This window comes from Oscillatoria sp. HE19RPO, from assembly GCF_024220515.1.
GTDB lineage: Bacteria > Cyanobacteriota > Cyanobacteriia > Cyanobacteriales > Laspinemataceae > Laspinema.
This window is the reverse complement of sequence record NZ_JAMXOT010000141.1, coordinates 1-57,671: the sequence shown is the minus strand read 5'-3', so window position 1 is coordinate 57,671 and position 57,671 is coordinate 1. Positions and strand designations below refer to the sequence as shown.

The window sequence follows — 57,671 nt, the reverse complement described above, 5'->3', positions numbered from 1 at the left end:
AAAGTTAATTTTTTTTAGGTTTGAGTTGGTAAAGAGATGATCAATTCGGTTCCTTGTTCCATTATAGAGTTGACTTGGATAAAACCGCCATGTTTTTCTTCAATAATTTGACGGGCGATCGCCAATCCTAGACCCGTTCCTTTCCCCACTGCTTTGGTGGTGAACAAATGGTAAAAAATCTTGGCTTGAATCTCTGGGAGAATACCCGCGCCATTGTCAGCAATTCTAATCTCAACCCAGTTTTCAACTTTTTGAATCTGAATCGTAATCTGTTGCTTTTGCGCTGTTAGGGAACTCCAAAAAATAAAATACCCAAAAAACCCGCAGGCTTAAGCCTGGAGGCTCACAGGACAAAGCCCGCCTGCGCGGCGTCATACAGTTAGGTGCTTAACCATCGGGATTTGGAGGATTTATTTGTTGGAACACCCTTATTTCGGCAAAGGATGACTGTTTGACCCGATCATCAAACACATCGATCGCATTCGCCAGAATATTCATAAACACCTGATTCAGTTGACCCGGGAAACAATTAACAGGGTGGAGCCAATCATGTTCTATGTTGCCTGTACCTTCTCTTTTGATTTCTACCTTAGAGCCAGGTAATTTGCTCGTAAAGGTTGTTCTCTCAAGTAAGAGTTTATCAACGCGATTTTGTAGGAAATTAGAAATATATTTTTTTGGAGTTTCCATCAACACACTGTCGCCTACAATCTTTACATTGATGATTTTGCTTAGGGAACTCCAAAAAATAAAACTTCTAAAACGTTTGTAGTGACGGATCAACGGAGTAGCCCCTACACATACCTTCCTTTCACTTGAACGGTTGAATGATTTATATTTTGCAATCCCCTTACCCTTATAGGAGTTCGGTGGACTCACCCTGACCCCAAACCCCTCTCCCTTCTGGGGCACCGCCAACATCCAAGGGTTGAAAGCCATACCATACAGACATGACAAACCTGATATGAACACGATCATTTTTACGGATGTTATGAGAGCCACATTTAGGACAGACTGCTTTAGAGTCTTCAACGTCAATAAATTGTTGGCTTGGTTGAGAATTTATCGATAATAAATTGTTGGCTTGGTTGAGAATTTATCGATTTTTTCATGTCTTAATTCCTTCACAATTACCGACTTTAATTTAAGATAGCGATTCGGTGGATTCATACGGAATCCGGTTTTCAAAGGTCTATAGCAATCCTAAATGATTTGTCAAAAAGATAGCGAACAAGATGTGATGCCTACAGCACGTTTACGTGCTGACGCACAGGCTGTTGCGAGCGCGGTAAGCGAAGCTATGCCGAAGGCTTTACGCACTCCACAGGAATCAGATTTAGATCCATGACACAACTGATTTAGGACTACTATAGCGGTTCGGTGGATTCATACGGAATCCGGTTTTCAACGGTCCATAAAAACCCCCAGCCTCAAGGGTTCAAGCTACCAGAACTCAGCCTCTTGAGGCCCACTCAAGAGAACATCGACTTTTAACAACCTGATTTGGGATCACCCTCTTTGATCAAATCCGGTTGAAAGCCTGAATCCCTGGTTGTCTGAAAGGACGCAAAATCGTTAATTTGCCCTAAATGACGATCGTGAGTCCACCGAAGCGCTCTATCTAAATTAAGAACCAGAAAATTGTAACACTCTTGGAGTGCGTAAGCAAGTATGTTTAGCTTGACCGAACTCGGTACAAAAAGGAAGCGCCAGGGATCTGTGGCTCAGTTTGTGCAGAGTAGACTCACATTTTGCTCGCTCTGGAGTCCCCAATTGGAATGGCGAGTTGATCCATTATCCCTTGCTCTACTCAGGATCGGGCGGCAGATCCCCCGATCCTGGACCCTGAGCGGAAAAAATAACGACTGGATCAGTCGCTAATCGGTTGAGTGAGATAAAAATGTTTCGATCGCCCAGTAAACAGAAGCGGATCACAGTGGCGATCGCGCTTTCAAAGAACAGGGGAGGACTCAGGGAGATTCGGCTGAAAATCGCCTACGCACTCACTTTGAGCCATCCGCGACGGACAGCATAAAACAACCGATGGACCAGCAAAGCATCCTCCCGACTCAGAGCGTTATTCAGTAACGCAATCTGAAGGCGATGCTGTTCGATCGCGGTCAGTTTCCCGGAAAACCAGGCTTGCGCGAAAAGGTCAGTGAGGTTATCTTCCAGATTCAAAGTAGGTGCTGGCATAAGTTCGGATTCAACTCTACTGCGCTTCTAGTTTGCAGCACCGGGTCACTTTGAGCGGTGATTTGAGTATTACTCACCCCTTGGATTTATCACCCGTCGTTGTGATTCAAATCGCAGCACATTGCGATCGCCTGTAGTTAACGCCATCGGGTTAGAACCGAGCCTACTCCCGGTCCTAACCCTCTGACCCTCTCCCTCTAACCCTCTGACCCTTGCTCACTCCGGCAGCATTTCCAAACAGAGTTGGCGGAAATGATCCCCGCGTTGCTCAAAGTTTTGATATTGATCGAAACTGGCACAAGCCGGAGACAGGAGGACCACCTGCGCCTCCAGTTCTTCCGCTAACTCAGCCCCCCGAATCACCGCCCGTTCCATACCATAGACGATTTCATAGCGCTCATTTCCTACTTGTTCTAAGCGTTTGGCAAAGGCATCGGCAGCATCGCCAATCAGCAGCACTTGTGCGACTTTCGCTTCAATGGTTTGCAACCACCCCGTATCATCCCCTTCTTTCGCTTCACCCCCGGCAATTAAAATCACCGGCGCACCAACGGAGGCTAATCCCACTTGTGCGGCATCGTAGTTGGTGGCTTTACTATCATTAATAAAGTCAATTCCATGCCAAGTGCGAATCCGTTCCAAACGGTGAGCCACCCCAGGGAAGTTGGCAACAGCATCGGCGATCGCCGCTTTATCAATTCCCGCCAATCGCGCCACACCCACCGCCATTAACAGATTCGTCAGATTATGTTCCCCGGGCATTTTCAAGGCATCAACCGGCAGGACTGCCTCGCCCATTGCCACCGCCCAACCGTCTTCAATATAAACGCCGTGAGCCGGATTTCCTAATAACTCGCTTTTGCCTTTGATGCTCGTCCAGCAGGCATTTGGCCAGCGATCGCTTAAACTTTTTCTGAGGTAAGGGTCATCTCCATTTAAGACTTTTTGCTGCGATCGCTCCAACAGAGACGCCTTAATATTAAAATAATTTTCTAACGTACCATGACGACTGAGGTGATCCGGCGTAAAGGTCGTCCAGACCCCGATTTGCGGTGCAACCGTTTCTGATGCCTCGATTTGATAGCTACTAATTTCCGCAATCACCCAATCGGGATACTCCGGGGTTGCCCGGTCCTCGCCAAACCCATTTAACGCCAACTCCGTCGCTGCATATCCGATATTCCCACAAGCCGGTGCATTCAACCCTGCCGCTTGAAAAATTGCCGCAATTAACGCCGTTGTCGTCGTTTTCCCATTGGTTCCCGTAATCCCCACCCAGGGACAAGCGTTGAGATTGCGCCAAGCTAATTCCATTTCCCCCAGGGTGGTAATTCCCATCTGCCGCGCCGTTACCAAGGCGGGAAGATCCCAGGGAACCCCCGGACTGACGACTACCCAATCCAAAGACTTCTGCGGTTCAAAGGACTGATTCAGGTGTACATCGATGCCATCAGCAGCCAACAGTTGTTGTTGTTGTCGCAAGGAGTCATTGTCTGAGCGATCGCTCAAGGTGACATCCCATCCTTGCTTTTTTAATAACCGCGCTGCAGCTACCCCTGAGCGTCCTAGTCCAATGATATGAGCCTTTGGCATACTTTTATGGATCGCATTTTTTCAAAGTCTAATTTTAATCTTACCGTTTGTTGCTCCCTCTAGTGGGGGTTTTCTCTGCAAAAAGCAATTGTTGGGTCTGCACCTGATGGTCCCCTCCCCTTGGCAAGGTCCGGGTTAGGGTGGGGTCTTCGTTCTGTGGCTGAAGCCACAGAACGAGCAATGGCTGGTGGGATTGACACTCTGCCCTCTAAAGAGAGGCAGATTCTTTAAGACTTGCTTAAAAGGGATAGTCAAGTATCCCCCTAGACGCTCAAAACAACTATCAAGAAGATGCTGCAATTGCGCTTACTTTCCAAATTGTTTTGCTTTTGGGTTCCATCACTAAGCCAGATAGGTACGCTCCTTGTCCTGCCGTTATTTGCTCGTCTAGTCGTTATGCCAATTGCATCCGGTTCTTCGTTGCGGGGATTTCTCCGTACTAGGACAATTCATCGCGTAGATGGTTATTCTTACTCACAATTTTATTTGAACACATTGACGGAGGCTAAAGCCGCCGAGTCGCTTGGGCGCCTCGCTCGCTCAGAGACGAGGCGTGACCTCACTCCCGCTACCCACTGGTGTCGGAGTGACGCTATAGCGCCTATTAACGAGGAAAGAGGTTGGACCCGTCTCCAGAAAGGCGCGGTAAGCAGAGCTATCCCGTAGGGAATCGCCTCATTATGAGTCCGTGACGTGGCGGAAGCCACGTCACGGAGACCCCACCCTAACCCTCCCCTTGCCAAGGGGAGGGGACCAGAAATAGAAGGGTCCTCAACTATTGGGGTTTGACAATGGGACCGAAATCTGCCAACACCCGGGCGTGATTTCGCAGTAAACCAATGGAGTTGAGGCGGTTGCGCCGGATTTCTGGGTCCGGATCCATCACCAGTACGCTGTCTTCCCCATCGAAAAACTGGCTGACGATTGGGGTAATTTCTGCTAAGGCATCCACCAACTGCTGATAGTTCCGCTGCGATCGCGCCGCTTGAGTCGTCGGCATTAACCGGATCAAAGCATCATAAAACCCTTGTTCCGAGGATTTTTGGAACAATTCCGGTTTGAGCACTTGAGTCGGATCTAAAACCGTTGTCTCCAAATCCCCCTGTTTCGCCAATCGTGCAGACCGATTCACGGTTTCATAAATGGTATCTAAGCTGCCATTATTGCGAATGGACTGGAGGAATAAAGCCCGATCGCGAACATCCAACACATCCTCTAAAGCGCGTTGGCTATATTCCGCGTCCTCTTCCCCCAAAACCGCATTCACCAAGTCATAATCAATCCCTCGTTCCTCTTGCAACAGGGTGCGAATGCGTTGTAAGAAAAACTCCTGTAACTGCGAGAGCAAGTCCGGGGAGGTTTTCGGATGGCTGGCAGTAAATTCAGCCGCAATCTTCCCAAGTAATTCCCCTAAGTTTAAGGGTAAATTCGCCGTCCAAGTTAAATTAATCACCGCATTGGCGGCCCGTCGCAGGGCAAAGGGGTCGGAGGAACCCGTGGGAATCATCCCCAAGCCAAAAATACTGACTAAGGTATCTAATTTGTCGGCTAATCCCACCACTTGACCCACGGGAGTTTCCGGTAATTTATCTCCGGCATTCCGGGGTAAATAATGTTCATAAATTGCCGTAGCGACAGCTTCCGATTCCCCACAGGCCCGGGCATATTTTTCGCCCATCACCCCTTGGAGTTCCGGGAATTCATAGACCATTTGGGTGACTAAATCGGCTTTGCAAAGTAAGGTCGCCCGGGCAATTTGCTCTTTTTGTTCGCCCTGAATTTGCAATTGTTCTGTAATCAAAGCAGCAACCTGACAGAGGCGATCGACCTTCTGGCGCATTGAGCCTAAATCTTCCTGGAAGGTGACTTCTTCTAATTTAGGCAAGTAGGCTTCTAGGGGTTTGGCCCGGTCGGTTTCATAGAAAAATTGACCATCGGCTAATCGGGCGCGAATCACCCGTTCGTTTCCGAGGGCAATGAGGTCAGATTTGGCCGGGTCACCGTTAGAAATAGTGATGAAATAGGGGAGAAGTTCGGGGGATTTGCCGGAGGTTTCGGCGGATTTTAAGACGGGGAAATACCGCTGATGGCTGACCATGACTGTGGTAATGACTTCGGCGGGTAAAATGAGGAAGTCTTCATCAAATTTACCTAAAACGGCGGTCGGCCATTCCACTAAGTTGGTGACTTCTTGGAGTAAATCCGGGGAAATATCGGCAGTTCCTCCGACTTTTGCTGCTGCGGCTTTTACTTGGTCTTGAATGATGGATTGACGGTGGTCCGGATCTACGGAAACAAAGGCATTTTCTAGGGATTGGATGTAATCGGAGGCGGTGGCAATTTTTACGGGTTGGGGGTGTAAGACGCGATGACCCGAGGAAATGCGATCGCTGGTGAGACTTTCGGACCCGTTGTCGAGTTGAATGGGTAAAATATCCGGGTCAAACAGGGCCACTAACCAGCGCAGGGGTCGAGAAAATCTCATTTCTCCATTCCCCCAGCGCATTAAGCGTTTGCCTTCGAGTTTGCTAATCCATTGCGGGACCAACTCCTGGAGAATGTCCGTGGTGAGACGTCCGGTGATGGTTTTCCGCAGGAAAACAAAATCCCCTTTCTCTGTGGGGCGAATTTCTAAGGCATCGAGTTCGACGCCTTGTTTTTTGGCAAATCCTTCTGCCGCTTTGGTGGGTTTGCCGTCTTTATAGGCAGCGGAGGCGGGAGGGCCTTTAATTTCTTCTTCGCGATCGCCTTGTTGAACCGGCAACCCTTCTATCACCACCGCTAACCGGCGAGGGGTGCCATATACATAAACTGCGTCATTTGTCAAGAAATGTTCAGCGAGGGAATCGGGAATGCGCGATCGCCACTGAGTAATTGCGCTATCGAGAAATCCTGCGGGTAATTCTTCTGTACCAACTTCTAATAGAAAGGTAGCCATATCGGATCGTACTCTAAAGGACTAGAGGTCACTTGTGCCTTCCCACTGAAGCCGACAAGCCACCCCATTTAACAACTCTTTCTAAGAATACGCCAAGAAAGCCCCGGGATTCTACCCACCCCGCCCAGGCTAGACCGGATCCACATAAAACTTGTTCTGGGTGAAACCGACGAAAAACCGGGGGTTTTTCTGACCCACTCCCGGGGTTGAAAATGTTATTGTAGAACAGATTGTCCCCAGTGTAGCGATTTTTGAACCCAAGAGTGATAAGTCAGCGAGTTTCAATAGGCAAACTTTTTTGACCCCAGTAATTAGCAGGGTTTTACTAGGAGCGAATCCGGTTAAATTAGTAAAAAATAAACGGTTTTATGACAGTTCATTTAAAAAATTTTGGACAAGTTAAAAACGCCCTGTTGGGAATCCGTCCTTACCTGCCGGTGGGGTTGACTTTACTGGTGGGTTTGTCACTTTCTGCGATCGCTGCTACGGGAGTTTATGAATGGGAACGAAGATCCGCACAGGACAACTTAGCGCGACGCCGGGAAAGCGTGACCCTCACCTTACAAAGCGATATCGATGAATATCTCCAAGTCACCCGATCGCTGGGTGCATTGTATGATATTTCCGGCCAAGTGACCGAGGAAAATTTTCAGCGGTTTTCCCAATCCTTTTTTGAGAATTACCCGGGAATTTTCGGGATGGCATGGCTAGAAAAAGTGCCGCAGTCACAACGCAGAGCTTTTGAGCAACGGATGCAAGCGCAAGGGAAGGAAAATTTCCAGATTCGCGATCGCGCCTCTGATAGCAACTTAATCCCCGCAGGCGATCGCCCAGAATATTTTCCCATTCTCTATGGACAACCCGCCAGTCGCTATAAAGGAGAGCTGTTGGGACTGGATCCCAGTTATGACCCCAGGGTGAGGGCGGCGATCAACCGGGGAAAAAACGAGGGCCAGATCTCGGTAACGGAACGATTTGTGTTAGCCGATGGCAAGACTTATGGGATGGCGATGTTTCGCCCGGTTTACCGAGGAGGCGAACGACCCCACGGAATCCGCGATCGCCGCAATAGGTTTATGGGAACGACTTACACCGTCTATAGTCTCTCCAATTTGTTGGAAAAGTCATTAGGGGGATTAACCCTCAATAACCTGGATTTTTACTTACTTGACCAGGCAGCGGCACCGGATAATCAAGTTTTAATCTTTTATGACTCTCAAACTCAACAATTTATTGCAGATACCCGTCTGCAACACCCTAAACCCCTCTCTCCAAAGTCTTTGTGCTACCAAAATCCCAGTCTCTGTACCCAGACCCTTCAGGTTGCCAATCGTCAATGGACCCTTGTCCTGCGTCCCACCTCAACCTTTCAAGGATTCATGGCGGACACCATTGCGACCCTGGCGATCGGCGTGCTCCTGACTGGAATTATCACCATTTATTTAGGATTATCCATCCGTCGGACCACGGATTTAGAAGCCGCGATGCAGCAGTTGCAAACGACCCAAGGTCAACTGATTCAAGCGGAAAAAATGTCTTCCATTGGTCAATTAGTAGCCGGGGTTGCTCATGAAATTAATAACCCGGTGAGCTTTATCTACGGTAATGTTAATCATGCGGATGAATATGTCAAAGACTTACTCTTTTTGCTCGCGCTTTATCAAGAACACTATCCCGAACCCGTGACAGAAATTCAAGAAGAAGCCGAAGCGATCGATGTAGATTTTCTGATAGAAGATTTACCTAAAACGATTAAATCCATGACCGTCGGGGCCGAACGGATTCAAAATATTGTCTTGAGTTTGCGAAATTTTTCCCGCACCGATGAAGCGGAAATCAAGGCAGTTGATATTCATCAAGGGCTGAATAGTACCTTGATGATTTTGCAACATCGACTCAAAGCCACCGCCGGACATCAGGCGATTCAAGTGGTCAAAAAATACGCAGAACTGCCTTTGTTAGAGTGTTATCCGGGGCAATTGAATCAGGTGTTTATGAATCTGTTGGCTAATGCCATTGATGCCTTAGAAGACACCCTGGCTCAACCCCCTTCAAAAGACTATATTCCCACCCTCACCCTCTGTACTGAAGTTCTCCAAAAAAGTCCAAAGGAAACCCCCATTGAGGGGGGGAAGGCAGTGAATCCCGAGTTCATTGTGATTTGGATTGAGGATAATGGAGCCGGGATTCCTCCAGACATTCTCCCCAATATTTTTAACCCATTTTTTACGACTAAACCCATTGGCAAAGGAACCGGATTAGGGCTTTCGATTAGTTACCAAATTATTGTGGAAAAACATTTAGGAAAGTTAAACTGTTTTTCCACTAGGGGAAAAGGCACAGAATTTCGGATTCAACTGCCGGTGAGTCACAAGGGGTAAAGTCACCCGCCGCTCAGAAATTTAGACTGTTTTAAGGATTAGGGATTGCGCGATCGCTCTAACAGTCGTTCAGCATTGATCGCCCGTTCCGTATTTCCCTCCAACGTATAAAGGTCTCGGGCATATTCCAACACTCGTTGAGCTTCGGTGAAATTCCCCTGACGCAGAAACACTAACCCCGCCCCATAATAGGCATTGGCATAATTAGGATTCCCTTCCGCCGCCCGCCGAAATGAGTCTAAAGCGGCGTTCAAATCCCCTTGATTGTAAGCAATAAACCCCAGATGATAGTGAGCCGGAGCATGATTAGAAGTAATGCTGACTGCCCGGTTAAACGCTGATTTAGCCTCCTCCAGTTTCCCTTGTTCGAGATAAACCAGTCCGAGATGATAGGGGGGTTCTGGAGTCGTGGGACTATACTGCATCGCCTGCTGAAACGAAGCCGCAGCAGCATCCCATAACTGCTGTTGCTCCAGGACCAGACCCAGATTATAATGAGCTAATCCCATTTGGGGGTCCAAGGCGATCGCCCGTTGTAAATAATCCCGGGCGCGATCGAGATTATTCCCTTCAATCAGGGCCGCCCCCAAATTAGCAAAGGCCAGGGTAAAGTTGGGGTCCGCTTGAGTCGCTTGGTAGAACGAATCCGCCGCCCCTTGTAATTCTCCCGATTGCCGCAGCGCCAAGCCCAGATTATAATGAGCCACAGCTAGGGTTGGGTCCAGTTGAGCCGCTCGACGAAACGCGGCGATCGCCTCGGATACCTGACCCGCTTGAATCGAGCCTAGTCCCCGGTTGACCCAATCCAGGGCCGCTTGGGAAGTCCCCTGGGCGACAGCAGCGCCCATCCCTGGCACCCCCTCCCCCAGCATCCACAGCAACGGCATCATCCAAATCAAGAGCGTCACGCCCACGATTCGGGCCCTTATGTTCCGTTGTAATTGCATCGCCCCTCCTGGAAATGAGTCGAGGTGGTTTAATCTGGTTTTACCCTAAAATCCCTGCCTCTGACTAGAGTCTGCCAGAATTTTAGAGCCAACACTCACCCTCGACGATAATTTTCAAGGGATAACACTTCTTTAAAATTCAAACAAAAAGGATTAAGCTAAGAAAAACAAGTCCCTCAATCGGTAATTCTTGAGTCCAAAAATACGGTAATCTAAAAGACATCAAGACCCATACGAGAAGAACTGATGCCGATCGCCTTGTTTCCAATAGAGTCAGGATAAGGATTTTACTTTAAATAGGCTATCCCCTTGGCCCTCTTAAAATTTTTTTAACTTTACTAACTAACTCACGGGAGTGAATCATGACCGAAAAAGTTGTCTCCGACGTGCGAAACGTCGCGATTGTAGGCCCATATCTGAGTGGAAAAACCACCTTACTCGAAAGCCTGTTGTTTGTAACCGGCGCAATTAGTAGGAAAGGAAACGTCAAAGAAGGGACAACCGTTGGCGATAGTTCCGCAGAAGCCCGCGATCGCCAAATGAGTGTGGAGATATCCGCCGCCTCCACTGAATACCATGATGTCCGCTTCACCTTCGTAGACTGCCCTGGATCCATAGAATTTATCCAAGAAACCTACAACGCCCTCAAAGGCACCGGTGCCGCCGTCGTCGTCTGCGAACCCGAAGTCAGCCGGGTGCTCACCTTAGCCCCCTTATTTAAGTTCTTAGATGACTGGGAAATCCCCCATCTCGTCTTTGTCAACAAAATGGACCGCGCCAAAGATAGCTTTATGGACGTCCTCCACGCCCTCAAAGCCGTCTCCGCCCGACCCCTAGTCCCCCATCAATATCCCATTCTCAAAGGCTCCGACCCCGTGGGATTTATCGATCTGGTCACCGAACAAGCCTATCACTACCACGGTGGCAGCGAACCAGACCCCGTACCCATTCCCGAGGAACTCAAACAAGAAGAACATGAGGCTCGTCAGGAGATGTTAGAAGAGTTAGCTAACTTTGACGATCGCCTCCTCGAAGAACTCCTCGAAGAAATTGAACCCTCCCAAGATGAAATTGTCGCTGACCTCAAAATGGAATTAGGGGCCGATTTAATCGTCCCCGTCTTTATGGGAGTAGCGGATTCAGATTATGGCGTCAGACCCTTGCTCAATGCCCTGATTCGGGAAGCGCCGGAACCCAAAACCACCGCCGATCGCCGGGGAATCCCCCTGCATTCCGGTGAACCCTTAGCCCAAGTGATTAAAACTTACTACACCCCGCAAGGGGGCAAGATGTCCCTCGTGCGAGTGTGGAAAGGGGAAATCACCGATAACATGACCCTTAACGGCGTCCGGATTGGGGGAATGTATCGGATGAAGGGACAGCAAACTGAAACCATTCAGAAAGCGGTAGAGGGAGATATTGTCGCCTTGTCGCGCATGGAAGGGATTCAGACGGGAGATACCCTCACCACCGGGGAAGGCAAGCTCAAATCGGAATTACCTAAAGCGGAGCAACTGCCTCCGGTGTTTGCCCTGGCGATCGCCCCGGAACGGCGCAGCGACGAAGTGAAAATCAGCGCTGCCTTGACCAAACTCCTGGAAGAAGACCCCGCCCTCGCCTGGGAACAAAATCCCGATACCCACGAGATTATCCTCTGGGGTCAAGGTGAAATTCACATCAAAGTCACCTTGGATCGTCTGCGGCGCAAGTACAACCTGCCGATGGTTACCCAAGTCCCCCATGTGCCCTACAAGGAAACCATTCGCAAAGCCGCACCCCGGATTCATGGGCGCTACAAGCACCAAAGTGGGGGTCACGGCCAATTTGGCGATGTTTACCTGGAAATCAAACCCCTGCCTCGGGGGGAAGGGTATCACTTCAATGAGAAAATCGTCGGCGGCGTCGTTCCTAAACAGTATATTCCTGGGGTAGAAATGGGGGTGCGCGAGTACCTGAATCAGGGACCCTTGGGATTTCCTGTGGTGGATATTGCCGTCACCCTCACCGATGGGTCCTATCACTCCGTGGATAGTTCAGAACAGTCCTTTAAACAGGCGGCACGGTTGGCAATGCAAGAGGGGTTAGCCGAATGTGAGCCCACCTTGCTCGAACCGATCGCCTCGGTGGAGATTTGTGCACCGACGGACTTTACCTCGAATATGATGCAACTGATCAGCGGACGACGGGGCCAAATTTTAGGCTATGAACCCCTGGAAAACTGGAAATCATGGGATAAGGTTTTAGCCTATTTACCCCAAGCGGAAATGCAGGATTTGATTGTGGAGTTGCGATCGCTGACAATGGGAGTCGGGTTCTTCCGCTGGAAGTACGATCACCTCCAGGAAGTCCCAGACAAACTCACCAGTCGCCTCTTAGCTACCGCCACCGCTAATGGCAACGTCCATTCTAAATAATCTGTGAATTCCCAACCGGCAAAAGGTCCGAGTTTTTCCTCGGCCTTTTGCCGGTTTTTTGTGTCCCGGTTACTGCTACTCAGAACTCGCTACAGTTCTAGCTCCCTGGGACAAGCAACCGGGTTGGTTGCCAAAATCTCTGCTCGATCTGTAACAAATAGATTGCACCAAACCGGCGCTCTTCCCTTTACTGTACCGGTCCTCTAAAACTTGTCCCTCTGGGAATTGTGGCTTATTCTTATTCCTAAGCATTTATTCATAATCGCAACCCCCACTTCTTGATTGCGGGTTCAAAAACAGCAAATTTCCCTTATTGATTTTCCAAAGCTGTGATAAAATCAGAATTGAAGTCAAGACAGGAAATCTAGTTGTTTGTCTGGCGAGTCATCTTGTTCAAATTCTGGGAAAAATTCTACTAAAACTTTAAGGTTCAGACATTTTATAGCAGCTTTCTGGCAAATGTTGTCCCTAACAAGACGGCAATCCCCCTGTTGGAGGTAAAGGTCCGGGTTGGTTAGTGAATGGATGCGCCTCATTTCCATTAACATTGCTATTTTGTTTACTGAGAAAACAACGGATTAAGTTTTGAATTGACATCCACCCTTCTTTAGCAATAACAGGCGAGGAGTCCTCATGTTATTTAATTTAAAGTTAAAGGCTAGAATTTTATTAGGTTATTCCATCCCATTAATATTTTCCTTGACTTCCGCTGGATTAGTGTTTGTGATTAGCCAGCAAGTTCAGCAAGAAGTCAGCCAGTTAGAAGAGGGGGCGTCTCTAGTCCGGGAGTCAGACCGTCTGGCTTTAAGGTTAATGTCCATCCAACGCTCGGCAAGAGGCTATGTTATCGACCGGGAAGAATTTATTCCCGAGGCAATTGAGTCCGACCTCAAAAACCTAGAAAATTCTGTAGAATTTTTACAGAGTCATGTAGAAGATGCTAAACAAAAAGAAAAGTTAGAGCGAATTTTAGAACTGAGTCAAAGAACGATTGAATTTAATACAAATTTGCTTGATTTAGTCGAACAAAACCGAGTGCAAGACGCGGTGAAAGCGTATGTTTCCCCGGAACGAGAACAATTGAATCGGGAACTAGAAAGCCTACTGGCACAGTTCAATCAACGGGAAGACGATCTTCAGAACGAAAAAAGCGATCGCACCAATGACGCCCTCAACTTATTGAGTTTCTTGGTGTTATTGAGTACCGCCATCACGGCAGTCGTGGCTTGGGGATTAGGATGGGCGATCGCCAGCCGGATTACGGACACCCTCGGCGAAACCACCAACACCATCGCCTCCTCCTCCACAGAAATCGCTGCCATGACTGAACAACAAGAGCGCGTTGCCAACCAACAAGCCAGTGCAGTCCATGAAACTTGCACCACAATGGAACAACTGGGCCTCTCCTCTCAGGAGTCCTCCGAACGCGCCGAAGCCACCACCATTCAAGTCGAACAAATTGCCAATCAAATTTTGCATCTGAGTGAGCAAGTCAACCAAATCGACAAAATTGCTGGATTAGTCAGCGATATCGCCAATCAAACCAATATGTTAGCCCTGAATGCTGCGGTGGAAGCCGTCCGCGCCGGAGAGCAAGGCAAAGGTTTTGGCGTTGTCGCGTCAGAAATTCGGAAACTGGCCGATCGCAGCAAACAATCCGCCGAGAAAATTAGTGAATTAGTCAATGATATTGAACGGGCAACCAATTCAGCCGTGATGATCACCAAAGACGGAACTCGCAGCGTAGAAAGCGTGGTTTCTGCCGTCAATCACATCGCCGTCAACGCCCAACAAATTTCCTTGAGTGCCAAACAACAAGCCTTGGCGATTCAACAAACCCTGGATGCCATGAATAGTCTAACTCAAAGCGCCCAAGAAACCGCCAGCGGGATCGCCCAAACCAAAATTAGCATTCAACAACTCAATCACGTCGCCCTCAAGCTACAACGGGAAATTTAGGCGTGAGAATCCCTCAAAGAGCGGGCGCATCTTGCTCCCACTCCTGCATCCTACGGCCTTTCATGATTGAGATGCGCTATAGTCAGTCCGGTAGATATCTAAGTTAGGAACCCTACCCATTCTTGTCAAAACCCGGTTTTTGTGCATCAGTCCGGTTCAAAAGATAGCCTCAATACAGACAGGACTGACCCAGGAAGTCTATAGTGAGTAAGATGTAGGGGCTTTCTGCGGAGGAAAAGCCCCCAACTCTAGCGTGGATGCGTAAGTCCTAAGTTTAAGATAAGGTGCAAGCGGGAACAACAATATAACCAATGGGACAGTCAATCATCAGAATCGATTGATTCTGAGTTTACGCACCTCCCTTTAGGAAATCTCATCAAAATTGTTGAGGTAAGCCACTCAGGGCTGCACTAAACCCCGTTTAAATCGGTGGGTTGAGGTCAAATTTAAGGAGTCATCATCTGATTATGTTGGACAGCTTAAAACTGAGGGGAAGAATTCTCGCCTGCATTATTATCCCATTGTTGGTGTCCGGTGTCCTGGCTACCCTGATTGTTTCAAACGTTAGAAAAGTCGATCACCTCGACAAACAGATCGGGTTTTCCTCAGAAGTCATCGATCATTTGGCCGAAGCGACCCTGCAAGCGATTCGGATAGAACGGTCAACCCGAGGATATTTGGTGAATGGCAAGGATCGCCATCGTCAAGGATTTGAGACCGGGAGTGAGTCTTATAGTCGAGTGATGAACAGCTTAGAGCTAAAAATTGCTCAATTGGAAGACCCCATACAACGACAGCGGTTTGAGGAGTACAGTCAGTTGGGAATTCAACTGCGACAAGTTGCGCTGCAAACCCTTGAACTGGCACAATCGGGGCAGAGAGAAGAAGCTGTGGCCTTATTTTCCACGGATCAGAGTAGCAATATTGTCCGGGAGATTGAGTCGCTTTATCATGCGTTTGTTCAACAAGAACGGGAGACCTTAGAGGTTAGAAAAGTAGAAGCTCAGGAAGCGTTAACTTTGTCTCTGGCGATTGCGGGGTGGGGAAGTGCGATCGTGGGGTTGATGACGATCGCCATTGGTGCAAAACTAGCCTCTAGCATTCGCGATCGCATCGAACGTGCTATCCATGAAGTGGCGACTTCATCTACAGAATTTGCCGCCACCTTTGCTCATCAGGAAACGTCCACAAACGCTCAAGCCACCTCCGTCAACCAAACAACCACCTCAATGGAGGAGTTGAATGCATCCTCCAAAGCCACCGCTGAACAAGCTGAATCCGCTGCGGCTAACGCGATTCTGGTTTTAAACTTAGTGGATTCCTCCAACCATCATCAACTGCCGGTGCATCCGTCCTATCGTATGGGTCCCAGCTACTCCAGCATCCCATCGCGCGATCGCCAGATCGGACACCAAAATACCAGCTTAAAAGAAACCGTCCATCAGATTGCCAAGCGCATCGAACAACTCACCCAGCAACTGTCCCAAATTGATGAAATTGCCAGTAACGTGAGCAATATCGCCAATCAGACCAATATGTTAGCCCTGAATGCTTCCGTGGAAGCCGTTCGCGCCGGTGAAGCGGGGAAAGGATTTGGAGTCGTTGCCACAGAAATTCGCAAACTGGCCGACCATAGTGGCCGCTGTGCCGATCGCATTAATTCTCTGGTTAAAGAAATTCAATCGGCCACTTCCTTGACGGTTCAAGTCACAGAAGAAGGGACAAAAACCGTCGAAGTTGTGGTGGACGCAATTGATGAAATTGTTAACAATACCCAACAAATTTCATTAACCGCCCAACAGCAGGCGATCGCCATTCAGCAGGTTTTTGAAGCGATGAATGCTCTGAATAGAATTGCCTCAGAAACCGTTAACAGCATTTCCGAGGCCAAAGTTGGCACTGAAAAACTCAATCAAGCCGCCCTCGACCTCAAAGAAATGGTCTGAGCATTCTATTCTAGTTCTGGGGAATTCACCAACCCGGGCTGTTCTCTCCCCAGGAGATCTCAGACCCAATCGAGTTGTCTCAAGTCGGTTTTTCCGGGTAGCGAAGCGTAGGCAGGCTTTGTCTATATAGCCTCCGGGCTACAGCCTGCGGGTTTTTACAACTAGCCCTGTCAAGGTGTATTTGTAGGGGCGTATTGCATACGCCCTCTCATACCAAATCCGGTTCTGAAAGACCTATTTTACTCTTGAGCCTGCGTAGGCAGGCTTTGTCTGTGTAACCCCACCCTTGAGGGTGTGGGTTTTTATAGACCTTTAACAACCGAATGGAGTATCATGTATGCAATACGCCCCTACAAGAAACTCCGGATGCGGCGGGATTCCATTAACGGATCAAGAGGGCGTATGCAATACGCCCCTACAAGAAACCCGGATGAGGCAGGATTCCATTTACCACCTTGAGGGTGATCAGACCAAACCCCTACAAATGCACCTTGAGGGTGATCAGACCAAACCCCTACAAATGCACCTTGAGGGTGATCAGACCAAACCCCTACAAATGCACCTTGAGGGTTTGGAGACCAAACCCCTACAAATACACCTTGACAGGGCTCGTTTTTACAACCTATCACAACCGAATTCCGTATCAGGGGAACTCGTTAGGTCGGCATCTTCAATTCCCGCTGAATTATCCCCAATCCGGTTATCCAGGGGGAAATCAGGCATCCATCGGGGGTGCTGTCCCTTGCCTTTGTCCGCAAATTATGCGAAAATTGCCACAGGCCCAAATATCGCAGCCATTTCGATTAGGCCCAGAGGTAGAGACAGTCCCCGGACCCAGACTTGGGCCTGAAAAGGAGCCGAAAGATTGGGGAATTGGGCCCTACTCTCCCTAGATTCAGGGATAGAAAAATCCGATGAGTGGGGTTTGCGGTCTGAATCAGCGACTGTTCATCGAGAAACCTGTTCAGGAATCCAGCCGACGATCGCCTCGGGGTTTGGCTCCTGAGCGCCCCTCAATGGAGGTCTCTCCTCAAGCTGCGGTTAAGTTACCAGAAAATCAGGGTGAAAACAATCGGGTGAACGGCAAAGTTCACCCTCAGTTCAGGAAAAAACGGGGATGACATGAGTAACCAGATTACCGATTTCACCCTTCCAAAAGATTGACCTTGAAAAATTAGCCCAAACCGCAGATGAGCTTATGAAAATCCAAATCAATCTGGAGAGTTTTGGGCCTGGATTTAAAAACTTAAACCCGTCCAAAAGAGAGTCGATCACCTCCGGAAGCAGGCCCAGCAGAACCGGGGTAAATTTGAGTAAAAAAGGGGAATCTTCAAGGTAGGGGAAATTATCCCTATGGAAATCCCTAGATCTGACTTCGGAGGAACTAAAACCATGATGATCGACGATGAAGAACTGAGAATTACATTCAAAGTAGCCAGTGAAGAACACCTGCAAAAACTCAACGAAGGATTATTGCACCTAGAACAGCAGCCTGATGACTTGGGGAAACTTGAAGAATTGATGCGAGAAGCCCATAGTCTGAAAGGAGATGCGGGAATGTTGGGGGTGAAAGATATTGCCACCCTGGCACATCAGTGGGAACATCTGTTGGGAACGGTCAAGCGCAAAGAAAACCCCTTAACCCCAGAATTGTGCGATCGCCTTTATCATGGCTTAGATGCGATCTCCAAACTCGTTCAAGAATCCGTCACCGGGGAAGAAGCCGGAGTCAATACCTTTTACGTCCTCGCCTATTTGATGGGTGCAGCCTCCGACAGCAAGGAGAGCGAAACGACCAGCGCGCCACAACAACCCCAGGAAACCCAAAAGTCCCCACCCAGAGAAAAAATCCCCCCTCAACAGAGAGACCGTCCGCAAGAGATTTTAGACCCAGTAGAGGCGGTAACGGAGACAGCAGGGACAGAACCCGACGAGGAAGCCGAAGAACAGCGCGACCTAGACCCGGAAGAAGCCCCCGAGGAAGCCAGCCCGGAAATACTAGAGGTCATCTCCCCGGTAGAAGTCCCCAGCCGTTCCCCGGCCAAAGTCAGCGCCACAGTCAATGGACATAATTTGGCTCAAAAATCTCCGATTCCGGAGATTTCTAAACCCCTCGGCAGTAGCGCACCCCCTCCAGGAGGCGATCGGGGTCGAGATTCCAGCCCGGGTAAAACCCCAGTCCTACCCGTTGTCCCTGTCACCCCCACACCAACCGGCAGCAGCAACTACCGGATCGACACCATTCGAGTCGAAACCCGCAATCTGGACAGTCTGATGACCCAAACCGGGGAACTCACCGTCAGCAAAATCCGGATCGCACATCGCCTCTCAGAAGTCGAAGAAATTGTCACCCTCTGGGAAGAATGGAGTCGCGATAGCTTTGTCAATCGCTTTGCCCTAGAAGAAGTCATGCGGGGCAACCGCAATGGCTCCTTAGACCGCTTGCAAAGCTTTCATCATCGCACAGAAGACCGACTCGAACGCCTCGGCCAAATTGTCAACCGCCTCAGAAATTCAGTCTATGAAGATAACGCCCGCCTCGATACCATTGCCGATGAACTCGAAGAAGGCATCCGCACCTTGCGCCTGCTGCCCTTATCCACCATCTTTACCCTGTTTCCTCGGATGGTGCGAGATTTAGCCAAACAAGAAGGCAAGCAAGTGGAACTGCTGATTGAAGGGGGAGAGACCCGCGCCGATAAGCGGATCCTGGAAGAGATGAAAGACCCCTTGATGCATATCATCCGCAATGCGATCGACCACGGCATCGAAACTCCCGGCGATCGCCAACAAAAAGGCAAACCCCCCAAAGCCACCATTGTCCTCAAAGGCTACCAAACTGCCAACAACATCATCATCGAAATCCGCGATGATGGGCGTGGACTGGACCTGGAAAAAATTAAACAAACCGCCCTCAAACGGGGAATCTGCCGCGAAGAAGAACTCGCTACCATGACCCCCCACCAAATCCATAGCCTGATTTTCACCCCGGGATTCTCCACCCGGACCTTCGTCACCGAGGTGTCCGGGCGAGGGGTGGGACTGGATGTGGTTCGCACCAACGTCGAACGGCTCAAAGGCAGTATTCACATTGACTCGACCCCGGGAGTGGGTACCACCCTGCGCTTATCTTTGGGCACCACCCTCGCCACCGCTCATGTTCTCCTGGTTGAGGTAGAGGGGATTGCCTACGCCCTGCCGGTGGAGTTTGTGCAACTGGCTCGGTTGGTCCCGGAGAGCGATATTTTTGCCCTAGAAGGACGGGAAACGATGATTTTAGAGGGACAACCCGTTTCCGTGGTCAAACTCGCCGATTTGCTGGAATTGCCCCCGCGAGGCATTCTCAATTCTTCAAAAAGCATGAATACTTCGAGTTTGCCTTGCATTATTCTGCAAGTGGGGGAAGAACGCCTCGGACTTTTGGTGGATGCCTTGGTGGATGAGCAAGATGTGGTGCTCAAACCCCAAAGCAAACTGCTCAAACGGGTCCGGAATGTTGCGGGAGCCACGATTTTGGGCACTGGGGAAGTCTGTATGGTGTTAAACCCTCATGACTTGCTCAAGTCCGTGCGAAAGCCGGGAAAATCCATTGTTCCCTCAAAACCGCAGCCCGAGAGCGATCGCAAATTATTAGTCTTGCTCGTGGAAGACTCGATCGCCACGCGCACTCAAGAAAAACGCATTCTCGAAAATGCGGGATATGAGGTGGTTACTGCTGTGGATGGTGTTGATGGATACAATAAACTGAGAACTCGCGACTTTGATGCGGTGATCTCCGATGTCCAAATGCCTAATTTGGATGGTTTAGGGTTAGTCACCAAAATTCGTCAGCATAAGGAATATTCTGAATTGCCGATTATTCTGGTCACCTCCCTCGCCAGTGATGATGATAAACGCCGGGGTGCCGAAGCCGGGGCCAATTCCTACATTCCCAAAAGCAGTTTCAATCAACAGGTGTTATTAGAAACGCTCAAACGGCTGATTTAGACGCGCTATGGAGGGAGAAACATGTCCCAAACTGAACCCGGGTGAGGGGTTCGAGGGTAAGCAGCAGCCAGAGTAAAGTATGAACAAAAAGCCGATTCGAGTTTTGTTGGTGGAGGATTCTCCCGTGGCGTTGATGATTTTTAAGCGCCTGTTGGGATCAACTCCGGAGATTGAAATTGTGGGGACCGCCGGGACGGGAATTGAAGGGTTGGAGTTGATACCCAAGGTTCATCCCCATGTGATTTGTACTGACCTCCATATGCCCAAAATGGACGGGTTGGAGTTTACTAAAGAGGTGATGGCAAAGTTCCCTTGTCCCATTTTGGTGGTCAGTTCTTCGGTACAAGCGGAGGATACTCACACGGTATTTAATTTGCTCAAGGCAGGGGCGGTGGATGTGTTTCCCAAGCCGCGCCAGGGGGTGATGGGGAATTTTGAGGCGATTCGTCATGAGTTGATTTCTAAGATTAAGGTGTTATCTGGGGTGACGGTGTTTACGTTGCATCGCCGGGGTGCTATAAATCGGGAGACGCAGCGAGTTTCTCCTGGGGTTGTTCCTCCTAGAACTCCGGGAAAAGTCCTCATTCCAGAACAGAAGCGGGTTGAGCCGGTGATTCAAACGGTGAAAATTCCCTTGTCTCACACCCCGACTCCTCGTTATCCCTCTGCGCCTGTGAGTCCAGATGTGACAGGGACGGGTTCATTTCGGGGGGTGAAAATCGTGGCGATCGGGGCTTCGACGGGAGGACCCCAAGCGTTACATACGATTTTGTCTCAACTGCCTCCGAAGTTTCCGGTGCCGGTGATTTGTGTGCAACATATTAGTGAGGGATTTTTGAAGGGGTTGGTGGATTGGTTGGGTTCGGAATGTCACTTGCCGGTGAAAATTGCCCCAGCAGGAGAACGACCCGAACCGTCCATTATTTATTTTCCCCCGGAACAAAAGCATTTAGAGTTTGACAATCAAGGTCGGTTTTTGTATTCGAGTATGGAGCCGGTTTCGGGACATCGCCCTTCGGTGACGGTGACGTTTAATGCGGTGGCGAAGTTTTATCGCCGTGCAGCATTGGGTATTTTGCTGACGGGGATGGGTCGCGATGGGGCGGATGGGATGTTAGAACTCTTCAAGCAGGGGGGGATTACCATTGCCCAAAATGAGGCCAGTTCTGTGGTGTTTGGAATGCCCCGAGAGGCGATCGCCTTAAGTGCGGCGCAGTATATTCTCCCGATTACGGAGATTGCGCCGATGCTCCTTCATCGCCTAATGAGCAGTCGGCATTAGTCGTTCTCACTTAGTAGAAGGCGATCGGCAGCAATTGTAAGGTGATAGTGATTCCCCTCAAATTTAAGCTCACTTCCGGTCCCCTCCCCTTGGCAAGGGGAGGGTTAGGGTGGGGTCCCCCTGACGTTTTGCCACATCAGGAAGAATGAGTGGGTAGAGGGTCATAGTGACGAAAGCGATCGCCACCTCACGAAGAAAGAGGTTAAACCAGCCTTTATACAGGTGCTTAAGCCGGAAAAAATGCGGGAGGTGGCGGTAAGCGCAGCTATCCCGTAGGGAATCGCCCAAGAAGAACCCCACCCTAACCCTCCCCTTGCCAAGGGGAGGGGACCGGAGAATGACCAAGGACCAATGACCAACAACCAATGACCAATGACTAACACCCCCATCATCGCTGCTTCATCACCACCAAAGTAATATCATCAAACACCTTCTGTTCCCCAATAAACTCCCGCACATCCTGAATCACCAATTCCCGAATCGCCTCGGCAGACTCCTGCCAATACTGGGACACCACCGCACACAATCGGTCCATCCCATAGAACTCTCCCGCCATATTTTCCGCCTCCGGTATCCCATCGGTATAAAGCACCACCCCATCCCCAGGATTTAACTCCACTTCCGCCTGAGTAATAAAATCAGAAATATCCAACTCTAACCCCACGGGAAATCCTAAATCCACCGTATCCAGTCGCTCAATTTCTCCCGTTCCTCGGACTACCAAAACCTCCTCATGTTGTCCCGTAATCCGCAACACGCGATCGGCATAATCCAGTAACGCTAAAGTCAGATTCTTATCCGTCCGCATCCGCTGCACGTTATCATGAATCATCCGGTTGATGGTATTCAAAAACTTCACATAATCGGTTTCATCATTCACCAACAAGGTCCGGACTGCCGTTTGCACCATCACCATCACCATTCCTGCTTCTAATCCATGTCCCGTGACATCTCCAATCCCGATTTTGATATGTCCCTCATGGTTCAACACATCATAATAGTCTCCCCCAATTTCATCGGCGGGTTCCATAAATCCCGCGATTTCTAACCCAGGAATTGCCTGCAATTCTTCGGGGTTCGGCAGCATTTTCTGTTGCAGTTGACGGGTGACATCCAGTTCTGCACTCATCCGCAGGTTGTCGGATTTGAGCAGTTCATTCAGGGCGCTGATTTCTTCGTTGGCTGAGGCGAGTTGGGCGGTGCGTTCGATGACTTTATCTTCTAAAGTGCGATAGAGTTGGGCATTTTCTAGGGAAATTGCGGCTTGGGCGGAGATGACTTGTAACAGTTCGATGCGTTCTTTTGTAAATGCGCCAGTTGCTAAGTTATTTTCCAGGTAGATAATGCCGGTGAGTTGTCCTTGGTTGAGGATGGGCGCACATAAGACGGACTTGGGTTGATTCTGAACAATATAAGAATCGGTGGTAAAAGTGCCAGCATTCGCCGCATCATTTAAGATGACGCTGGAGTGAGTGCGGGCCACATAGTGAACGATCGCACTCGACAGTTCCAGACTCTCTTCGATTGGCACCGACTGCACAGCGATCGCCTCTGAACCATTGACAATTCCCGTAGCTTCAATCGATAATTTTCCGGCGATGGGCAAAATCAGAAACCCTTTTTGAGCACCGGCATTCTCAATCGTCAGCCGCATCAATTTATCCAGCAATTGATCTAAAACAATTTCGCTGGCAATGGCTTGGGAGGCTTTGACAACCGTTTGGATATCTAATCCTTTCCCATCACGACCCGTTGTCGTTATGGGTACGGTCCCAGTTTCTCCACTGCGCTGGGTGACTTTAACTAGAAGGTTGGGATAGGTTTCTGATAGGGATTTGAGTTTAGCTGTTGCTCCCCAGGTTGCATAACAAGCGTAGGCATTTTTAAGGTAAAACTGCCCAATTTCTTCTCGGTCTAGGGTCAGATAATATTCAGCCGCTCGTTCGTAGGCTAATCCTTCTTCATGAATAAACCCTTGTTTTCTGGCTCCTTGAATCGCTTTTTCGTACAGGGTTTGAGCTTCCAAATGGTTGCCAGAGATGCGCGCCAGTTCTGCTTCTACCAAATCGTATTTGTTTTGATAATTCTCCGGCGCATATTTCGCCCATTCTTTCATTAATTCCTGATTTGAACGGGCTTTGTTCAGGAATTCTGCTTTTTTGAGGGGGGGGGTAGATTCGCTCTGGCAAACCGATACAAGGGCTAAAGAGTAATAGAATATATGCTGGGGAAAGACAACATAAGAAGCAGAACTCTCTCCATAAAGGTCGGCTTTTTGAGCAGATTCCAAGGCGCTATCGAACTGATTCAAATAGGAAAAGGCAATGGTTTTTGCTAAATAGGTGATAAACAAAAGCCATAAAGCATTGCCTTCCACCCATCCCGCTAAAAACTGTTCCTCTTCTTCCCAGGAATTGCCAATTATTAATCCGTAGTTCTCTAAATTTTCTTTCAGCAAATTAACAGCAATTCCCCTCGCCGCTTCTATGTAATAGACGGAATAGACTTGCTTTAACTTAATCGTCAATTGGGTATATTCTGCATAGCGCGGTGCGAACTCTGTTAGGTTATAGCCTGCAAAGGTAGAAAATAAGGTGTAATCGATGGCGTTATAGCAGGCATTCTCTAAATTTCCCGTTTCGATTCCCACCTGAACACCTTCTTGCATTTGTTCCAGGGGGATGGCGCGAAATGGGTCTTTCCAATGCCGGACAAACCCATTGCTGTAATGAGTAACAAGTGCCTTAAAATCGCGAACATCGAGTTGATCCACCAACGTTAAAGACAGTTGCCCAACTTGATAGCCGGAATCAATACTTTTCATTGCTCCACACAAAAGTTGCGCGTAAAAAATATACACGGCAGCAGCAAAAGGAGAATTGCCATGTTGGATACAAAGTCTTACGGACGTTAGGGTTACAATCGGATATAAGAGCGGATTAGTTATAATGGCAGCCGAGGTGACAATCAGTAAAATTCGGACAGCCGCAAGCTGATAGGGGTCGGTCATTTCCGGCAGATTGGCTAAATCCTCAATCTTTCGGTCACCCAATAGCTCTTTGATTACATTCTGTTCTGCTTCTATCTGTTCCGGGGTAGGAGTTCGAGGCAGGACTACACCCAAGGGTTCTAAAATTTCTAAAGCCGTCTCGATCGCCAACTGTAACTGAAATTGCGCGTACTGGGATTGAATTTTTAGCTCATAGATTTTGACCCGCTCAAGTAGAGATTGAGCTTCTTGCAAAACCACAGCCCCTAATTGTTCCGCCTCTTCAAACCGCGTATTCAGATAATACACTTCTACAGTTTCTACATGAAGTGCCAGCGTAAACTCATATTCAGTTTGCCAGCTATCTGGAGGCAGCAAGGCTAACCCCGCTTCTAAATATTGGAGAGCGGGTTCATAGGCGGTGGAATCCTTGGCTTTTTTTCCGGCTCTCAAATTCAAACGAGCCAGTTGATTTTTCTCAGCATCCGTCGCAATTAATTCAGCACCCTTGTTGAGTTGGTTGACAATATCAAAGATATTCTCTTCCAAGCTCTCCGGTGAGGTGTTCTGTAGGAATAACCGACCAATATTGAGGTGGAATTCTTTTTTCTGGGCTTCGGGAATCAAAGAATAGGCCGCTTGCTGAACCCGGTCATGCAAAAATTTGTAGGGAATATAAGCGGGATAACTGGCAAACAATTCCAGGGATGAATCCGGACTTTCTAACATAATCGCCTCTCGATCCCACAGCATCGGAGTTTTGTAGGCATCGGTCAAGGGGACAATCAACCCTTCTTGAAGCGCGGATAACAAATCGTTCGCGGTTGCTGAAAGAGATTTAGCATTGACCACCGACAAGGTTTCTAAATCAAATCGGTTGCCCATACAAGCCCCAAGTTTCAGGACGTTCTGGCTACTGGCATCGAGCTTGCCAATTTTATTAACCATTAACTCCACGACATTATCGGTTATTCCGACTTGTTGGATAGAGTCAATATTCCATTCCCAGTTCCCCGAGGCGTAGTTAAAAGATAGTAACTGTTCCTGATATAAATATTCCAGTAATTGAGTCAAGAAAAATGGATTGCCCCCAGTCTTACTGAAAACCAGTTCAGTTAACGCCTCTGATTCCGCAGTGGAAACATTTAAAGTATCTCCAATTAATTGGCTAACTTGTTCAATCAATAAGGGCTGAAGCTGAATTGCATCCACTTGAGTCCCCGCTTTTTGAATGCGCTCTACGGTTAAGATAAACGGATGAGTAGGACTCACTTCATTGTCTCGATAAGCTCCAATGGTTAGCAGGTATTGGTTGTCCGCATCACTCAGGAGTTGTTCGAGCAACTTCAATGAGGCAGAATCTGCCCACTGGAGATCATCGATAAACATCACGACAGGATGTTCGGCTTGGGCAAAAACACTTACAAATTGTTGAAAGACTAAGTTAAAACGATTCTGGGCCTCGGTTGGTCCCAACTGGGGAACGGGAGGCTGTTTACCTATAATTAGTTCTAATTCAGGCATCACTTCAATGATAACCTGAGCGTTGTTTCCTAACGCATTTAATAGCTTTTGCTTCCAGATTTGCAGTTGCCCTTCACTTTCCGTGAGCAACTGTCGGATTAATTCTTGAAAGGCTTGAATCAGGGAACTATAGGGAATATTTCGTTTAAATTGGTCAAATTTACCGGAGATAAAATATCCTCGGGATTTGACTAGGGGTTTTTGAACTTCATTGACTAAGGCTGACTTACCCACACCGGAATAACCCGCTACCAATATCAGGATGGGAGTTCCTTGACCCAGACTATCCCAACTGTTTAAGAGTTGTTGAACTTCCTGTTCTCTTCCGTAGAGTTTCTGCGGAATTTGAAACTTATCCGATTGGTCCTGAGTTGCTAGAGGAAATGCCGAAATTTCGCCGTTGGTCCGTAATTGATGTAAACAACTTTCTAAATCTAATTTTAACCCTCTAGCACTTTGATATCGCTCCTCGGCAGTTTTTGCCATCAGTTTCATGACCAAATCAGAAACAACCTGGGGAATCCTCGGGTCAATTTGAGCCGGTGGCACAGGTTTTTTGGCGATATGAGAGTGAACCAGTTCTAAGGGTTCCGTGGCTGTAAAAGGAAGTTGATGGGTCAGTAGTTCGTAGAAAGTTACCCCTAATGAATAAAAATCCGTGCGGTAATCGATCGCCCGGTTCATGCGTCCGGTTTGTTCTGGAGAAATATAAGCTAAGGTTCCTTCTAGGCGATCGGGGTTGAGAATCGTCGGATTTTCCCGAGACAAAACGCTGGAGATGCCAAAATCGATGATTTTAACTTCCCCAGCTTCTGGGTTATAGACAATATTCGAGGGGTTAATATCCTTGTGAATGATATTAGCGGCATGGATTTCTCCTAAACTTTCGGCGATGGCGATCGCCACCATCAGAAATTCCCCCAGGGGAAACTGGCGTTCCGTCATCCAACCCTTTAAAGATTGACCGCCAAAATCTTCTAAAGTCATCACCAGACTGTTCTGGTATCGGTGCAAATCGTAGACTTGAACCACCCCCTTCCCCGCCAAGGACCGGGTAATTTCATATTCCTGCTTGTAGCGGGTGAGTTCAGAGGGGTTGGGATAATCTTGTTTGAGAACCTTCAAAATCATCCGTTGATTGTCCCGCTCTCGAATCCCCCGATAAACTAATGAATTGGCACTTTCATAAATAGGGCTGAGGATTTGGTAGCCAGTTAAATCAGTCATTTTTAAACTCTCCTGAAATGATATTGAGTCGGTAAAGCTGGAGCATCACCCTATCCCCAAAATTTTGCACCCTACAGGTTAAAACCGCCATTTTACTGGGTGTTGAGTGATTCCAACCCATAAAAACGGACCGCGTTATCCCAAAGAATTTTTTGCACAAGTGTGGGGGAGAGTCGCTCTGCCAGAGCCACGGCTTCCCCCACAATATTAGGTTTATGATCCATGTGGGGATAGTCTGAACCAAAAATTAAATTATCCGCGCCAATATAATCAATCATCTGCCCTAAATACGGCTCCCCTGGCTCGATTTCGATAAAGCATTGACGGCGAAAATACTCCGACGGCTTCATCTTCACCCGGTCTTTAACCTCCCAGTAGAGGTTCTCGTACTCTTCATCCAGCCGCCATAGCCAGTAAGGTAGCCAACCACAGCCAGACTCCAGAAAACCAACTCTTAGCTGAGGGTGGCGTTCTAATACTCCTCCTTCAATCAATGCCAACAACGCCATCATCTGTTCCGTGGGATGAGAGCAAGCGTGCAGGGCAAAGCGAGTATCAAACCGATCCGCACCAGTGGTTGGCAATCGGCTGTGAGTCCCTTCATGGAGTCCCACCGCCATGTTTAATTCCTCGCATTGCGTCCAAAATGGCTCATAAGCCCGGTCACTCAGGATTCTTCCCTTGACTGGGTTGGGGCGCAAATACACTGCTTTCCAGCCAAACTCTGCTACCCTAAGCAATTCTATCACCATTTCCTCGGGCGCATGGCAGTTAATCGCTCCCACGCCTTTGAGCTTTTGTGGCGCATAGCTACAAAAATCTCGCAACCAATTATTATAGGCACGAGTAAAAGCCCCCGCCAGCTTGGGTTCCATGTTATCAATCGCTAACAGCCACAGTCCATAAGTTGGATAAATGAACGCCATATCAATCCCCATCTGCTGCATCGCCCGGACATGGGACTCGGCATCAAAGCCACTCAATACAGACATGGGGTGAGCCTGTTGGATTTGTTTGGCCCCTTCGCGACTGACTTGCTGGGAAATTTTATGAGTCACGGGCTCCCCCTTGATTTTTAAATCCGGTGATGGGGCAAAACTTTTAAAGGCCGGTTCTAAATACTTTTCCCACATATCAGGCGGTTCAAATACGTGGGAATCCGCATCTATGATTTGATATCCGTTCAGCATTCGTCTGGTTTATGAATGGGATAATGGCTTAAGCCAGAGCTTTAGAAGTGACTTCCGTATTGTCGTAACAGTAAAGGGAGGTAATTTTGGACTCATCATTTAGCTCAAATAACCACGCCCCCTGACTGATATGGGGTTCGGGCAGGTTGGGTTCTTCTGAACTAAAAACTTCTTCCACGAGAGCTACAACTTGTTTCCCTTCAGCCAAGCAATTGACTACTTTGATAGTTTGGGTGATATTTTTTTGAGATAACTTACCGATGAGTAACCCAAAAAATCTTTCGACTTCTTCAATTCCCGTGAATTTACCAAAAATCGGATTAGTATTTGAACCCGGAATGCAAAAAACCACACTTGGATCTAAATCGTCCATCGGATTTCCTTGTCCATGCAATTTTTTTTCAATCCAGTCCGTGACCACCTGTTTATTTTTCTCCGTCATAGAAAATACGCTCCTTCAAGGTAAGTATCTAGCTTATGTTACATCCACATAGGAAATGGGTTGAGTTGATCTTCGGGAGTCAGTTCTTTTACCCAACCCAATTTAACCGGAACCTCATACAGTCGTCCCTCACCCAGCCGTTTCCAAAAATGGCGCATTCCTGGAACAATCACTTTAACAGCTTTCAATCCGATATCAACTCGGGACCGATCCAAGACCAGCATTTCCATACCCTGTTGCTGGACAATCTGCTGACAAGCCCTAATATCCTGTAACAGGTCGTCACTCCACAGTTGAGGATAATCTGTCGCGACTTTCAGAGGGACGCTTCCATTGCCAACCAGGTAGGGCTGATTTTCTAAGGTAGCAGTTTTCCACCAGTTTATAGCCAGTGGGTCATAGGAGCGATATTCGGTGGTCCCATCCGCATGGGCTGATAACACCGCAGGAAGGATTTGATTCACCTCTGTTAATGCTCTTTGGATTGCCAATTTGGGATCAAAATGAGCACCGTAACCCAACACGATGTCTTCTACTGGGCGATCAGTTCGGCGAGTCACTGCGGCAAATGTGGGAATATTCAGATCGCTGGTCAGATCCAGAACCCAGATTTCTCGATGCAGGGTTTGATAATAATCTTTCAGAGCTTGAAAATAGGGTTCATCAAAACTTTCTAACTCTACTCTGGGTCGCTTCACGCGATTGTACCACCACAAGGCCACAGAATCCCGCTCTACCAATTCCAGAAAGCCTTGCAAAATTGCTTCTTCTAGACTGTTTCCCGCCGCGCATCCATTGGTATCTGCCCAACAGTCTGGCTTGACGGGTTTGGGATAGCCATGATAGCAATAAGCCGTGGGGAGATACTTCCAGTCTTCATGAGTTAACGACCAAACTGGCGTCCAATCAATTTCTCTCTCCTCATCAAACGGTTCCGGAACTCTCTGAAAAAAGCTCGGACAACTCGCATTCCATTCGATCCTATTGTTGTATTGGTCTGGGCTGAAATTCATGCACCAATTGGGATGAATTGCTTTTTCTCCCAAGGCTTGATAACTACTTTGATGGCGAATTTCATCTCCTTGAAACACGCCAGAATATCGTTCGACTGCCTCACCCAATGCGCTGGCTCTTGCTTGAGCGTCCGTCCTTCCTTTCCCCGCACTTCTGCCCATGACATTTTGCCGCAAGGAGTGCAAATCGTCAAACATTGAAGCAAAATGATGTCGAGCCGCATAAATATGGAGCAACTGATTAGAATCGGGTGAGACATTTATCAGTTCTCGAACTACGCCAGTAATCGGACTAATCTGATGTTGATATTTTTTGAGAGTTTCTTCCGGTGACAAGCAACGGTGTCCCCCATCAGCGGTAAAAACTTTTTTCCGATGTCCTAAGACAATAGGAATCGGTGCACTGTTTAACCCGGTTTGAATTTCTCCACAGACTGGGCATTGAGGACGCTTGACTAAAATATGATTTTGAGTCTCTAAAGACAGGGTATCGTAGGTAACCAGAATTCCTTCTAGCCGTTTATTCTCGCCTCGAACAACCCATTTAAACACTTCTGTAGCCGCCATGCCTAACGCAGTTTGCAGTGTTGAGGGAAGGGTCACCTGTGGAATAGATAAAGGGGTAGAAATATCTGACTGTCTTCGGATAAACTCTTCAATGGGTCTGTTCCCTCGCAACCGTTGCGCTAGACATTCCCAACACCCGGTCTTTTGCGGGGAAAAGATGGGTCCTAGCCAAACAACGGTTCCCACAGGTTTTACCAGCATCCAAGGGCGCTGGTTTTGTAATGCCTGTTTGTTAACCTCCTCCAATTCTTCGTGGAGATAATCCTCAGTGAGGACAATTTCGATATCTCCTTCATCACAGACTTGTATCCCCAAGGTTTCAAGAGAGGGTATTAAGTCGGAAGGGGACAGCGAACCGTAAGCCTTGACTACAACTTTAGTCGTTTGCAATCGATGGTTAGCATCCTCAGTATCAATATTTAACGTATCGCAAAAAGCCGCTAAATTAGAGGGTAGGGTATTATTAAATTCAACAAGGTAACCCTGTCTTTGCATCTCCACCAACGCAGAAAAAGCCTGAACTCCCGCCGCAATAAAATCTTGAATAGTCGGGTTTTCCGGAAGTAAATCGGGAATAATTTCTTCAACAATTTCATCAACTGTACGATTACCGTCGATATAGGAGGCTAATAACTGGTGAGTCGGATTGCTAATCTCTACGGAGCCTCTTTCGGATACTAAAAAGATTGCATATTTTGTATTTTTAAAATTAAATTTCCGTTTAAACCGGGGTATTGATAGCATAATTTTTCAATCTTCAACCTAGAGCAATAGTTGCTCATTGTTTTTAACGCATAAGAAGTGCTTTAACATACCTAAAAAAAGAATATAAATTCCTGCATTTTAACTGAATTAAAGCCTCTCTTCTTTTTTCTCTTATATAGCGAGTCTATTTCAATAAATTGGTTATAAAGAAAGGAGGACTCGCTATAGTTTTTCTACGAAGTTGCTAAGGGAATGTAGGGATTTGGCGGCACAGGAAAGGGCTTGTCTGGGTCGTCGTAATCTGCTGTCTTAAGCCAATTATTGCATATTTCAATCCATTCGTGTAATTCCTGTTTTGTAACACCTGTTTGAGGCCAAGGAGCATAAGGAATTTTAAAGACCATCTCAAGACCTTTTTTTGGATTCTCCCAGCTAGAGGCTTCGCTAATTTCAACAGACCCGAGAAAAGAGTCCGGATCTATCTCTGCCGTTAACCAGTCAGCCGGGAAAAAAATTCCTTGCTTTACCAGCGCTTTATGTACCCCGAGTTCATTAATATCATGTTTGAATTGTTCGCCCTCATCTTGGTTGAGCCAAGCAAGAACAAGAAGTTTAGAGATTTGGACCATCGTACGCCGAATCTGTGGAAGCCCTGAATTATTATATCGGTCTAGGCGCATTTCTTTTGACATTTGCTCGGACATTTGCTGGACTCCTTTTTTCGTTGAACTGGTGCTACTGAGCACCTTACTATCCCAATTTCGATACAAATCTCTCTCAGAATACTATATTTTTTCACGAAGGGAGAATTTCGCTATAAAAATTTACATTACTCGGTCGGCCTGTTTAATCCAGGCTTGAGCCGCCACAGTTAAGATGTCCTCCCAGTTGAATGCCGGTTTCCACAATACTACAAACTCAAGAAACGTCTTGCTCTCGGGAGTGAGAATTCGTCATGAGGACTTCCCCACCCCTCCATCAACTCAGGAGAAAGGACAAATGACAAATGACAAATGCCGATCGCCCCTGGCAGATGATAAAATTAGGTGAACGGTTCACGAGGTCAGCATGGGCGATCGCCAACTTAACAGTTACACCCTCCCTTCCCCTGATTTAGCACCGGAGAACGGTCTAGTTCTACCCCACTCCTTTACCTCCGAGCAGACTCCTCTAGCTCAGAACTGCCCCGCTCAGGAACGGGTTACCCAGACTCTCTCCCAGCTATTAATCCAGCACCTGCGCGGCACGAATGCGATCGTTTCTCTTCATCCGAGGCCGGTTTATATTGAAGCCGCATCTGCCTACTGTTATCCTGATTTAATGGTCACCCATGACCCTCGGGATTTAGATTGCCGCCACCGACTCGATGGGGTGATTCAATATCCCTGCTTGATTATCGATGTGATATCTCACCCCTATCCGGGCAGTGAGAAACTCGGTCAATTTGAGCAGTATCGTCAAATTGAAACTTTAGAGGAATATGTTTGGCTTGATCCAACTCAACCCAAACTTAACTGTTTGCGTCAAATTGAACCGGGAGTTTGGGAAGCCTATCTCTATGAGTCGGGGGATGATGTTTATTTAGATAGCCTGAGTTTTCTAATCGAAATTGAGGCTATTTATAACCGGACCTTGATTTCATGAGGTGATTCCTAATACGGAATCCGGTTGTCAAAGGTCTGTAAAAACCCGCACCCTGAAGGGTGGGGCTATACGGACGAAGCCCGCCTGCGCGGGCTAAGAAAGAAAACCGACTTTTAACAACCGGATTTGGTATAAAACCCGTCTCAATCCAGAAGTTTATCCAAGTTCAGATAGAAGGCGACGGTACCGGCATCGGTGGTAATAATTTTTTCCACTGCTGCCGGTGCCCCATTTTTACCGTCCTTGCCTTGTCGATAGGAAGCGGGAATTTCTGCAAATTTATCTTCAGGAATGTCTAAAATCGCGGGTAAATTTTGGAGGGGAATGCCAATGCGATCGCCATTGGTGAGGGTGCAAACAATTAAATAAGAATGCTCCTCCTGAACGGGGTTAAGGGTGAGAAATAGCTGGGATAAATCTAACAGCGTAATCAAATCTGCATCAATTTTAACTAAGCTGCGGCCCCCTTCGAGAGTCCCCTGGGCGGTAAAGTCGGTGAGGACACGCTGCACCCGTTCGATGGCGATCGCGTATGTTTCCCCTGCGACTTCAAAGAGGACGATTTTGCGCGTTGGGGTGCGCTGAATGGCGGCTTTTTTATTGTGAAATCGGCGGCTGTATTTAGAGGGTGAGAACATAGCAGGGATGCTCCTTTAGGGGGGAAGGGATTGAGAATAATTTGAGATTTAGGACAGGGAGCAACAACCGGCGGGGGTTTTAACCCCCGCCTAACAGAATCAAGTCGGTTGAAACCGACTAAAAGTCTTATAGGATGGTGTTTTTAGTCGGTTTCAACCGACGTAGGGGCGCTTCGCGAAGCGCCCCTACAGGCCGCCAATCGTTTTAACCCCCGCCGGTTGTTGCTACTACTACTACGAACATTGGAAGAGAACGACAGCAAGTCGTTACTACGAACGGGAGGAAAATGCTATAGTGTTGCTCCGATTAATTGAGCGATCGCCTCTAATAACTGACGTTCATTATAGGGTTTAGTAAAATATTGAACTGCACCCAATTCCATTGCTCGTTGTCGATGTTTAGCACCGCTGCGGGAGGTTAACATTGCCACTGGAATATCAGAAAAATGGGCATTTTCTTTGACCGCTGCTAGAAATTCAAATCCATCCATGCGGGGCATTTCAATATCTGCAATAATTAAAGCACATTTTAACCCGTGATGCAATTGTTCTAAAGCATCTTGACCATCTTTGGCCTGAGCAACACGATAGCGAGCGCGGGTGAGGGTTAAGGAGAGCATTTGGCGAATAGTATAAGAGTCATCAATCACTAAAATTTGGGGTTGAGAAGGCAGGGGGGGAAGCAGGGGAACCGGAGGATGAGGGCCTGGGGAGATGCGGTTCTGAGGAGTTTCGGGGGGGAGCACCACGGCTTTTTGGATGTGAGGATGGAGTTGTCCAATTAAGTCATCCACATCGAGAATGCTGACGACTTCGCCATCGCCGAGAATCGTGCAACCGAGGATGCCGGTGGGTTTGGATAAGGGTTGGGGGAGGGGTTTGACCACGAGTTCCTGTTGTCCGATGAGGCGATCGACGACGATCGCCAGAATCCCTTCACTAGAGCTTAAAACCAGGACCGGCATATAGTCTTCCCCAACCGGAATCGGAGAAGGAACATCCCGAGAGGACTCGTTGTAATGGAGTAAATGATTCAAGGGAACCAAGCGAATATACTCCTCACGCCACCGTAACATGGGTTGATGCATGGCCATTTGGATTTCACTGGCGTTAACGTGCAGAATTTCTTCTACGGCATCCAGGGGTAAGGCGAGGGTATGATGTTCGATGCGAACTAATAAGGCATCGGAAATCGAGAGCATCAAGGGGAGTTTAATGATAAAGGTGGTTCCCCGACCGAGGCGAGAGTCTACTTTAACCGTGCCTCGCACTTGGCGCAGATTGCTTCGCACGATGTCTAACCCGACCCCACGTCCGGATAAATCAGTTACCTCACTTTGCGTACTAAATCCGGACCAAAACAGGAAGTCATAGAGTTCATTGAGAGAGAGTTCCAGCGCTTGTTCTTCGGAGACGAGATTCAATTCAACCAGACGGGAACGAATGGTTTCCGGGTCGATACCTTGGCCGTCATCGGAGATGGTGATGATGGTTTGTCCCCCTTGATGCCTTGCTTCGATTTCGATTTGACCATTGGGAGGTTTCCCTGCTGCTTTACGCTTTTCCGGGGTTTCGATGCCGTGGTCAAAGGCATTTCGCACTAAATGAACTAGGGGGTCGCGCAAGGCGTGTAATAAGCTTTCATCGATTTTAGTATCTCGTCCGATGAGGAGGAGGTTGACATCTTTATCATAAGTGCGAGACATATCGCGGATGGCGCGAGGCAGGTGATCCACGGCGCGACTGAAACTGACGACGCGCAACTGCATGACTTGAGACCGGAGGCGATCGCAGATTCGTCGGAGGCGATCGGTGCTCCGGTCCAGATTGAGGGCTACTTCGTCGATTTTAGCACTGGAGTGGGCGATCGCCTGGGTGGTTTCAATGGTTTCTCGGGCCGTTTCATGGAACTCCGTATAATGATCCATTTCTAGGGCGTCGAAACCGAGGGGATGTGCGCTGTGGCGACCCTGATGGCTTTTTTCTCCGGCAAGGCGGTCATATTCTTCCCGCAGTTGTACCCCAAATTGATTCAAATCGCGGATATGCCGTCGCAGGCGTTTGACTTCGGCGCGCAGTTGGGTTTCCTGGACTTCTAAATGGGTGCGGTTAATCACTAATTCTCCCACCAGGTCCACCAGTTCCGTGAGGCGATCGAGTTCAACTCGGATGGTGGGTTTGACTCCGGATTCGCTGGGGGAGGAAGTCGGGAGTAGGGAGGGGTCGGCAGGAGGGACAGTTGGGGGTTTGTCCGAGGGAAGGATCTCTGGGGGAGAGGGGACCGGAGAAATTGCTACATCCGGGTTAGGATGAGGAATCTCCATCGGTTGTAAGACGATGGGTAATTCTTGTAAGACTTGTTCCCGGAGGGTTTCTAAATTTTGAGCGATCGCCCAGCCCAATTTTTTCACATCTTCTATGGACAAATTGGGGGTATCCACAGCAGTCCGTAGCGATTCGGCAATTTGTCCCAGTTCCGAAAGTTGCAACATGGCCGCTAAACCCGAAAGCTGATAATAAATTTCATTAAAAACCTGAGAAGATTTCTCTAGGTTTTCCTCTTGCATTTGCGAGAGTTCGGTTTCTAGGCGGTTAAAGATGGGGGGTAAATCCTGTTTGAAAATGGTTTGAATGACCCCGGTATTGGCGGGATGTTTTTGCATCCAGTCTGCGGGTTCTTTTAATTCACCGCATTCGGATTCTAGTTCTTGTTTGATGCGGGCGATCGCCTCCAAATCCTCCTGGAAATCTTTGGGGTCTTCTGCTTTCTGTTCCTGGACCAGGGCAGTGGATTGGGCCGTGAGTTTTTTTAACAGGTCAACCCCTTGGAGGAGTTGAGTAATCGCACGGCTACTCAGGGGAGTATCTTCTTGGCGATCGCGCAAAATTGCAAAACAATCTTCTATCCGGTGTGCCGCAGTTGAGAGGGACTGAAAGCCAAACATCAACGCCGAACCCTTAATGGAATGCGCGGCCCGAAACATTTCCTTAATGGTGCTTTTTCGAGCTTCTGCGGTCTCAATTTGTTCCATCGCCAACAATTGAGTTTCTAACGCCTGTAAAAACTCATTGGTTTCAGCGATAAATGCCCCGAGCAGTTCTTGAATATCGTTAAAGTCCATTAATGATGACATGATGGTTCAGAGTAGAAATATCCGTGACCAAATGTGACGAAATTGTAGGCAGGTTAAGCCATTCCGGGTTAGAGATTTGTTGATGATGAAATCAGTCGATGCACCGTTTAAGCTCTCTGATTTCGACCTTTCCCCAGCCCCTTGCTAAGAGGAAAGGGAGGAAGAACCTCTCCCCGGCCCTCTCCTGAGAGGAGAGGGAGGAAGAAGGAATAAATATCGTTGCGCGAAAGAAAGGCTTTCCGGCTCCCCCTTCCCTCCCAGGGAAGGGGGTTGGGGGGTTAGGTCTCTTCCTTTAACTGCGGAAATTAGAAACCGAGTCCTGAAGCTGAGTGACAGCGATCGCCAGTCCATCTAAAGACTGACGAACTTGGACAGATTTTTCGGCAGTGGTGGTAGAAATTGAGCTAACTTTTTGCATCACTGCTGCAATTTCCGAAGCATTTTCAGTTTGATTTGTAGCAGCCCGCGTGATATTTTGCACCAGGTCATTCATCTGCCGACTCACTTCAATAATGGCGACTAAATGATGTTTCGCTTCAGCAGCTAATTTAGTTCCAGCGACCACCTCCTGAGTGCCTGCTTCCATTGCTTCCGTGACCCGGCCAATTTCACTTCTAATTTGTTCAACAATTTCAGAAATTTCCTCCGTAGCGGAACCGGAGCGATCGGCTAATTTGCGGATTTCTTCGGCGACTACGGCAAACCCTAACCCCTGTTCTCCGGCCCGGGCTGCTTCAATGGTAGCATTCAGGGCCAAGAGGTTAGTCTGAGCCGCAATTTGAGAAATTGACGTGACAATTTTACCAATTTGTTGAGAGCTTTCTCCCAAGCGTTTAATCATTTTCCCGGTTTGGGAAATGGTTTGACGCAGTTCGTTAATTCCTTCCACAGCCCGGTCTACGGATTGGCCTCCCACTTCCGCCGTTTCGGCGGCTTGATGGGCAACATTTTCCGCTTTTTGAGCCACGGTACAGATATCTTGAATCGAGTTAGCCATACGCTCAATTTGGCGCAAGGAAAACTCAACTTGTTGAGCTTGTTCTCCGGCTCGTTCTGTTAAATCTTGGGTATTGGCGATGGATTCACGAGTGGCGCTGCGGACTTCCGTGGCGAGTTCTTGAATCCCGGTTACCACTTTTTTGAGAGAAGAAACCAGGAAATTAAAAGAGTCGGCTAAGGCTCCGAGAACATTATTGTTGACTTCGGCTCGAACGGTTAAATCCCCTTTAGCAGCTCCTTTAATTTCCATTAACAGTTTGAGAACCTGTTGAGTCAGTTCATCGGCTTCAGATTTGCGGTCTTGGGCGAATTTTTCTAACTCTTGCGCTACTTGTTTGCGATCGGTAATATCAAACCGGATGCCAATATATTTGGCAATTTTGCCATGAGCATCAAAAATGGGAGAAATGGTGGTGTCTACCCAATAATATTGGCCATTTTTGCACTGGTTTCTGAGTTCACCTTTCCACACGCGACCAGCGGTGATAGTTTTCCACATTTCTTCAAAGAGGGATTTGGGATGATATCCGGAGTTAATCATCCGATGATTGTTGCCGATGAGTTCGGCGCGAGAGTATCCGGAGATTTCGCAGAATTTATCATTTACAAAGGTAATCAGGCCCTCGCTGTCGGTTTCACTGACGATCGCCGCTTCATCCAAGGCATTTTGGCGAGTTTTGAGTTCTTGAAGCAGTTGCGCTTGTTCCGCCGCCAGCAATCGAAATTGTTCCTCGGTTTGTTTCAAGGGGGTGATATCATGAGCAACGGCATAAAGCAGTTCCTGTTCGTTGGAAGGATTCACACTCCAGGCTAACCATTTATAAGAGCCATCTTTACAGCGGTAGCGATTTTCAAAATAGATGGTTTCGACCCCTGTGGTGAGTTTTTGGGCTTCGGCACTGGAGGATTCCTGATCGTCAGGATGAATGAAATCGAAACAGGATTTCCCGAGTAGTTCGGCTTCACTATAGCCCAATGTGGTTGTCCAAGCCGGATTAATCCGTTGAAATACGGCATTAAAGTCAAAGATAACCAGCAGATCTAGGGAAATGCTAAAGAAGCGATCGCAGGTGACTTGGGCTAATTTGCGATCGCTAATATCGGTATGAACCCCTAACCATTCCCGAATACTGCCATCGGTGGTGTTGAGAATGGGGACGGCGCGAACACTCATATATCGATACTCGCCATCGTGATGGCGCAGGCGGTGTTCCACTTCATAAAGCACCCGATTTTGGACCGCCTGGTTCCAGACTTGGGCCGTCTGTTCACGATCATCGGGATGAACTGAATTCAGCCATCCTATCCCTTTGAGTTGGTCAAAGGTTTGGCCGGTGAAGCGACTCCAAGCGGGTTGTTCCGTGACGAATTCGCCCTCGGCAGAGGTGTTCCAGATGATTTGAGAGGTGGCTTCAATTAGGGAACGGAAGCGCGCTTCGGAAGTTTGGAGGGCTTTTTCAGCTTGTTTGCGATCGCTGATGTCGATGCCCATTTCCAGGACCAGCCGTTTCCCATCCCCATCGTTACAAGGGTAATCATAAATTTGGTAGGTACGCCCGGTGTTAGGGTCTTGCCATTCCCACTGCTGCGGCTGTTTGGTTTCAAAGACTTGGGTGCGAATCTCGGAGTGCAGTTTGCCACCGGGGTTCAAGAGGGTGGCAGCAGCACCCGGTTCCCCAAAAAACTCCACAAATTGGCGGTTGGCTAACTGGACTGCATTGCTGCGATCGACCAGGTAGAGGAAGGCGGGAATCCCATCAAACAGGGTGGTGAGTCGCTGGCGTTCCGCTTCTAATGCCTTTTCAATGGCTTTGCGATCGCTGATATCCCGGACTAAAGCCAGCAGGAGGGTTTCTCCATCCCGGGAAAATTTGCCCAGGCGGATTTCTACCGGGAAGGTACTGCCATCGGCCCTTCGGTGGAGACTTTCCAGGGTGAGGGCTTTACTAGGATGTAACTGGGTGACGGCTAGGGTGCGTTCCTCGGCGTGAAATCGGGGTTCGATCGCCTCTAAATTCAAGGCCAGTAGTTGCTCCTGGCTATATCCTAAGCTCTCGCCCGCTCGCTGATTCACCGCTAAGATTTTACCATCTAAGGTGCTCAGGAAGAAGGCATCCGCAGCATTTTCGACTAACTGCCGAAACCGTTCTTCACTCTCAGCGAGGGCGTTTTCTTGTTGTTTGCGATCGCTGATATCCCGAATCACCGTAGAAATACAATCAATTTCCCCATTGTCCTGTTTGTGTGCGACAAGCACTTGGGAGGTGGGAAATAATTCCCCATTGCGCCGTTTCATCAGAGTTTCCCCAGTCCAGACGCCGTGGGTTAGGGTGGTGGCGATCGCCTGTTCTAATTTCTGGCGATCGGGTCCTTCCTGGACGAAATCAAAGGGGGTGAAATCTGAGGCGGGTTGTTCTTCTGGAATCCCCGTCATTTTACGAGAGGCTGGATTTAGGTAAATTCCCTTCCCCTGATTGTCGCAGATTCCGACAAAATCAGGGGTATTTTCGATAATCCGCGCCAGTCGTTTCAGGGCTGCTTCTGCTTGTTGGCGTTCTTTAATTTCCCCTTCCAAGGCTTGATTAGTCGCCTCTAGTTCCGCTTTCGCACGGGGTAGGGCGAGGGCTGCGGGTAGGGTCGGGACCATTTTTAGGGCGGTTAATAAGGAAATGCCAGCAGTGAGGGCTTTGATACTTCCGGAAATCCAATAGTCTGGACGCCAAAGGGTCCAGACTTCCATCAGATGGGTGAATCCACAAGTAATAATAAAGGCCGCAAATAACAGAAAAATCCGACTAAAGGGTAAATCTGGGCGTTGCCGGACGAAATAAATCAACATCGCCACAATGGAAAAATAGGCCAAGGCGATCGCCAAGTCGGATCCGGCGTGCAGCCAAACTAAAACCGGATTCCACAGGTAGCAATGACCTTGGGGAATAAAATTTTCTGTGAGGAGGAGGGATGAGGGTTCTAACATACAGAGTACGTCAATAATCAATAACGGCATTTAGAAGGGTCAGAATCAGGGAGAGATATAGAGTTGCAACACCGGCGGGGGATAAATCAAGCGCCTCATAGCTTAAGTCGGTTAAAACCCGACTGCAAGTCTTATCCAGTGGTGTTTTCAGTCGGTTGAAACCGACTGTAGGGGCGCTTCGCGAAGCGCCCCTACGGCGGGGGATTTATCCCCCGCCGTCGGTTTCAACAGGTGCAAGATCTCAGCAATCACCTCGAATCAGTCGCCACCCATTCAAAACAGCAACCCAGTTTCTGGTCCTTGTGGAGTGGCTTGTTGTAGATGCCCCAGAAAAATTATCTCCTTGAGGAGAAAAAGCATACAGAACCGGAAAACCCTACCTGGTTGACTGTTGCTTTACGCTTCGGCTAACTGCGGAAATGAGCCACAGATTGCTGAAGACTTTCCACTGAAATCGCCAAGCCATCGAGGGAATTCTGAACCTGGACTGATTTTTCTGCCGTATTCCCAGAAATGGCACTAACGGCCCGAATCATACTCACAATCTCCGTCGCACTATTCGTCTGCTTCGTAGCTGCGAGGGTAATATGTTCCACCAGGGCATTCATTTCCCCACTGACTTGGATGATCTCAATTAAATGGGTCTTGGCTTCTGCGGCCAGTTTGGTGCCGATCGCCACTTCCTGAGTGCCTGCCTCCATCGCTACAATCACCCGTCCAATTTCACTCCTGATCTGTTCGACGATTTCAGAAATTTCCTCCGTTGCCAATCCTGAGCGATCGGCTAACTTGCGGATTTCTTCAGCGACCACAGCAAAACCCAGCCCTTGCTCTCCGGCTCTGGCCGCTTCAATCGTAGCATTAAGTGCCAATAAATTGGTTTGAGCCGCAATTTGCGAAATCGAAGTCACAATTTTACCAATCTGCCCCGAACTCTCCCCTAAGCGTTCGATGGTTTTCCCCGTTTGAGACAGGGTTTGGCGCAGTTCGTTAATCGCCGCCACTGCCCGATCGACCGACTCCCCCCCCACTTGGGCTTTTTCCGCAGCTTGTTGCGCCACATTTTCCGCTTGTTGCGACAGGGTAAACACTTCTTCAATTGAGTTCACAATCTTCTGAATTTTCTGGATGGTCTCCTCAATCTTTTGGGCTTGTTCTTGGGCTTGTTGGGCCAATTCTTGAGTATTGGAAATCGATTCTCCCGTGGCAGCATTAGCTTCGGTTGCCAGTTTTTGAACTCCCTTGACCACTTTTCGCAAGGAGGAAATCAAAAAGTTAAACGAGTCAGCTAACGCCCCGAGAATGTCGTTCGTGACTGCTGCACGCACGGTTAAATCCCCCTTGGCTGCCCCTTTAATTTCTCCCAACATTTTCACCACCTGTTGAGTGAGGGAATCCATCTCTGCTTGCCGTTGAGCGGACATGATTTCCAAATCCGCGATTAACTGGGTCTTGGACGCTTCTGCATTGATGCGATCGCCCACTTCTTGTTGCAGTTTATCATTGATTTCCTGCAACTCCTGGGTCCGTTGAACCACTCGATTTTCTAAGTCTGCCGCTAACTGTTCTAAGGCTTCTTGATTCCGTCGTTGTTCAGTCACATCTCGGGTAATCTTAGAGAATCCTTGCAACTCTCCTTGGGCGTCCCGTAAAGGCGTAATAATCACATTGGCCCAAAATTTACTCCCATCTTTTTTGACCCGATACCCTTCATCTTCAAACCGTCCCTCACTTTGGGCCGCCTTGAGTTCGGCTTCCGGTTTGCCACTGGTGCGGTCCTCTAGGCTATAAAACCGCTGAAAAGGTTGACCCATAATTTCTGCCGCCCGATACCCTTTAATTCTTTGCGCCCCCATATTCCAACTTGCCACCCGACCCATTACATCCAGTCGAATAATGGCATAATCCTTGACACTTTCCACCAAAGAGCGAAATCCTTCTTCACTTTCTCGACGCGCTTCTTCTGCTTTTTTGCGTTCGGTAATATCTAACCCAGATCCAATATACCCGAAAAAATTGCCCTCGTTATCAAACCGAGGTAATCCACTCATCCAACTCCAACAATACTCCCCATCCCACCGTTTAAATCGCAGTTCTAATTGAAAAGGTTGCCGCTCATCAAAAGCGGTTTGATAAATATTAACGGCTCGGTCTCTATCATCGGGATGCAAAATTTGCGTCCAGCCATAACCCAGGTCTTGTTCTACCGATCGCCCGGTAAATTCCATCCACCGTTTGTTAAAATAGGTCACCTGTTTATCGGGACCGGCAATCCAGATTGTCGCCGGAACTGTATCCGCCATCACCCGAAATTGTTGTTCACTTTCTTGTAAAGCCCGTTCGGCTTGTTTACGTTCAGTGATGTCCAGGACTATCGCCACGCAAGAGAGCTTATGAGTCTGTTGAATGAGTTGAACATACATTTCAATCGGATAGATACTCCCATCCGCTCGCCGATGCATTCCTTCAAACCGAATTCTCTGTTCGCGACCCTCTAATAAGGGAGCTAAAGCGGTTTTAGCCTCCGCCAAACTCACCACCGCTGGATTGATATCCATTGCTGTTTTTTCGAGGATTTCCTCCTGAGAACACCCCAAATTCAGACAAGCTCCTTTGTTAACATACTCAAAGCGCAGGGTATCCACATCGAAAATATAAATCTCGTTCAGACTAGACTCGATGAGATTAAATAATCGCATCCGTTCTTGTTCCGTTTGGATGCGATCGGTAATCACTTCCGTCAGCAGCATAACCCCGCCGATTTCTCCATTGCGATCGCGCCAGGGATACATTTCCCATTTCACCCAATCGATGCTGCCATCATGACGGGGAAAGGCTTCCCCTTCACTGTTAAAAGATTCTCCCCCTAAGACGCGCTGAAGCAGTTGTTTCCATCGCTCAGGCAGTTCCGGAAATAGCTCGTAGTGCGATCGCCCGATGATGTTTTTCACACTCTGGAAGTCTTCTGTTTTGTCCAGTTTATAATCTTTCACCCACCGTTGGGAAACCACCACATAGCACATCTGGCGATCGAGCATGGCAACTGCTGCCGGAAGATGTTCTAGAAATAATTTGAGTTCTTCTTCCCGTTGGTGCAGTTCGTTTTCCAGCTTCAAGCAACTGCTGATATCTCGCACAATCACCCCCCTCACCTCCCGGTTGTCTACCAGGGTGAGCGGTTTTCCCGAAATTTCTACATCCAAGAAGCTACCCACTTTCGGTTTGAGGGCTTTCCATCTGAACGAGCCTCCCCTGCTCACTGCCGCTTCAAAATCAGCCTGAAATTGCCCAAACCTGGATAACTGGTTAAAAAAGTTTTTGCCTCGGAGTTGGGTTCGTTCCATGCCGTACAATTGACTGGCTTTTTCATTGGCATCTAAAATCGTTCCATCCCGTTCCTGAATCAAAACTCCTTCATCAAGTTGATTGATAAACTGAGTGAAATCCGAGGCAATTGCTTCCGTATATCCCGAAATTTCTTTATAAGTTGAGATGATTCCTACAGGGTTTTCCTGGGTGGTTTTAACCGGCCATTTATGGATTTTCCAAAATGATTCAGGTCCGTCGCCGGAGTGGGAATTTGGAACTTTGACTACCAGGGTTTGGGAATCCTCTGGATTGATTTTTGCCCAATTTTCTAGCAGTTTACCCCCCCAAGAAAGCGCAGCGTCTGTTTTCCCGATGACTTGTGCAGGGGATGCCATGCCTACCTGTTCCGCAAAGCGCTGATTTCCTCCTAAATAAACCCCCTGGCAGTCTTGCCAAGATACCGCCCAGGGTAAGCAGTCCAGGGCCATTTGCAGGAATGAACCCCTAGAAAAGATGCCACTACCGAGGGTTTCTCGAATGCCTTGACGGTAGATGAATAGGGCAATCAACACGGCGATCGCACTCACCCCTTCCAATCCATAACTCAGGGTTTCCCATACTGTTGAAAAAGGGAAGGTGGGGGTGGAGAATAGATGGAAAAAGCGACTCCCGGTGGCGATCGCTAAAAAAGCACTCACTATCCATAAAAAACGGCAATGCAGACGAGACACTGTGATTTGCAGGAGGATTAAAGTCATCCCCAAATAGGACAGGGCAATCACCCATTCTGCCCCATTCTGTATCCCGCCCCAATCCGGATTGCTCCCGATAGCGAAGTACAGTTGAGAAAATATACCATTTTTTAACATAAATTATCCCCAAAGTAAAGCAGAATTTGATAGAAATTAACAAGAGTTAATCACCCTTTACCACCCTTCGGATTGGGCGATCGCTTCCACATCTAAAATCATTACTAAGCGTCCCGTCCAATCGTATAATCCCCTTAAAAAAGGAGCGAGTTCTTCCCCCACATCCATGCTGGAAACAATGCGATCGACCTGAACCGAAATCACCCCTTGCACGCGAGATACCGCTAATCCCATTCGCATCATCACCAAGGTTCCATCTCGCGGATCCGGGGCTTCTAAAATTAAAATTCGACTGTGCAACGAATGACTATCCACCCCATCCGTCCGCAAAAACCGACCGAAATCCGCCACCGCTAAAATTTCTCCTCGCAAATTGGTCAATCCTAAGACAAAATGACGAGTATTCGGAACCGGGGCGATCGGTTGCTGTCCCAAAAATAGCACCTCTCGAACTGACAGCAAATCCACCGCAAAGAGGCTCTCTCTTTGACCAAATAACAGAAATTGCTTCAGGTTCCCAGGATTCGGGGAACCGGGCAACTCACTCATCCCAGAACTGAGGGTCAATTTTCCAGCCATACTGTCTTAAATTTGGAGAAAACACAGCCTTTAAATCATAAAGGCTTTCGGTTGAATTGCATGATTTTTGGAAAGAATCAAGCGGTAAAGAATTAACGGAGGATAGACAAATTATTCTTCTATCCGATAAAATGAACGGGTCATGGGATGAGAAGATCCGGTCTAATTCTTTCCGCTGAAACTGTTATAATAGGCGTTCGACAATATTGACCAATTGCTGCGGGTCAACAGGTTTGGTAATATAAGCATCCGCTCCCAAATCCATGCCCCAAGTCTTATCAATCTCGGTATTTTTCTGACTACAAAATACCACAGGTAACTTGGACGTCTTGCGATCGCCGCGCAACTCTCGGATCACCTCAAATCCATTCATCCGAGGCATCACCACATCTAGGATCACCAGATCCGGTGCCGTCTCCTGAATCCGGGCGATCGCCTCCTCCCCATTGGTTGCCATCACCACCTCCATCCCAGCTTTTTTCAAAATCCGGCCAATCATCTCCAGTTCACTCGGCACATCATCTACCACTAAGATTTTGCTCATTTGGCCTTGCCCTCGCTTTACAACATTCTTCTAATCTTATCTTAGCTTGCTCGTTAGAGATTTCCTAACCCTATCCCCAACTTCAAACCCTCCATCTTTACCCTGGCAATTGAATCCCAATTAACAGATGCCAAACCTCATAAAATTCTCCTCTAAGGCGTCGATTCTCGATAACACCAAAAACCCGCTTGACCATTCTAAATCTTTAAGGAAAATTAGAACTCCCCCCAAAGAACCCAGTCGCCTCCTCCCTATTGTACCCACATCTGAGGGTCAACCTAATACCCAATCCGGTTGTTAAAAGTCGATTTTCTGGATCAGCCTGCGGAGGCAGGCTTCGTTTGTGTAGCCCCAGCCTTGAGCCTGCGGGTTTTTATAGACTTTGACAACCGGATTCCGTATAAACAGGACAGATTCCTCAGTTGAGTACCCTCAAACCCGAGAGGTTTGCGCCCGGTTTTAGAACCCAGGGACAAAAACCCGGTTTCTGGCCCTAATTGGCTACCAAGCAGGCAGAGAGTTCATCCAGAAACCCGGTTGTCTTCCGGCTGTACAACCCCCAGACCCCGGCGAATTGTAAAGATTTTTAAGGCAAATCACTCTTTCCTGCAAACAGTGATAGAATCCGAAATTGAGCTAGGGGTGTCCGACCAAAGGGCTGAGAACAAACCCTTAGAACCTGAGTCCGGGTAATACCGGCGGAGGGAAGCTGTTATTTGAGGACTTCAAAATGCGAAAAGAATGGGTTGCCAAACGTCAGGGCCAGAGTAATGTGACTCAAATGAACTATGCCCGACAAGGCATCATCACCGAAGAAATGGATTATGTAGCAAAACGGGAAAACCTCCCCGTTGAGCTAATTCGGGACGAAGTGGCACGAGGACGGATGATTATCCCCGCCAACATTAACCACCTCAACCTCGAACCGATGTGCATCGGCATCGCCTCCAAATGTAAAGTCAATGCCAACATCGGCGCATCCCCTAATTCCTCTGATATTAACGAAGAATTAGACAAACTCAAACTATCCGTTAAATATGGTGCCGATACCGTCATGGACTTGTCCACAGGTGGCGGAAACCTCGACGAAATTCGCACCGCCATTATTAATACCTCCCCGGTCCCGATCGGCACCGTTCCCATTTATCAGGCATTAGAAAGCGTGCATGGGAACATGGAAAATCTCACCCCCAATGATTTTCTCCACATCATTGAAAAACACGCCCAACAAGGTGTGGATTACATGACCATTCACGCCGGGATTTTAATCGAACATCTCCCCTTGGTCAAAAACCGAATTACCGGAATTGTCTCCCGTGGCGGTGGCATTTTGGCCCGGTGGATGTTACATCATCACAAACAAAATCCCCTTTATACTCATTTCGATGACATTATCGAAATCTTCAAAAAATACGATGTTTCCTTTAGTTTAGGTGACTCCCTCCGTCCCGGTTGTCAACATGATGCCTCGGACGAAGCGCAACTCGCCGAACTCAAAACCCTGGGACAACTCACCCGTCGCGCCTGGGAACATAACGTCCAGGTGATGGTAGAAGGTCCGGGTCATGTGCCAATGGACCAAATCGAATTTAACGTTAAAAAGCAAATGGAAGAGTGTTCTGAAGCGCCTTTCTATGTGCTAGGTCCGTTAGTCACGGATATTGCGCCTGGATATGACCATATTACCTCGGCGATCGGGGCTGCAATGGCGGGATGGTACGGAACAGCGATGTTATGTTACGTCACCCCGAAAGAACACCTGGGATTACCCAATGCTGAAGATGTGCGAAATGGGTTAATCGCCTATAAAATCGCCGCCCATGCTGCGGATATCGCACGGCATCGCATTGGAGCACGCGATCGCGATGACGAACTGTCTCACGCCCGGTATAACTTCGACTGGAACCGCCAGTTTGAACTCTCCCTCGACCCAGAACGGGCGAAAGAATACCACGACGAAACCCTCCCCGCAGACATCTACAAAACCGCCGAATTCTGCTCCATGTGCGGACCTAAATTCTGCCCCATGCAAACCAAAGTAGACGCCGACGCCTTAACCGAATTAGAGAAGTTCTTAGCGAAAGAACCTGTAACTCAAGGTTAAGAGTAGAAGAGTAGGGTGGGCATTGCCCACCTTATTTTCTGAGCTAACAGGATAAATTGATGACCGATGAACTCCAAAATGTTGAACGCATTCGCGCCGGATTAGAAGCTGCACTCAATGAATTAATCCAGGATATTGCTACACTGCAAATTTTCCCACCCCATCGCTTTCCCTTGGGTTGGCGGAAAGCTGCAAAAGGTCGGACGGTGTGGCGGTTGCTAGAGGAAATGATTACCCAAAATTTGGAAGTTAAGCATCAAGACATTGGGATTCAAAGTTTCAGTCCCGCCACATCAGAAGTCGGAGTCTATGACTTTATTTTTTCCCTGGATGGTCAAGAGCGAGTGTTTGTTAATATTAAATCCGCCATTAAGGGAGAACGTCTCAGCAAAGATGATATTTCCAAGGCAAGAAAATTAGAAGAGTTTTTTAGTGTCGATGCCACACGAATTCTATTGATTGCAACATTTGAGATAGAGTTTTTCGCTAATATGACGCTGCAAATCAACAAATGTACCGTCTTGCCGGTGATGTGGATTCCCGATATTTATGTCAATCCCAGCAATAATGCCAATCTTCAATCTTCACGGTACAAGTCGATTCAGACGGCAACTCGACGCACTGGATTAGAGTTTTTGGAACTGCTTAGAGGTGAAATCCAAAAGGCGGATGAAAAAGGGGCGGCTAAGAGACGGAAGCAAGCCGATCGCTGATATTCCACTCCTAGGGCGTCCTTACAGCATGGGTTAGAAACCGGGTTTCTTTTAACAATCTCTGCTGATTCGCCATCAATCTGATGCAGAAACCCGGTTTCTTGTCCTATCTATCGAATACTATAGGCGAGTCTTACGTCGCCCGAATCAGATTTTTGCAAAAATTCTGAATGATGGCAATGGTATCTGTTGTAAAATTGAGTTCCTTCCAGATAATTTGATTAATTTGTTCTACATAGTGAATCGCCGCTTTGGGTGCAATTTGTTTTTGATGCGCTTCCCGGGCGATCGCACTCATTTGATGGAGCGCAATTGGGCTAAATTTAGGAATCGGGATCCGCGCAACATAGCCCGAGGTAATCATATTAGACCGATTTAAAAGACTTCGCACGATAAAGGTTACGAGATGACTGTTCAAATAAGCTAACAGCCACCAGGTATCCGAATCCGAGGTAATAATATTAGCATTCACCCCATAAGTGGAATGGGCGGGAAGATAGCAAGCGGAGAAGGTGACTCCCATTGATGAACAAGTAATCCCGGGTTGATAGAGTAGAGATTTATTCCGAATGGTGAAATTAGGAATGGTTTCCGCTACGGATAAAAAGTCATCGACTAAGTAAGCATTCGGTTGGGTAAAAAAGCGACAGGACCCGGGATTTTTATAAAAGGGAATGGTAAATCCCGGGCGAGGATGTTTGGATAAATAGGTGCGATCGCTGCCAGTAGAAATCCCAGTCACGCAAGGAAAGCGATTCCCCAGTCGCGGAGACTCGAACAGGTTGCGGATCTCATCGGGAATATCAATAATAAATTCCGAATGATCCACTTCCCCAGCTAGGGTGATTTTTGCGAGGGGTAATTCTGTCCATTGTTTCTGAATTAACCTCCGCTGAAAATACCCTTGATTCAGGGGACGATTCGCCACCTTAACCGCCCCTTGATAATCGGTTCCTTTTTGCAAAATCATGATACAAGTCCGGACATCTGCCCCTTGGTCTAAAAATAAATCATTAGAACAAAGCAGCAGGTAATGAACGGCACAGTTTTGTAAAATTTTATGGCGTAAGTTCTGATGTGCTTTAGCGGTTAAGAATGAATCCAGGGTAATCAATCCGATTAAAGCCCCAGGTTTTGCACAATCGATTAAAGCCGCTATAAACAGGGCATACATATTATGCACACCAATGTCCTCAAACAGCCGAGATAACCGGTTTTTGTTGTCCCGAATATAGGAAACTTCATGACAATTGTAAGGAGGATTCGCCAAATAAAAGTCATACTCTAAATCAATTGGGGTGTTTAAAATACTCAGTAGCTTTTTTTGCTGATAAAATTGCAAAAAATCAGTTTGAGTAAAATTAATCGAGTCTGGTAAATCAAAGGGTAAAATATCCATTCCCTCTACGGAAATTCCCTGATTTAACAAGGGAATGACCATTTCACCTCGACCGACACAAGGATCCAGTGCAGTGCGGCCCTGGGGGTGGAGTTCTATCAGCGCCTGGGTGATGAACTCAGCGACAAAATATGGGGTGGAATAATACCCCGTTTCTCGCCGGTCAATTCCTGCTTTGGTCTCAATTTTTTTAAGATGTCGTCCCATACTGGTTGTAATAAAATCAAACCTAATCTATAATAAAAGCACTCATTCATTCTCGATTTACCCCGGATTAATATGTCCCCTATCCCTCCGGTGAAATGCCTGTTTAACCGCCGTCGGTTCCTTCAGTTGAGTTTGTTTGCTAGTACGTTGGGTTTGAGTTTAGCTTGTTCTGACAATCAGGCGCAATCTTCCCGTCAAAAAGTGTTAGTGATAGGGGCGGGAATTGCTGGGTTGGCAGCAGCGCGAGAACTTCAGGGACAGGGGTTTCAAGTGACGGTGTTGGAAGGACGCGATCGCATAGGCGGCAGAATCCACACCAGTCGCACTCTGGGTTTTCCGATGGATTTGGGGGCATCCTGGATTCATGGGATTACGAACAACCCCATTGCGACTCTAGCAAAAGAATGGCAAATTCCCATCTTACCCACGGATTTTGATAATATTATACTATACAACAGCCAGGGAAATCCGATTAGCGATCGCGATTTTGAGGTGAGTTATGCACTCTACGAACAAATTCGCGATCGCGCTGCATCGATAGCAGAAAATTCCGAACAGGACCTTTCCATTGCCTCCGCATTACAACAAGTTTTAGCCGCCCAAACCCTCACCCCTCAACAAGCTCAACTGATTGAATGGGGGTTGAATTCTGAATTTGTGACGGAATTCGGGGCGGATTTAGAGAGTCTCTCCAGTTGGTATGCCGATGATGACTTAGAATTGGACGGGGGAGATTATCTCTTTCCCCAAGGATATGACCAAATTATCACGGGATTAGCGAATAATTTGGACATTCAGCTTCAACAAAAGGTGACTGAAATCCTGTACAGTAATTCCGGTGTCTCTGTCACGACGGAACAGGAAACCTTTACGGCAGATGCGGCGATCGTGACCTTACCCCTGGGGGTTTTGAAATCTGAATCTATCAAATTTTCCCCAGAATTACCGGACAACAAACAAGCGGCTATCAATCGCTTGAGTATGGGAGTTTTAAATAAAGTGGTCTTAAAATTCCCTGAACAATTTTGGCCTCAAGACTATCAAGCATTGGGCTATCTTCATGAGAATGGTCCCGATTTTTCGGAATTTTTAAATTGGCAATTTTATAGTCAAGAACCGGCATTAATCGCTTTGATGGGGGGTAGTTTTGCCCGGGAGATTGAACAACTTTCTGAGGGGGAAATTCGCTCACGAATGCTGCGAGTGTTGCGACGGAGTTACGGCGATCGCATTCCTGAACCCGAAAGCATAATTGTGACGCGATGGAGTCAGGATCCGTTTGCCTTTGGGTCTTATTCTCATATTGCCGTTGGGGGAGACAGTGGCGATCGCGATATCTTGGCTGAACCCATCGGCGATCGGCTGTTCTTTGCCGGAGAAGCTACCTCTAGGGACTATCCCTCCACCGTACATGGCGCTTACCTCTCCGGCATTCGGGAAGCGAAACGATTGATTAAGCGCTAAATACCCCTTTCATATAGCGCTTCTCATCTCCATAAGGTACAGACCCTCACCCCAAACCCCTCTCCATCCCCCCTACCCCCCTTTGAAAGGGGGGGGAGAGGGGCTTTGAAAAGTACCTCATCAGTCCGGGAACCGCTATACTCCTCAACGGTCCACTCGATGGAGTAGACCTCTTGCAAAATTCTTTAAAGCCCCCCTTCTTAAGGGGGGTTGGGGGGATCAATCCTTTTTTTTGCAAGAGGTCTAGTAAGATCGAAAGAGTACCGACTGCTAAGATAGCCAAGCGGTTACTGAGTCAAGCGCGAAAAACAGCAAAAATGTCAACCCCCCATCGGCGTCCTAAAAATCTGCGAATAGAGAAAAAAAAAGCTGGGTTCAACATTCTCAAGACAATCATAAAGTGGAGCGTCGCCTTCCTTCCGGTTAAATTTTTTATCCGGAAGTTTCAGTATTTTTGGGGTCCACATTCGATGCAACCGGCAGCGCTTCCGGACAATGAAGAAGAACGCTTAAAAGCTCTCTATCGCTATAGCATTTTAGACAGTGATGCAGAAGACTCATTCGATGACTTAACCGCCTTAGCTGCTTCAATTTGTGGGACTCCTATTGCCTTAGTGAGTCTGATTGATGCCAATCGGCAATGGTTCAAATCAAAAGTGGGTTTAGACGCCTCTGAAACCCCCAGAAATATTTCGTTTTGTGCTCATGCGATTCTCAACCCCAATGATATTTTAGTCGTCCCGAATGCCTTAGAAGATGAACGGTTTGTGGGAAATCCCTTGGTTACTTCTAATCCGAATATCCGCTTTTATGCGGGAACCCCGGTAGTCACCCCCGATGGATTTCCATTAGGAACCCTTTGTGTCATTGATACCATCCCGCGCCATCTTACGGCAGAACAATTGGAAGGACTGCGGTTGTTAGGACGACAGGCGATCGCCCAAATGGAATTACGACTCCAAGTTAAACGCTTAGAACGTCAAATTGACCGACAAAAAGACGCCAAAGCCAAACTCCGGGCCACCGATTCCCAAATTGTCGATTTGTTGGAAAATATGACCGATGCTTTTTTCGCTGTCGATCGCCAATGGCGGTTTAGTTATGCCAATCAAAAAGTCGGAGAAATTTTACAACGAGACCCCGATAAACTGCTGGGAAAAATTATCTGGGAAGAATTTCCCGAAACCGTGGGTTCTAAGTTTGAACGCGAGTATAGAAAAGCCGCAGCGGAACAAGTCAGCGTCACCTTTGAAGACTGTTCTCCCATCTCCAAGCGCTGCTTTGAAGTGCGGGTTTTTCCATCCTACGAGGGACTTTCTGTATTTTTTCATGACATTACCCAACGCAAGCATACCGAAGCAGCGTTGCACCGGGAAAAACAAAAAGTTGAGGCATTGCTACTCAATATTTTACCCCCCAGCATTGCCAAACAATTGCAGCAAGAAGCGGGGGCGATCGCTGAAAAATTTGATGCTGTGACGATTCTATTTGCAGATATCGTAAAATTCACCGAATTATCTACCCAAGTCTCACCCCAAGAACTGGTTAGCATTCTCAATACCATTGTTTGCCGTTTTGATTTGCTAACCGAAAAACATGGATTAGAGAAAATTAAAACCATTGGGGATGCCTACCTGGTAGTCGGTGGCGTTCCCCTCTCTCGCCCGGATCATGCCGAAGCGATCGCAGAAATGGCCTTGGATATGCAAGAGGCGATCGCTCAGTTCAACGCTGAATATCTCACAAATTTAAGTCTGCGAATTGGCATCAACACCGGACCCGTAGTCGCCGGTGTCATTGGCATCAAAAAATTCACCTACGACCTCTGGGGAGATGCGGTCAACACCGCCTCCCGCATGGAATCTCACGGAATCCCCGGAAAAATTCAGGTCTCCGAAACCACCTATCATTTATTGCAACATCAGTATAAATTTGAGGAACGCGGACTGATCGAGATTAAAGGCAAAGGAGAAATGAAAACCTATTTTCTCACAAACCGAATCAGTATAAATTTGAGGAACGCGGACTGATCGAGATTAAAGGCAAAGGAGAAATGAAAACCTATTTTCTCACAAACCGAAATTAGTTTGCTCTCTAAATAGACTTCTTGCAAAATTCTAAAAAGCCCCCCTTTCCAAGGGGGGTTGGGGGGATCAATCCGGAATTTTGCAAGAGGTCTAATTTTCCTCCATCTGGTTCGCGATCGCCTCCCACCGGAAGCAATTCCAGACCCCATTCAACATTTCCCTCTAATTGTAAAAAAATATTACAATTTTGCCGTTCATTGAAAAATGTGATTTTTCTTTAGACAGCGGGAATATTAGACATTAACAGAGGGCGACATCGGTGCCTCCCTAGCACAGGGACCTAATGATGAGCGGCGATCGCCGTTGCATAATTTGCCGAACACTCTCCTAGTAAAAGAGTAAAGAGGGCAATTTAGCTTGGGTAAAACCACTCAATCGGTGACCCCATCACCGTTTGGAGATTTTCCTGAAGTCAGAGCGCCCAGAATCAGGGATTCGTCAATTTTATTCCTTCGGAGGCATCATGTTTGAACTAAATCACGTCTCAGGAACTTCCAATCTGCTCAATGGCATGATGGGTGATACCCCTGCCACAGACAATATTTTGGGTTTGGAACCTGTGCAAAATTGGAACCCCGGGAGTGGAAGTCCCACCCTTGATGTCTCGGCCCTAAACCCAGGTGCCCTCACCAACCTGCAAGGAACAGTCCTTCCAGAGGAAACCGTACAAATTGCGCTAACGACTGGAACAACCGACGATATTGACCCGGTTACGAGAGAATCCTCCACGCCAGTTGAACTAACCGGAGAAGCAGGCGATCGGCTATTTGATGCCGAGTATTACGCCCAAATTAATCCCGACTTAAGTGCCGCAGGTTTGAACACCGTCCCCCAACTCTTTCAACACTTCAAAACTCATGGATTAGGCGAAGGACGAGACTTTTCCCTCTGGACCAATCTGGAACATTACGCCGCCCAAAATCCCGACTTAGAGACTGCCGGGTTAACGTTACATGAACAAATTTATCAACATTTGCAGACATTTGGCCTAGCCGAAGGGCGCGAGTTTTCCCCTTGGGTCGATTTGCAATATTATTTAGACAATAACGCCGACCTCAAAGCCGCATTCGGCGAGGATACGGCCAAAGCATTCGAGCATTTAAAAATATTTGGTTTAGAGGAAGGACGGCGCTTTTCTCCTAAACTTGACCTCAACTATTATTTAAGCCATTACAGCGATTTATCTGCCGAATTTGGGGACAATAAAAAACTGGCTTTTGGTCATTTGCAGCAATTTGGCGTAGCAGAGGGACGGCAATTTCTGCCCGAAATTCCCGAAGCAGCGACAGCCGAATCTACCGAGGTAGAAAGCTCGGCAATTGACGAAGAGACGCAGGAGGGGATTTCAATCGTCTTTGAGACTCAAACAACTCCCACCACCAGCATTACCACAGCATCATATGTGGAAGAAGAAACCACTCCATCTGCCGATTTAGAGACGTTACCCGATGAAAGCGAAACCGATGCCAGTGTCTCGATTGAAGTAGAAGAAGAAACCATTCCCGACACCTCTGATGAAGTAGAAGAAGAAACCATTCCCGACACCTCTGATGAGGTAGAAGAAGAAACCATTCCCGACACCTTTGATGAGGTAGAAGAAGACGAAGGCACTGCCACCGCGTCCGATGATGAAGTAGAAGCAGAGCAACTGTCCCCAACGGTAACACTCTCTCAAACCTTGATGGGGTTAGAAGAAGAACCCACACCGCCTTTAGATTTGCCTGAGAATGCCGGAGGTGCTAATGCCAAGAAAAATCCCGCGCCGAAGCATTTAAAATTGGATGCCACTCAGGAGGAGTATTATCAAGGGGGAACAGTTCGCCTGAATGGGTGGATATTTGACGCCAGCGGTGCCAACGATGTGGAACGAGTCGAATTTTCCCTGCATAAAACTGGGGAACAGTGGGAAGAAATTGAGAATTGGACGACCTTTAATATTTCCACAAAAGATGACCGCTGGGCCTATTTTGACTATTCCACCTTTGGGTTAGAACCGGGCAAATATCAGATTAAAGGATTTGCCTACGATAGCGAAGGCGGCAAGAGTAATGCAGCGGTAGCACACTTCAGCGTTAGTGCAGAAGAAGCGATTACCGACAATCCTGGAAACACTCTAGATACAGCCCTCTCAATTCTTCCTGCCTCTGAAGCCAAAACTTATAGTGATTCGGTGTCAGCCACAAGCTCAGAGGATTATTACCGTTTTACCCTAGGAATGAGCAATGAATTTATTATCTCCCTCGATGGTTTAAGTGGGGACGCTAATGTGCAACTGCTTGATAGCAGTGGTTCTGTGATCCAAAGTTCAACAAATCCTAGCAGTTTAGTGGACTCTATTAGCGGACTCATAGATGGAGGCACGTATTACATTCGAGTTTTTTCAGTCGGAGGTGCTAGCACATCCTACGATCTAAGCGTAACGGTACTCCCAACCCTTGAAGATATTACAACTGGAGGCTCAGAGGCTGAGGCTTCTATTTATGAAATTCCGATTGCTGCCAATAGCGATACAGGTGTTATTCCACAAACTAACATTTCCGGCTCTCTAATTAAGATAGACGAATTTCGTGCAGACTATCGGTTTTCAGGGATTGACGGTAATGGTTTTGCAACAGTAATTTTGGATACGGGAATTGACTTGGATCACCCGTTCTTTGGCTCAGACAATAATTCAGACGGCATTGCAGATCGCATTGTTTATAATTATGACTTTGCGTATGGTGATGCTAACGCTAGCGATGTTGATGGACATGGATCTAATGTTTCTAGTATTGTTGCATCCCAAGACGGAACTTACACTGGCATGGCTCCGAACTCTGACATTATCCACCTCAAGGTTTTAGGAGATAATGGTAAGGGAGATTGGGGATGGACAGAGCAAGCTCTACAGTGGGTAATTGCTAATGCAGAAACATACAATATTGCCAGTGTGAATATGTCACTGGGTGACTCTGGTAATTTTAATAATGCGACTTCCGAATATGGTCTGGGTGACGAAATAGCGAAGCTGAAATCCCAAGGAGTAATAGTTGTTTCCGCTTCAGGAAATGATTTCTTCCCACATAGTAGCGTTCAGGGCGTAAGCTACCCGGCAGCAGATCCAAATTCACTTTCAATTGGGGCTGTTTGGACTGGAAATTATGGCGGCCCACATAAGTGGCTAAATGGTGCAATAGACTATAGCACTGGTGCTGACCGTATTACCAGTTTTTCTCAACGTCACTCTACCTTGACAGATATATTTGCACCAGGCGCTTACATAACTGGTGCTGGTCCTTACGGAAATTTAACAACTATGCCTGGTACTAGCCAAGCATCACCTCATATTGCAGGGATTGTAGTGCTAGCCCAGCAGTTAGCGGTTCGAGAACTGGGGCGCAGATTGACCTTGGATGAATTTCGCAATTTGGTGAAATCCACAGGAGTCACGATTTATGATGGCGACGACGAGGATGACAATGTTACCAACACTGGGTTAAATTTCAAGCGCGTCAATATGCTGGCGCTGGCCGAAGGAATTTTGTCTCTGAAATCACCTCAAGGTATTTTTAATGGATCTGACTTCAACGGCGACGGGAAAACTGATTTCATCCGCCAAGAGAAAGATATCTGGGCATCCCAAGATGATATGCACATGGCTGACTTATATCTATCCAATGGGGACGGCACCTTTGCCAAACGTTCCATGCAGCCTTTATGGAATG

General features: G+C 47.8%; 29 protein-coding genes, 1 pseudogene and 1 riboswitch. Of the genes and pseudogenes, 13 read left to right on the top strand and 17 right to left on the bottom strand.

Going from position 1 to position 57,671, the window contains the following annotated elements; genetic code table 11:
• Positions 1-14: 14 nt before the first annotated feature.
• The 4 genes and pseudogenes from NG833_RS30965 to glyS form a co-directional block, all read right to left on the bottom strand.
• Positions 15-543, bottom strand: a pseudogene (locus NG833_RS30965) (sensor histidine kinase); the annotation flags it as partial.
• Between the two features lie 1,452 nt (positions 544-1,995).
• The gene (locus NG833_RS13575) at positions 1,996-2,196 is read right to left on the bottom strand and encodes a hypothetical protein (protein WP_254565821.1); all 201 of its coding nucleotides are present in this window, start codon (positions 2,194-2,196) and stop codon (positions 1,996-1,998) included.
• A 216-nt stretch (positions 2,197-2,412) separates the two neighbouring features.
• On the bottom strand, positions 2,413-3,789 hold the full coding sequence (gene murD / locus NG833_RS13570; protein ID WP_254565820.1) for a UDP-N-acetylmuramoyl-L-alanine--D-glutamate ligase: 1,377 nt from the start codon (positions 3,787-3,789) through the stop codon (positions 2,413-2,415).
• Positions 3,790-4,564: 775 nt separating this feature from the next.
• Positions 4,565-6,727 (bottom strand): glycine--tRNA ligase subunit beta, encoded by a 2,163-nt coding sequence (gene glyS / locus NG833_RS13565; RefSeq protein ID WP_254565819.1) that lies wholly within the window; start codon positions 6,725-6,727, stop codon positions 4,565-4,567.
• Between the two features lie 368 nt (positions 6,728-7,095).
• On the opposite strand from glyS, the gene NG833_RS13560 reads away from it, so the two are divergent.
• Positions 7,096-9,108 (top strand): CHASE domain-containing protein, encoded by a 2,013-nt coding sequence (locus tag NG833_RS13560; protein ID WP_254565818.1) that lies wholly within the window; start codon positions 7,096-7,098, stop codon positions 9,106-9,108.
• Between the two features lie 38 nt (positions 9,109-9,146).
• Here NG833_RS13560 and NG833_RS13555 read toward each other — a convergent pair whose 3' ends face one another.
• Positions 9,147-10,055, bottom strand: coding sequence for a lipopolysaccharide assembly protein LapB (locus NG833_RS13555; protein ID WP_254565817.1), 909 nt, complete (start codon positions 10,053-10,055; stop codon positions 9,147-9,149).
• A 362-nt stretch (positions 10,056-10,417) separates the two neighbouring features.
• Here NG833_RS13555 and NG833_RS13550 point away from each other — a divergent pair, with 362 nt between their 5' ends.
• The 5 genes from NG833_RS13550 (at position 10,418) to cheB (ending at position 21,643) form a co-directional block, all read left to right on the top strand.
• The gene (locus NG833_RS13550; RefSeq protein ID WP_254565816.1) at positions 10,418-12,469 is read left to right on the top strand and encodes an elongation factor G; all 2,052 of its coding nucleotides are present in this window, start codon (positions 10,418-10,420) and stop codon (positions 12,467-12,469) included.
• A gap of 633 nt (positions 12,470-13,102) precedes the next feature.
• On the top strand, positions 13,103-14,428 hold the full coding sequence (locus tag NG833_RS13545) for a methyl-accepting chemotaxis protein (RefSeq protein WP_254565815.1): 1,326 nt from the start codon (positions 13,103-13,105) through the stop codon (positions 14,426-14,428).
• Between the two features lie 467 nt (positions 14,429-14,895).
• On the top strand, positions 14,896-16,374 hold the full coding sequence (locus tag NG833_RS13540) for a methyl-accepting chemotaxis protein (protein ID WP_254565814.1): 1,479 nt from the start codon (positions 14,896-14,898) through the stop codon (positions 16,372-16,374).
• Between the two features lie 1,392 nt (positions 16,375-17,766).
• Positions 17,767-20,361, top strand: a complete 2,595-nt coding sequence (locus tag NG833_RS13535; RefSeq protein WP_254565813.1) for a hybrid sensor histidine kinase/response regulator — start codon at positions 17,767-17,769, stop codon at positions 20,359-20,361.
• 79 nt (positions 20,362-20,440) lie between these two features.
• The gene (cheB, locus tag NG833_RS13530) at positions 20,441-21,643 is read left to right on the top strand and encodes a chemotaxis-specific protein-glutamate methyltransferase CheB (RefSeq protein WP_254565812.1); all 1,203 of its coding nucleotides are present in this window, start codon (positions 20,441-20,443) and stop codon (positions 21,641-21,643) included.
• 388 nt (positions 21,644-22,031) lie between these two features.
• On the opposite strand, the gene NG833_RS13525 is transcribed toward cheB, so the two are convergent.
• The 5 genes from NG833_RS13525 to NG833_RS13505 all read right to left on the bottom strand — a co-directional run bounded on the left by NG833_RS13525 (position 22,032) and on the right by NG833_RS13505 (position 32,004).
• Complete coding sequence (locus NG833_RS13525) at positions 22,032-27,383, bottom strand: AAA family ATPase (RefSeq protein ID WP_254565811.1); 5,352 nt, start codon at positions 27,381-27,383, stop codon at positions 22,032-22,034.
• A gap of 92 nt (positions 27,384-27,475) precedes the next feature.
• The gene (locus NG833_RS13520; RefSeq protein ID WP_254565810.1) at positions 27,476-28,573 is read right to left on the bottom strand and encodes an amidohydrolase family protein; all 1,098 of its coding nucleotides are present in this window, start codon (positions 28,571-28,573) and stop codon (positions 27,476-27,478) included.
• Positions 28,574-28,601: 28 nt separating this feature from the next.
• Positions 28,602-29,015 carry a nuclear transport factor 2 family protein gene (locus NG833_RS13515; RefSeq protein ID WP_254565809.1) on the bottom strand — a complete coding sequence of 138 codons (414 nt, stop codon included), beginning with the start codon at positions 29,013-29,015 and terminating at the stop codon, positions 28,602-28,604.
• A gap of 38 nt (positions 29,016-29,053) precedes the next feature.
• Positions 29,054-31,339, bottom strand: a complete 2,286-nt coding sequence (locus NG833_RS13510; RefSeq protein ID WP_254565808.1) for a TOMM precursor leader peptide-binding protein — start codon at positions 31,337-31,339, stop codon at positions 29,054-29,056.
• Between the two features lie 194 nt (positions 31,340-31,533).
• The gene (locus NG833_RS13505) at positions 31,534-32,004 is read right to left on the bottom strand and encodes a hypothetical protein (protein ID WP_254565807.1); all 471 of its coding nucleotides are present in this window, start codon (positions 32,002-32,004) and stop codon (positions 31,534-31,536) included.
• A 364-nt stretch (positions 32,005-32,368) separates the two neighbouring features.
• Between NG833_RS13505 and NG833_RS13500 the strand changes: the two genes are divergently transcribed.
• Positions 32,369-32,944: a Uma2 family endonuclease gene (locus NG833_RS13500; RefSeq protein ID WP_254565806.1), complete on the top strand. Its 576-nt coding sequence runs from the start codon at positions 32,369-32,371 to the stop codon at positions 32,942-32,944.
• Between the two features lie 143 nt (positions 32,945-33,087).
• Here the strand turns inward: NG833_RS13500 and NG833_RS13495 are convergent, their stop codons facing one another.
• The 6 genes from NG833_RS13495 to NG833_RS13470 form a co-directional block, all read right to left on the bottom strand.
• Entirely contained in the window at positions 33,088-33,582 is a 495-nt protein-coding gene (locus NG833_RS13495) for a chemotaxis protein CheW (RefSeq protein ID WP_254565805.1), read from the bottom strand.
• 290 nt (positions 33,583-33,872) lie between these two features.
• A complete protein-coding gene (locus tag NG833_RS13490) occupies positions 33,873-36,716 on the bottom strand; it encodes a hybrid sensor histidine kinase/response regulator (RefSeq protein ID WP_254565804.1) in 2,844 nt (947 codons plus the stop codon).
• Between the two features lie 292 nt (positions 36,717-37,008).
• The gene (locus NG833_RS13485; RefSeq protein ID WP_254565803.1) at positions 37,009-40,692 is read right to left on the bottom strand and encodes a PAS domain S-box protein; all 3,684 of its coding nucleotides are present in this window, start codon (positions 40,690-40,692) and stop codon (positions 37,009-37,011) included.
• A 407-nt stretch (positions 40,693-41,099) separates the two neighbouring features.
• Positions 41,100-44,870: a PAS domain S-box protein gene (locus tag NG833_RS13480; RefSeq protein ID WP_254565802.1), complete on the bottom strand. Its 3,771-nt coding sequence runs from the start codon at positions 44,868-44,870 to the stop codon at positions 41,100-41,102.
• A 57-nt stretch (positions 44,871-44,927) separates the two neighbouring features.
• On the bottom strand, positions 44,928-45,449 hold the full coding sequence (locus NG833_RS13475) for a chemotaxis protein CheW (RefSeq protein ID WP_254565801.1): 522 nt from the start codon (positions 45,447-45,449) through the stop codon (positions 44,928-44,930).
• A 184-nt stretch (positions 45,450-45,633) separates the two neighbouring features.
• Positions 45,634-45,993, bottom strand: a complete 360-nt coding sequence (locus NG833_RS13470) for a response regulator transcription factor (protein ID WP_254565800.1) — start codon at positions 45,991-45,993, stop codon at positions 45,634-45,636.
• A gap of 628 nt (positions 45,994-46,621) precedes the next feature.
• Positions 46,622-46,717, top strand: a riboswitch (TPP riboswitch).
• Positions 46,718-46,723: 6 nt separating this feature from the next.
• Between NG833_RS13470 and thiC the strand changes: the two genes are divergently transcribed.
• Both thiC and NG833_RS13460 read left to right on the top strand, forming a co-directional pair.
• Positions 46,724-48,097 (top strand): phosphomethylpyrimidine synthase, encoded by a 1,374-nt coding sequence (thiC, locus tag NG833_RS13465; RefSeq protein WP_254565799.1) that lies wholly within the window; start codon positions 46,724-46,726, stop codon positions 48,095-48,097.
• A 59-nt stretch (positions 48,098-48,156) separates the two neighbouring features.
• Positions 48,157-48,810, top strand: coding sequence for a hypothetical protein (locus tag NG833_RS13460; protein WP_254565798.1), 654 nt, complete (start codon positions 48,157-48,159; stop codon positions 48,808-48,810).
• A gap of 133 nt (positions 48,811-48,943) precedes the next feature.
• Here NG833_RS13460 and NG833_RS13455 read toward each other — a convergent pair whose 3' ends face one another.
• Complete coding sequence (locus NG833_RS13455; protein ID WP_254565797.1) at positions 48,944-50,416, bottom strand: N-6 DNA methylase; 1,473 nt, start codon at positions 50,414-50,416, stop codon at positions 48,944-48,946.
• 72 nt (positions 50,417-50,488) lie between these two features.
• Between NG833_RS13455 and NG833_RS13450 the strand changes: the two genes are divergently transcribed.
• From NG833_RS13450 to NG833_RS13440, 4 genes are all read left to right on the top strand, one after another.
• Positions 50,489-51,880, top strand: coding sequence for an FAD-dependent oxidoreductase (locus tag NG833_RS13450; RefSeq protein ID WP_254565796.1), 1,392 nt, complete (start codon positions 50,489-50,491; stop codon positions 51,878-51,880).
• A gap of 470 nt (positions 51,881-52,350) precedes the next feature.
• Entirely contained in the window at positions 52,351-53,910 is a 1,560-nt protein-coding gene (locus NG833_RS13445; protein ID WP_254565795.1) for an adenylate/guanylate cyclase domain-containing protein, read from the top strand.
• Positions 53,907-53,966, top strand: coding sequence for a hypothetical protein (locus NG833_RS30960; RefSeq protein WP_375293910.1), 60 nt, complete (start codon positions 53,907-53,909; stop codon positions 53,964-53,966). The genes NG833_RS13445 and NG833_RS30960 overlap by 4 nt, the downstream gene beginning before the upstream one ends.
• Before the next feature lie 464 nt (positions 53,967-54,430).
• Positions 54,431-57,671: S8 family serine peptidase (locus NG833_RS13440; protein WP_254565794.1), on the top strand; the 3,241-nt coding region annotated here is incomplete at its 3' end.

Coding starts and splice junctions, on each gene's coding strand:
- NG833_RS13550 (WP_254565816.1), top strand. CDS start 10,418: ATGACCGAAAAAGTTGTCTCCGACGTGCGAAACGTCGCGATTGTAGGC.
- NG833_RS13535 (WP_254565813.1), top strand. CDS start 17,767: ATGATGATCGACGATGAAGAACTGAGAATTACATTCAAAGTAGCCAGT.
- NG833_RS13545 (WP_254565815.1), top strand. CDS start 13,103: ATGTTATTTAATTTAAAGTTAAAGGCTAGAATTTTATTAGGTTATTCC.
- cheB (WP_254565812.1), top strand. CDS start 20,441: ATGAACAAAAAGCCGATTCGAGTTTTGTTGGTGGAGGATTCTCCCGTG.
- thiC (WP_254565799.1), top strand. CDS start 46,724: ATGCGAAAAGAATGGGTTGCCAAACGTCAGGGCCAGAGTAATGTGACT.
- NG833_RS13515 (WP_254565809.1), bottom strand. CDS start 29,015: ATGACGGAGAAAAATAAACAGGTGGTCACGGACTGGATTGAAAAAAAA.
- NG833_RS13455 (WP_254565797.1), bottom strand. CDS start 50,416: ATGGGACGACATCTTAAAAAAATTGAGACCAAAGCAGGAATTGACCGG.
- NG833_RS13525 (WP_254565811.1), bottom strand. CDS start 27,383: ATGACTGATTTAACTGGCTACCAAATCCTCAGCCCTATTTATGAAAGT.
- NG833_RS13460 (WP_254565798.1), top strand. CDS start 48,157: ATGACCGATGAACTCCAAAATGTTGAACGCATTCGCGCCGGATTAGAA.
- glyS (WP_254565819.1), bottom strand. CDS start 6,727: ATGGCTACCTTTCTATTAGAAGTTGGTACAGAAGAATTACCCGCAGGA.
- NG833_RS13520 (WP_254565810.1), bottom strand. CDS start 28,573: ATGCTGAACGGATATCAAATCATAGATGCGGATTCCCACGTATTTGAA.
- NG833_RS13450 (WP_254565796.1), top strand. CDS start 50,489: ATGTCCCCTATCCCTCCGGTGAAATGCCTGTTTAACCGCCGTCGGTTC.
- NG833_RS13540 (WP_254565814.1), top strand. CDS start 14,896: ATGTTGGACAGCTTAAAACTGAGGGGAAGAATTCTCGCCTGCATTATT.
- murD (WP_254565820.1), bottom strand. CDS start 3,789: ATGCCAAAGGCTCATATCATTGGACTAGGACGCTCAGGGGTAGCTGCA.
- NG833_RS13505 (WP_254565807.1), bottom strand. CDS start 32,004: ATGTCCGAGCAAATGTCAAAAGAAATGCGCCTAGACCGATATAATAAT.
- NG833_RS13495 (WP_254565805.1), bottom strand. CDS start 33,582: ATGTTCTCACCCTCTAAATACAGCCGCCGATTTCACAATAAAAAAGCC.
- NG833_RS13490 (WP_254565804.1), bottom strand. CDS start 36,716: ATGTCATCATTAATGGACTTTAACGATATTCAAGAACTGCTCGGGGCA.
- NG833_RS13470 (WP_254565800.1), bottom strand. CDS start 45,993: ATGAGCAAAATCTTAGTGGTAGATGATGTGCCGAGTGAACTGGAGATG.
- NG833_RS13445 (WP_254565795.1), top strand. CDS start 52,351: ATGCAACCGGCAGCGCTTCCGGACAATGAAGAAGAACGCTTAAAAGCT.
- NG833_RS13500 (WP_254565806.1), top strand. CDS start 32,369: ATGGGCGATCGCCAACTTAACAGTTACACCCTCCCTTCCCCTGATTTA.
- NG833_RS13475 (WP_254565801.1), bottom strand. CDS start 45,449: ATGGCTGGAAAATTGACCCTCAGTTCTGGGATGAGTGAGTTGCCCGGT.
- NG833_RS13510 (WP_254565808.1), bottom strand. CDS start 31,339: ATGCTATCAATACCCCGGTTTAAACGGAAATTTAATTTTAAAAATACA.
- NG833_RS13555 (WP_254565817.1), bottom strand. CDS start 10,055: ATGCAATTACAACGGAACATAAGGGCCCGAATCGTGGGCGTGACGCTC.
- NG833_RS13480 (WP_254565802.1), bottom strand. CDS start 44,870: ATGTTAAAAAATGGTATATTTTCTCAACTGTACTTCGCTATCGGGAGC.
- NG833_RS13575 (WP_254565821.1), bottom strand. CDS start 2,196: ATGCCAGCACCTACTTTGAATCTGGAAGATAACCTCACTGACCTTTTC.
- NG833_RS13485 (WP_254565803.1), bottom strand. CDS start 40,692: ATGTTAGAACCCTCATCCCTCCTCCTCACAGAAAATTTTATTCCCCAA.
- NG833_RS13560 (WP_254565818.1), top strand. CDS start 7,096: ATGACAGTTCATTTAAAAAATTTTGGACAAGTTAAAAACGCCCTGTTG.